At 37.2% G+C, this 51,331-nt stretch carries 46 protein-coding genes, 1 rRNA gene, 2 pseudogenes and 4 riboswitches; of the genes and pseudogenes, 13 read left to right on the plus strand and 36 right to left on the minus strand.

Annotated elements, in window-relative coordinates; all coding sequences use genetic code 11:
• The 15 genes from C9J29_RS22655 to C9J29_RS22730 all read right to left on the minus strand — a co-directional run.
• A 16S ribosomal RNA gene (locus C9J29_RS22655) occupies positions 1-69 on the minus strand; the annotation flags it as partial.
• Between the two features lie 511 nt (positions 70-580).
• On the minus strand, positions 581-1,882 hold the full coding sequence (locus C9J29_RS22660) for an NCS2 family permease (RefSeq protein ID WP_107922842.1): 1,302 nt from the start codon (positions 1,880-1,882) through the stop codon (positions 581-583).
• A gap of 131 nt (positions 1,883-2,013) precedes the next feature.
• Positions 2,014-2,115, minus strand: a riboswitch (purine riboswitch).
• Positions 2,116-2,342: 227 nt separating this feature from the next.
• Entirely contained in the window at positions 2,343-3,011 is a 669-nt protein-coding gene (locus C9J29_RS22665; protein ID WP_008173680.1) for an MOSC domain-containing protein, read from the minus strand.
• A gap of 640 nt (positions 3,012-3,651) precedes the next feature.
• Positions 3,652-5,205, minus strand: coding sequence for a glutamine-hydrolyzing GMP synthase (gene guaA / locus C9J29_RS22675; RefSeq protein ID WP_089987294.1), 1,554 nt, complete (start codon positions 5,203-5,205; stop codon positions 3,652-3,654).
• 154 nt (positions 5,206-5,359) lie between these two features.
• A riboswitch (purine riboswitch) is annotated at positions 5,360-5,461 on the minus strand.
• A gap of 32 nt (positions 5,462-5,493) precedes the next feature.
• Entirely contained in the window at positions 5,494-7,677 is a 2,184-nt protein-coding gene (locus tag C9J29_RS22680) for a transglutaminase TgpA family protein (protein ID WP_107922843.1), read from the minus strand.
• Complete coding sequence (locus C9J29_RS22685) at positions 7,674-8,855, minus strand: DUF58 domain-containing protein (protein WP_008173685.1); 1,182 nt, start codon at positions 8,853-8,855, stop codon at positions 7,674-7,676. Before C9J29_RS22685 ends, C9J29_RS22680 begins: the two co-directional genes overlap by 4 nt.
• Entirely contained in the window at positions 8,852-9,796 is a 945-nt protein-coding gene (locus tag C9J29_RS22690; protein ID WP_008173686.1) for an AAA family ATPase, read from the minus strand. Before C9J29_RS22690 ends, C9J29_RS22685 begins: the two co-directional genes overlap by 4 nt.
• 192 nt (positions 9,797-9,988) lie before the next feature.
• On the minus strand, positions 9,989-10,669 hold the full coding sequence (locus C9J29_RS22695) for an ABC transporter ATP-binding protein (protein ID WP_089987292.1): 681 nt from the start codon (positions 10,667-10,669) through the stop codon (positions 9,989-9,991).
• Positions 10,666-11,469, minus strand: coding sequence for an ABC transporter permease (locus tag C9J29_RS22700; RefSeq protein WP_237068910.1), 804 nt, complete (start codon positions 11,467-11,469; stop codon positions 10,666-10,668). The genes C9J29_RS22695 and C9J29_RS22700 overlap by 4 nt, the downstream gene beginning before the upstream one ends.
• Positions 11,466-11,918, minus strand: a complete 453-nt coding sequence (locus tag C9J29_RS22705) for a nitrous oxide reductase accessory protein NosL (RefSeq protein WP_043989619.1) — start codon at positions 11,916-11,918, stop codon at positions 11,466-11,468. Before C9J29_RS22705 ends, C9J29_RS22700 begins: the two co-directional genes overlap by 4 nt.
• A gap of 2 nt (positions 11,919-11,920) precedes the next feature.
• Entirely contained in the window at positions 11,921-13,186 is a 1,266-nt protein-coding gene (locus tag C9J29_RS22710) for a NosD domain-containing protein (RefSeq protein ID WP_237068911.1), read from the minus strand.
• 60 nt (positions 13,187-13,246) lie between these two features.
• Positions 13,247-13,888: a putative periplasmic lipoprotein gene (locus tag C9J29_RS22715; protein ID WP_107922844.1), complete on the minus strand. Its 642-nt coding sequence runs from the start codon at positions 13,886-13,888 to the stop codon at positions 13,247-13,249.
• Between the two features lie 210 nt (positions 13,889-14,098).
• Positions 14,099-14,419, minus strand: coding sequence for an NAD synthetase (locus tag C9J29_RS22720; protein WP_089987290.1), 321 nt, complete (start codon positions 14,417-14,419; stop codon positions 14,099-14,101).
• 157 nt (positions 14,420-14,576) lie between these two features.
• Positions 14,577-15,401: an ammonia-dependent NAD(+) synthetase gene (gene nadE / locus C9J29_RS22725; RefSeq protein WP_107922845.1), complete on the minus strand. Its 825-nt coding sequence runs from the start codon at positions 15,399-15,401 to the stop codon at positions 14,577-14,579.
• 19 nt (positions 15,402-15,420) lie between these two features.
• Positions 15,421-16,881, minus strand: a complete 1,461-nt coding sequence (locus tag C9J29_RS22730; protein WP_008173699.1) for a nicotinate phosphoribosyltransferase — start codon at positions 16,879-16,881, stop codon at positions 15,421-15,423.
• 312 nt (positions 16,882-17,193) lie between these two features.
• On the opposite strand from C9J29_RS22730, the gene C9J29_RS22735 reads away from it, so the two are divergent.
• Both C9J29_RS22735 and C9J29_RS22740 read left to right on the plus strand, forming a co-directional pair.
• Positions 17,194-17,535: a P-II family nitrogen regulator gene (locus tag C9J29_RS22735; protein ID WP_012291989.1), complete on the plus strand. Its 342-nt coding sequence runs from the start codon at positions 17,194-17,196 to the stop codon at positions 17,533-17,535.
• Between the two features lie 14 nt (positions 17,536-17,549).
• Positions 17,550-18,851 carry an ammonium transporter gene (locus C9J29_RS22740; protein ID WP_089987288.1) on the plus strand — a complete coding sequence of 434 codons (1,302 nt, stop codon included), beginning with the start codon at positions 17,550-17,552 and terminating at the stop codon, positions 18,849-18,851.
• A gap of 76 nt (positions 18,852-18,927) precedes the next feature.
• On the opposite strand, the gene C9J29_RS22745 is transcribed toward C9J29_RS22740, so the two are convergent.
• Entirely contained in the window at positions 18,928-19,428 is a 501-nt protein-coding gene (locus tag C9J29_RS22745; RefSeq protein WP_090003211.1) for a methylated-DNA--[protein]-cysteine S-methyltransferase, read from the minus strand.
• A 103-nt stretch (positions 19,429-19,531) separates the two neighbouring features.
• On the opposite strand from C9J29_RS22745, the gene C9J29_RS22750 reads away from it, so the two are divergent.
• The 3 genes from C9J29_RS22750 (at position 19,532) to C9J29_RS22760 (ending at position 22,060) form a co-directional block, all read left to right on the plus strand.
• Positions 19,532-20,263, plus strand: a complete 732-nt coding sequence (locus C9J29_RS22750) for an ABC transporter ATP-binding protein (protein WP_008173703.1) — start codon at positions 19,532-19,534, stop codon at positions 20,261-20,263.
• Entirely contained in the window at positions 20,260-21,012 is a 753-nt protein-coding gene (locus C9J29_RS22755) for an ABC transporter permease (RefSeq protein ID WP_089987286.1), read from the plus strand. The genes C9J29_RS22750 and C9J29_RS22755 overlap by 4 nt, the downstream gene beginning before the upstream one ends.
• Before the next feature lie 73 nt (positions 21,013-21,085).
• The gene (locus tag C9J29_RS22760) at positions 21,086-22,060 is read left to right on the plus strand and encodes a proline dehydrogenase family protein (protein ID WP_008173705.1); all 975 of its coding nucleotides are present in this window, start codon (positions 21,086-21,088) and stop codon (positions 22,058-22,060) included.
• 44 nt (positions 22,061-22,104) lie between these two features.
• On the opposite strand, the gene C9J29_RS22765 is transcribed toward C9J29_RS22760, so the two are convergent.
• The 11 genes and pseudogenes from C9J29_RS22765 to C9J29_RS22810 form a co-directional block, all read right to left on the minus strand.
• Positions 22,105-22,716 carry a response regulator transcription factor gene (locus C9J29_RS22765; RefSeq protein WP_008173706.1) on the minus strand — a complete coding sequence of 204 codons (612 nt, stop codon included), beginning with the start codon at positions 22,714-22,716 and terminating at the stop codon, positions 22,105-22,107.
• Positions 22,717-22,732: 16 nt separating this feature from the next.
• Positions 22,733-23,881 (minus strand): sensor histidine kinase, encoded by a 1,149-nt coding sequence (locus C9J29_RS22770; protein WP_419690797.1) that lies wholly within the window; start codon positions 23,879-23,881, stop codon positions 22,733-22,735.
• A gap of 123 nt (positions 23,882-24,004) precedes the next feature.
• Entirely contained in the window at positions 24,005-25,036 is a 1,032-nt protein-coding gene (gene desA, locus C9J29_RS22775) for a Delta(5) desaturase DesA (RefSeq protein WP_008173709.1), read from the minus strand.
• Between the two features lie 108 nt (positions 25,037-25,144).
• The gene (locus C9J29_RS22780; RefSeq protein ID WP_107922846.1) at positions 25,145-25,645 is read right to left on the minus strand and encodes a GNAT family N-acetyltransferase; all 501 of its coding nucleotides are present in this window, start codon (positions 25,643-25,645) and stop codon (positions 25,145-25,147) included.
• A gap of 100 nt (positions 25,646-25,745) precedes the next feature.
• Entirely contained in the window at positions 25,746-29,177 is a 3,432-nt protein-coding gene (gene metH, locus C9J29_RS22785) for a methionine synthase (protein ID WP_107922847.1), read from the minus strand.
• Complete coding sequence (locus C9J29_RS22790; RefSeq protein WP_107922848.1) at positions 29,170-31,017, minus strand: bifunctional homocysteine S-methyltransferase/methylenetetrahydrofolate reductase; 1,848 nt, start codon at positions 31,015-31,017, stop codon at positions 29,170-29,172. Before C9J29_RS22790 ends, metH begins: the two co-directional genes overlap by 8 nt.
• 89 nt (positions 31,018-31,106) lie before the next feature.
• Positions 31,107-31,206: riboswitch (SAM riboswitch) on the minus strand.
• 102 nt (positions 31,207-31,308) lie between these two features.
• Positions 31,309-32,703: a protoporphyrinogen oxidase gene (locus C9J29_RS22795; protein WP_107922849.1), complete on the minus strand. Its 1,395-nt coding sequence runs from the start codon at positions 32,701-32,703 to the stop codon at positions 31,309-31,311.
• A 188-nt stretch (positions 32,704-32,891) separates the two neighbouring features.
• A pseudogene (locus C9J29_RS25200) lies at positions 32,892-33,380 on the minus strand (methyl-accepting chemotaxis protein); the annotation flags it as partial.
• Between the two features lie 282 nt (positions 33,381-33,662).
• Positions 33,663-34,124: pseudogene (locus tag C9J29_RS25205) on the minus strand (protoglobin domain-containing protein); the annotation flags it as partial.
• Between the two features lie 688 nt (positions 34,125-34,812).
• On the minus strand, positions 34,813-36,099 hold the full coding sequence (locus tag C9J29_RS22805) for an SEL1-like repeat protein (protein WP_107922850.1): 1,287 nt from the start codon (positions 36,097-36,099) through the stop codon (positions 34,813-34,815).
• A gap of 71 nt (positions 36,100-36,170) precedes the next feature.
• Positions 36,171-37,187 carry a YdcF family protein gene (locus C9J29_RS22810; RefSeq protein WP_107922851.1) on the minus strand — a complete coding sequence of 339 codons (1,017 nt, stop codon included), beginning with the start codon at positions 37,185-37,187 and terminating at the stop codon, positions 36,171-36,173.
• Positions 37,188-37,371: 184 nt separating this feature from the next.
• Here C9J29_RS22810 and C9J29_RS22815 point away from each other — a divergent pair, with 184 nt between their 5' ends.
• The gene (locus C9J29_RS22815) at positions 37,372-37,836 is read left to right on the plus strand and encodes a hypothetical protein (RefSeq protein ID WP_008176901.1); all 465 of its coding nucleotides are present in this window, start codon (positions 37,372-37,374) and stop codon (positions 37,834-37,836) included.
• Complete coding sequence (locus tag C9J29_RS22820) at positions 37,824-38,111, plus strand: DUF2653 family protein (RefSeq protein WP_008176904.1); 288 nt, start codon at positions 37,824-37,826, stop codon at positions 38,109-38,111. The genes C9J29_RS22815 and C9J29_RS22820 overlap by 13 nt, the downstream gene beginning before the upstream one ends.
• A gap of 48 nt (positions 38,112-38,159) precedes the next feature.
• On the opposite strand, the gene C9J29_RS22825 is transcribed toward C9J29_RS22820, so the two are convergent.
• Both C9J29_RS22825 and C9J29_RS22830 read right to left on the minus strand, forming a co-directional pair.
• Complete coding sequence (locus C9J29_RS22825) at positions 38,160-38,528, minus strand: ion channel (protein ID WP_174804750.1); 369 nt, start codon at positions 38,526-38,528, stop codon at positions 38,160-38,162.
• Positions 38,529-38,710: 182 nt separating this feature from the next.
• Positions 38,711-39,271, minus strand: coding sequence for a TetR/AcrR family transcriptional regulator (locus tag C9J29_RS22830; protein WP_089987279.1), 561 nt, complete (start codon positions 39,269-39,271; stop codon positions 38,711-38,713).
• A gap of 144 nt (positions 39,272-39,415) precedes the next feature.
• Between C9J29_RS22830 and C9J29_RS22835 the strand changes: the two genes are divergently transcribed.
• A complete protein-coding gene (locus C9J29_RS22835) occupies positions 39,416-40,531 on the plus strand; it encodes an alpha/beta fold hydrolase (RefSeq protein WP_089987278.1) in 1,116 nt (371 codons plus the stop codon).
• Between the two features lie 93 nt (positions 40,532-40,624).
• Here the strand turns inward: C9J29_RS22835 and C9J29_RS22840 are convergent, their stop codons facing one another.
• From C9J29_RS22840 to C9J29_RS22850, 3 genes are all read right to left on the minus strand, one after another.
• The gene (locus tag C9J29_RS22840; protein ID WP_107922852.1) at positions 40,625-42,247 is read right to left on the minus strand and encodes an S-layer homology domain-containing protein; all 1,623 of its coding nucleotides are present in this window, start codon (positions 42,245-42,247) and stop codon (positions 40,625-40,627) included.
• A 102-nt stretch (positions 42,248-42,349) separates the two neighbouring features.
• The gene (locus C9J29_RS22845; protein ID WP_043990225.1) at positions 42,350-43,516 is read right to left on the minus strand and encodes an endonuclease Q family protein; all 1,167 of its coding nucleotides are present in this window, start codon (positions 43,514-43,516) and stop codon (positions 42,350-42,352) included.
• A 69-nt stretch (positions 43,517-43,585) separates the two neighbouring features.
• Positions 43,586-43,756, minus strand: coding sequence for a hypothetical protein (locus C9J29_RS22850; RefSeq protein ID WP_170844197.1), 171 nt, complete (start codon positions 43,754-43,756; stop codon positions 43,586-43,588).
• 143 nt (positions 43,757-43,899) lie between these two features.
• Between C9J29_RS22850 and C9J29_RS22855 the strand changes: the two genes are divergently transcribed.
• From C9J29_RS22855 to C9J29_RS22865, 3 genes are all read left to right on the plus strand, one after another.
• Complete coding sequence (locus C9J29_RS22855) at positions 43,900-44,481, plus strand: TetR/AcrR family transcriptional regulator (RefSeq protein ID WP_174804751.1); 582 nt, start codon at positions 43,900-43,902, stop codon at positions 44,479-44,481.
• A 71-nt stretch (positions 44,482-44,552) separates the two neighbouring features.
• Positions 44,553-44,906 (plus strand): DMT family transporter, encoded by a 354-nt coding sequence (locus C9J29_RS22860; protein ID WP_008176915.1) that lies wholly within the window; start codon positions 44,553-44,555, stop codon positions 44,904-44,906.
• Complete coding sequence (locus tag C9J29_RS22865; protein WP_008176924.1) at positions 44,906-45,220, plus strand: DMT family transporter; 315 nt, start codon at positions 44,906-44,908, stop codon at positions 45,218-45,220. The genes C9J29_RS22860 and C9J29_RS22865 overlap by 1 nt, the downstream gene beginning before the upstream one ends.
• 77 nt (positions 45,221-45,297) lie before the next feature.
• Here C9J29_RS22865 and C9J29_RS22870 read toward each other — a convergent pair whose 3' ends face one another.
• Together C9J29_RS22870 and C9J29_RS22875 are read right to left on the minus strand one after the other, a co-directional pair.
• Positions 45,298-46,089 carry an ABC transporter ATP-binding protein gene (locus tag C9J29_RS22870; protein WP_008176926.1) on the minus strand — a complete coding sequence of 264 codons (792 nt, stop codon included), beginning with the start codon at positions 46,087-46,089 and terminating at the stop codon, positions 45,298-45,300.
• Positions 46,090-46,094: 5 nt separating this feature from the next.
• Complete coding sequence (locus C9J29_RS22875; protein ID WP_107922854.1) at positions 46,095-47,141, minus strand: FecCD family ABC transporter permease; 1,047 nt, start codon at positions 47,139-47,141, stop codon at positions 46,095-46,097.
• Between the two features lie 196 nt (positions 47,142-47,337).
• Positions 47,338-47,528: riboswitch (cobalamin riboswitch) on the minus strand.
• 234 nt (positions 47,529-47,762) lie between these two features.
• On the opposite strand from C9J29_RS22875, the gene C9J29_RS22880 reads away from it, so the two are divergent.
• On the plus strand, positions 47,763-48,281 hold the full coding sequence (locus tag C9J29_RS22880) for a biotin transporter BioY (protein ID WP_107922855.1): 519 nt from the start codon (positions 47,763-47,765) through the stop codon (positions 48,279-48,281).
• Positions 48,282-48,397: 116 nt separating this feature from the next.
• The gene (locus tag C9J29_RS22885; protein WP_089987270.1) at positions 48,398-48,982 is read left to right on the plus strand and encodes a YdhK family protein; all 585 of its coding nucleotides are present in this window, start codon (positions 48,398-48,400) and stop codon (positions 48,980-48,982) included.
• A 41-nt stretch (positions 48,983-49,023) separates the two neighbouring features.
• Here C9J29_RS22885 and C9J29_RS22890 read toward each other — a convergent pair whose 3' ends face one another.
• Positions 49,024-49,725: a response regulator transcription factor gene (locus C9J29_RS22890; protein ID WP_107922856.1), complete on the minus strand. Its 702-nt coding sequence runs from the start codon at positions 49,723-49,725 to the stop codon at positions 49,024-49,026.
• Entirely contained in the window at positions 49,697-51,097 is a 1,401-nt protein-coding gene (locus C9J29_RS22895) for a sensor histidine kinase (protein WP_107922857.1), read from the minus strand. Before C9J29_RS22895 ends, C9J29_RS22890 begins: the two co-directional genes overlap by 29 nt.
• Positions 51,098-51,331: the final 234 nt, after the last annotated feature.

A 51,331-nucleotide genomic window follows, 5' to 3' on the forward strand; every position in this document is an offset into this window, starting at 1 on the left:
TCGCTCGACTTGCATGTATTAGGCACGCCGCCAGCGTTCGTCCTGAGCCAGGATCAAACTCTCCATAAAAGAAATTTGATTAGCTCAAATTGTTTTGCTGGCATCAATTTTGATGTCCAAAATTTTGCTTCGTTCACTAGCTAAGCTAGTTACTTAAAACTTTATTGATTACGTTTTGCTTGTTCAGTTTTCAAGGTTCATTTACTAGTTACTTTCAAGTAACTTTTTATAATTTAACATATTGTCAACTCGTTGTCAACTGTCTACGTTAATATTTTTCAAGTTGTTCGTTTGTTTCGTAACAACGTGTTTAAATATATCATCATAAAACAAAGTTTGCAAGTGTTTCATTAAAGTAAAACTATTCTTATTATTACAAAGTGAGTTTCTTCTATATAATGGTGAAAACAACTTTATATAATTCGTTATAGTTATGCTTTATTTTATATAGTAAAAGAGACGAATAGAATAACAATAAAAGTATTTAATTATTTACCGTTCCTATCCCAATAATAAAAAATCACCTCCATCGTTAGAACTTATCCTTAACAATGGAGGTGATTTTCAACATGTATTTAATTTATCGTACCCAAATGAAATACGCCAGGAAGACAAAGAATAAACCATACATCATAGGGTGAATTTCTTTTTTACGTCCCGCTAATAACATTGTGATCGGATAGAACACGAAGCCAATTGCAATACCCGTAGCAATGGAATAACCAAGAGGCATCATTAATACGGTAAAGAATGCTGGTACTGCAATCTCAAATTTATCCCAATCAATTAAACGTAATGATGATACCATCAGTACTCCTACAATAACTAGAGCAGGTGCTGTTACTGCTGGTGTTACTACTGCTAATAACGGAGAGAAGAATAATGCTACTAAGAAAAGTACTGCTGTTACTACTGCTGAGAACCCAGAGCGAGCTCCAGCTGCTACCCCTGAAGTTGATTCTACATAGGCAGTAGTCGTAGATGTACCAAATAAAGAACCAATTGTTGTTGCAAGTGCATCTGCCATTAATGCGCGACCTGCACGTGGTAATTTATTATCTTTTACTAAGCCAGCCTGTGTTGCCACAGCCATTAAAGTCCCTGCTGTATCGAAGAAATCTACAAACAAGAACGTTAATACAACTACTAAAAACTTCACGTTAAATAGTGATTCAATATCTCCAAGTGGTTGTAGTGCCACCATGAATGTAGAATCCACACTTGGAATAGCAGAAACAATTGCCGTTGGAGGTTCAATAATACCTGTCACCATACCAATAAACGCAGTAATAACCATCCCTAAGAAAATACCAACACTGCGTAATTTAATAATTAGAATAACAGATAAAACAATTCCGAATACCGCTAGTAATGTAGCACCAGTGAAAGTTCCTAAAGTTACTAATGTAGCTGGACTATCTACAATAATCCCTGCTCCTTGTAAACCTACGAAAGTAATAAACAATCCAATACCTGCCGAAACAGCATATTTAAGTTGAACTGGTATGGCATTAATAACGGTTTCACGAATACCTGTTAGAGATAAAATGATAAAGATAATCCCAGAGAAGAATACGCCAGTTAAACCTGTTTGCCATGGAATACCGTAAGCCCCGACTACAGTAAAGGCGAAGAATGCGTTTAATCCCATACCAGGAGCTAGTGAAATTGGGAATTTAGCGAAAATACCCATTATTAAAGAACCAACTGCTGCAGCTAATGCTGTTGCTACGAAAACAGCACCTTTATCCATCCCTGCATTTTCTAGTATACCTGGGTTAACAGCTAGAATATATGCCATCGCAAGGAAGGTTGTAATACCACCTATTATTTCTCGGCGGTAATTAGTTCCTAATTCATCAAACATGAAATATTTTTTCATTATAAAAAAATCCTCCGTATGGTCGTCCTCAATATCGAAAACAAAAAAGACACGCTGACTAATCTACTAGTCGCATGTCTACGATATATTTCATCCACATTAATGTGTGAAATAAATTAGGGTTTATACATACGTATATAAACCTCAATCGTAGTCAAGTTATTTACGGTAACTTGGTAGAAACTCACGGGCCCTATTCCCGACATTATACGACGACTTATTTAATTTACATTTGTAATATATCATTTCACTTTTTAGATTTCAACCCTATTTCCGAACAATTTTACAAAATAAAATACGAAAGTTCGTGTAATTTTCTTATTTAATGTTCATATTTTAATAAACTGCTACTAAAAAGTCTAAGTACTGAACAATTCACTGAACACTATAATATAAAAAAACCCTTAGAACTCACCCGAATTCTAAAGGATTTTAAGACAGATTCCCTTGCCTACAATTTTTAATTCATCACTTTACTTTGCAAGACCTGAATTCTTTTTTCTAACTTCTGTTTCCAATCTTCCGCCAATGCATCAACTTCTCGGATATGTTTCATCGCATCTGCATCTTTGTTTTTAAAATATACTTCGTTGCAATACAAAACAGAAACTTGGGCAGGATGCTTTTCTACTAATTCAATATTCGAGTTCGCATAAATTGTCCCCTCTTCTAGTACGCGCGCAAGGAAGCCCGTATAACCAGTTTCAATCATACGTTTGAGCAATGTGTTTGATTCGGTATATTTGTCGATCGTACTACAAGGAACACGCCCCTGTGTAATTTGAATGACAGCATCTCCTATTTTATAAATATCACCGATACAAATATCCTCTTCTAGCATATTTGTAACCGTAAGATTTTCACCGAAAGCAGCAGTTGGCAATGGTTTACCAAGTTCTTGTTCCCATTGTATGTAATGTTCCGCAGGATATAAACAAACTGCACGATCAGGTCCGCCATGATGTTTTTTATCAGCGACATCATCTCCGTCGAAGCCATGAGCTGACAAATAAACTTCTTGCATTTTTTGCTTTTCAATACCTGTCATCATCGAACGCCCTTTACTATCAATCAATTCTTTTGGCATCCCAACTGCTAATGTATGAATTATTGGTTTATTTTCCTCCATTTAAATCCCCCCCAATCTGATAATTCTAATACTTTTTGCATCCATTTAGTTTACTACATTCTCCAATAGTTTGCTGATTATTTCAATGTAAAGCTTGTAAGATGAGCACCCAACTCAAACTACCAACTATAGAATATTAGCCGTTGATGATGTTGAACCAGTATATTATTTATAAACAATTAAAGTCGATTAAACTCCATGAACTAAAGCATCAAAGCACCTAAATAAATGCTACAATGAAATAAAAAATGGATGATGATCTTTATCTAAACATTTTAAAAGTTCCTCTTTAAAGTGATCATTTTCAATCAGTTTCGGCGCATCTTCTACGCTAAAGAAACCGACCTCTAAACTTTCCTTACTTATTTTCAAACTCCCATTTATAGGCGTTCCTAGCCACCATATCATTATTTATAAGGATTAAACTGCCCCATTATTGCACAAAACTTAATCATTCTTATCTAAAATATAGAAAATACTGGATTATTTTCAATTAAAAAAGACCTCCCTTCACCCATGAATTACATGAATAAAGGAAAGTCTTTTGTGTTAAAAAATTGCACGTGGATAAGCAATTGCTCATTCAAACAACGGTGAAACCCTTTATAGAACTGGCTTCAACGGTTATTAGATATATGACCTATTCCCACTCAATCGTTGCTGGTGGCTTAGATGTAATATCATACACTACACGGTTAACGTGTTTTACTTCGTTTACTAGGCGGACAGAGATTTTTTCTAGTACATCCCATGGGATACGTGCCCAGTCAGAAGTCATACCGTCGATAGATGTTACCGCACGGATACCGATTGCGTAATCATACGTACGTGCATCGCCCATTACACCAACTGAACGGATATCAGGTAATACCGTGAAGTATTGCCAAATGTCACGATCAAGGCCAGCATTGGCGATCTCCTCACGTAAGATGAAGTCAGATTCGCGAACGATTTCTAATTTTTCTTCTGTTACTTCACCAAGTACACGGATACCTAATCCAGGACCTGGGAACGGTTGACGCCAAACGATTTTTTCATCTAGACCAAGTTCTAAGCCTAATGCTCGTACTTCGTCTTTGAATAAAGTTTTTAATGGTTCGATCAATTTGAATTGCATATCTTCTGGAAGTCCACCAACATTATGGTGAGATTTGATTGTTTGTGCAGTTGAAGTACCTGATTCAATAATATCTGTATAAAGAGTACCTTGTGCTAAGAAATCCATACCTTCAAGCTTTGATGCTTCTTCATCAAATACATAAATAAATTCATTTCCGATAATTTTACGTTTTTTCTCTGGATCTGATACACCTGCAAGTTTGTCCATGAAACGTTTACGAGCATCAATTTTAATAAGATTCATATCGAAATCTTCAGTAAATGTTTTCATTACTTGCTCAACTTCACCTTTACGGTTTAAGTTGTGGTCTACGAACATACAAGTTAATTGGTCACCGATTGCTTTGTGAATAAGAACCGCTACAACTGATGAGTCAACACCGCCTGAAAGCGCACATAATACTTTTTTATCGCCTACAATTTCACGAATTTTCGCGATTTCAAGTTCAATGAAGTTGGCCATTGACCAATCACCTTTTGCCTCACAAACATCGAATACGAATTGACGTAATAAATCATTACCATAAACAGAGTGACGTACCTCTGGGTGGAATTGAACAGCGTATAGTTTACGTTCTACATTTGCCATTGCTGCAATCGGACATGATGCGCTCGTTGCGATAACTTCAAATCCAGCAGGAACTTCTGTTACATGGTCACCATGGCTCATCCACACGATTTGCTCAGTTGGTAACTCACCAAATAATTTATTGGAAGTAGTTACTTTGATTTCAGCTTTACCATATTCACGAGTTTCAGCGCCTTCTACTTTACCACCATTTGTATGTGCCATTAATTGCATACCATAGCAAATACCTAGTATTGGTAGGCCTAATTCAAAAATGGCTGGATCCACATGGAAAGCATTTTCATCATAAACAGAGTTTGGACCACCTGAAAAAATAATACCGGCTGCGTTCATTTCTTTAATTTCTTCTGCAGTTATTGTATGTGGATGTAATTCACTGAATACACCAAACTCACGGATACGACGAGTAATTAATTGGTTAAATTGGCTACCGAAGTCAAGTACAACGATTTTTTCTTGCTCTTTTAATAAAGGGCTAGCTGTCAAAATTTCCACCTCTTCTACTATTTTTAAAGGATATTTCATTTGTTCAAAGAAAAACGCGAAGAAAGTAAAATCTTTCTACGCGTTCAAAAAGCTCATGTTGATTTACAAAGGCGAATGCGTAGCAAAGTAAAGTGATTTACTATACTTCTCACCTAGCGAATACATCCGCCTTCATAGAGAAATCATTTATGGTGATTTCGTAGAAACATCCGAACCTTATTATCGAACTTATATGAAAGCAATCCTTGCATTTAATTTTTTTCATTTTACTCTTTGTCTAAGTTAAAATCAACCGATAGTGCGATTGATTAAATATTCCCAACTTTCTTTCAGCTTTATGAAATTCACTTCTTGTTTATCCTTCCCATAAACACGTTGCTCATAAACAGCCGTTAGCTTTTGCATTTGATCTGTCTCTAATGATGCATCCACACGTTCTGCAAACATGTGCAACGTTTCCCCATCTCTCATACGCAATCCAATACGTGATAATTGCTTCAGAAGAATATGATAGGAGGAATCAAAGGTAGACCAATTGGCAGTCTTTTTACGATAGACTCGAACATGCATTTTTGGAAGCCAAGTTTTGCGCTGCAAGTATAAAGCAATCCCACTGATAATCAATAAAACGAAGACGATTATCCAAACATAAGCAAACTTTTTCAACCAAGTCCATAGCCTATCCAGGCTAAACATTGATTTACTTTGTTCTTTATTAGACACATGTTCCTGCTTTTGCGGTTGCTCAGGTTTTTGCTCTGGCTGTACTATTTCCTCCTGTTCGGATGTATCTAATGGTATATCATAATCAATGTTAACGTTGCCGCTAAAGCCTATTGTAGGCTCAAACTCCATCCAACCTGTACCAGGTATATATGCCTCTACCCATGAATGCGCGTTGTCATTGGTAATTCGATACTCTCTCAGACCATCTGACATGGGTCCTGCAGTACCAGGCGCAAACCCTTTGACCCAGCGAGCTGGAATGCCTATCGAACGCAAAAGGACTACCATTGAAGTTGAGAAATTATCACAATAACCTACTTTTGTATCAAACAAAAACTGATCAACGTAATCTTGATTTTCTGCCGGAATAGCCGCTTGTTTTTTATCATACCTAAAACCGTTCGTCCTAAAATAACCTTCCACTGCCTTAATTTGATCGTAAACCGTAGTTTTATCCTGTGTTATCGACAGCGCCAAATCTCTTACTCGTTGTGGTAATTGCGCTGGCAGCTGCATAAAGCGATCAAATGACGAATCTAACGTTTCAAGTGTGGCTGGGAATGATAATTGCAGCTGTTCCATACTATAGACAGGCTCACTATACGTTAAAGTATAGCCTGATAAAGATGTCGATGTATCATTCTGCTGCTCTATAGTCATCTTTTCCGTCTGCTCGTCCTGAATAAATAATGTGGAATCTTGAGCCGAAACAGATAACAAGCCGTATGTTTGGATTAAAAACGGCATCGAGGTCGCAATGTCCAGTTGAATTTGACGCTCGTTTTCAGGTGAGCCTACTTGTAAAGAGGTCATAATCGGCGCATTTGCCTCATATACATTTTTTCCGAAGTTCCCCTCTGACAAAATCCATCCCTTTGACGTATAAGTATCTTTCGTTTCAATACGCCAATAATGACGATCACGTGAAGACGCAGTAAAAATTAATGTACTATCTCCTTGGAAAGGTCCACCTAATTGACTATCATCTTGACTATAGCCGACTGATTTCATGCCTGTTCCATTTCCATCTTGTCCAGTAACACCTTGAATAAATGGCACAGGATCTGCCCATGTCGGCCCTGTCTTTGGTAAAAAGAAGGCGATAGTCCCGACAAGTAATACGGATACAAGCATCGGAATAACAATTTTCCATCTCCCAAACGTATTGCTCATTGTACCCACTTGAAGCCATAAACGTTTGACAAATAGGACACCTGTCATCATTAATCCTAATATAACCACTTTAACAATAGCTGTTTTCCCATTGTATTCACTAAACGTATCTAACGTAGCAATAAAGAATACTGTCATGGCAAAAAAGTAAAATATATTTTTCCGCACAGAGACCCAATGGTGGATTAAGTAAACAAGCATCCATATTAATACTAGAAATAGCACTGTTCTAAAGGCATCGGATACTAGACCAAAATCACCTGATATAATGGCGGCCATATTCCCTTTCCATTCTGTTAATAAGAAGGATATGGACTTTCCAGAAAGCACTGGGCTTTCGCTATAAATAAAGACAATGCACCAAGTAATATAACCAAACTTTACAATCCCTGATAATAAAGGATGCACTCGGAATAAACTTAGGGCTAGGGACAAGCCAATAAAAACTAGGAAGAGATGAAACCCTCCTGTATTAGTTAATTGCATAATTGGTATTAGCCATTCACGCAAAATAAAGAAGACTATAATATAGGCGACCGCTAACTCTAAAAATTCCCCTACTGTTTGTTTCACGGCTTCTTCACCTCCGTGAATACATGATAAAAATCTGTTGGATCTACATAAACAATTTGAATATGTTTATAACGCAATGTAACCTCAGACTGCACAGGTGGCTGTTTTGCCACGACAAAACAAATACAACTTTTCACTATATTCGCAAGAGTATGTAGGAATTCTTCTGATACTTCATTAGTCACATAAAGCAATGTCGCTACTTGCTTAAAGGCTTGCTGGTCATAAAATCGAAATTTTACATTCTCAGTAGATTTTATAGCTGCCAAATGATACATAACCTGATCTAACTGCTTTTCACCTTGTATAACAGGGAATACCTTTGTCACTTCTCCAGCAGAAATAAAGGAAATATCACCAAGTTCCTGCACGATCATCTTGAGCATAGATGCTACTAGCTCAATCTTATCCTCAAATAATGTTGATTTCTTGGCATCAAGCACTAACATTAGCTCAGAAGATTGTCTATCCTCAAATTCCTTAGATTGTAAGGTTTGGGTTTTCGCGAATGACTTCCAATGAATCCATGAAAAACGATCCCCAGGAACATATTCTCGTAACCCAACAGCCATAGTAGTATCCTTTACTATGGAATAAGGAGACATCATTGGCCCAACATCATATTTTGTTTGAAGTGCCGAATATTTCATTTCTCTGAGCCTTGGGTACACTAAAATAGTTTGTTCTTTCTCGGCCACAACCATTTTTTTTGCCCAACCGAAAAAATCATAGAAAGCGACCGTAACACCCAAATAACGGTGTTCGCCACGAGGCATATTTACTAATTCATAATGCCAGTTAAATTTTTTTCTAAAGCCAACAAATTTTATAGCAGTTGAACTTTCTAGCTTCGCCTGAACTAACCCCTCACTATCTACAAGTTCCTCCATCATCATATAAGCAAAAGGAAAACGTGTTTTTCTTTCGATTGAAATCATGACCTTCGCTGATTGACCACGTTCTACATGTGCTGGCTCAATTTTGCGCTCTACTACTAAGATACTTTCTCTAACAACAAAGAAAAATAAGGCATACACTAAAAATGGACTTACCGTAAAAAATACAAACCAACTAACAAATCCACCTTGGAACATCGCATAACAAAACGTTACAATCATTAAGAAAACTACTAATAGGAAATGTTTACTTTTCTCTAAAAAAGCTTTCCATTGCTTCATTGTTCTGCAAACCTTTTTGTTGGTACTGGTGTTTTAGCAATGATACGTTCAATAATTTCACTTGCCGTTACATTATCATAGCGAGCATCTGGCTTTAAAACTAGACGATGACTAAAGACAAAAGGGACAAGGTATTGGACATCATCAGGTGTTACATAGCTACGCCCTTTCATAAATGCGTAGGCTTGAGAAGCCTTCATTAAGGCTAATGTCGCCCTGGGACTTACACCTAAATAAACATAGCTGTTTTCTCTAGTTTGAGTAGCAAGCTCCACCATGTAATTTTTTACTGAATCTTCAACATACACTCCTTGAACGAGCTCTTGTAACTCAATCAATTGAGCTACCGACAATACTGCATCGATCTTTTCAATCGCTTTGCCATTTTCCGCGCGCCGTAAAATTTCCACTTCCTGCCCTCTACTAGGGTAGCCCATCTTTATTTTCAGTAAAAAACGATCAAGCTGTGCTTCAGGCAATGGATAGGTTCCTTCATGTTCTATCGGATTTTGTGTGGCCATTACAAAGAACGGCTGATTAATAGCAAGTGTTTTACCATCAATAGTAACAGAAGCTTCTTCCATTCCCTCCAGTAAAGCTGACTGCGTTTTGGGCGAGGTACGATTTATTTCATCGGCTAAAATAACATCCCCCATGATGGGTCCTGGACGAAATTCAAACTCCAATGTCTTCGGATTATAAATAGAGATCCCCACTACATCGGAAGGTAATAAATCCGGCGTAAATTGAATTCGTTTAAACTGCGCATCAAAGGATTTTGCTAATGAACGAACCATCATTGTCTTCCCAACACCAGGCACATCCTCTAACAATACGTGCCCCCTCGCTAATAAAGCAACAAGGCTTAGCTCAGCCACATCTCTCTTTCCAATCATCACTTTCTCTATATTTTCTAGCACATTTTGTATTTGAGAATTCATAAATTAAAAAACCTCCATTTCATCAAACAATTGTGTGAATTGCACGATAACTTATCATAAGCATATCGAAATTTGTCTAGTAAAACAATTATCAGAAACTTCTTCCCTTCGATAACACATACTAAACAAGGCTTGCTTGAACGTAGTCAAACAAGCCTTGTTTAGTATATAACGTCACTATTCATTAGAATGTTACAATTTTAATCTTTTTAACCATATTTCTTCCAAAGATGTAGAATTTTCTTGTGTGAAAATTTCAGTGATCCCACCAGAAATTATAATTTCCCCATCATGTAAAACTAATACATCATCTGCTATTTCTTCAGCAAAAGACAGCAAGTGAGTAGAGAATATGACCGTATTTCCTTTGTTCTTTTCCTCTAACATTACGTTTTTTAATTGCGCTATCCAAAATGGATCAAGACCATTTGTCGGTTCATCCAAGATCAGCAAAGATCCACTTCCAAGTAAGCATTGCGCAAGATTTAGTCGCTGAAGCATCCCTTTAGAAAATTGTTTAGCTGGTTGATTACGAACATCCCACAAGGAAACACGCTTCAATATGCACTCTTGTTCATTTTGATCTACTTGCTTTAAAGAGGCTAGTAGATCAAAAATTTCAGCTGCCGTTAGCATGGTTGGAAAATTTACGTCATCAGGCATATAACGAATGACATCTGGTTTATGCCATATCATTTCTCCGGACTTTCCCTTCTCTTGACCCGTTAGTAAACGGATCAACGTACTCTTTCCGGCACCATTACCCCCAACCAGCGCTAAAATTTTACCAGAATGTAATGTAAAGGTAGCTTCTTTTAAACCTCTACCATTTTCATAGACATTGGCTATATTTTTGGCTTCTAAAAGAATCATCGCTGTGTGACCTCCTTCGAAAACTTAGTAGCTAGCATAAGTGGTAGAAGGATCCAAAGAAGCGTCACCACCACATACAACACAAGACCTAAAGTTGACGAATAAAACCTCGTGACACCATAAAATGCTGGACCAAGCACACTAGCCTGATTGGTGAATATAAAATAACCAAAGCGTAGCCATTCTACGGGATTAATATGTATCGATATAATGGTAAGCTTTTGTAAAACATGACCCGCTACAACTGCACCTAGAGCCATTAACGCATAAGAAATGAGCAGTAAAAAAAAGGACCATACAACAAGTGATAAGGCTAGTGCAAATAATCTTGTTTTAGCCACTGCCCCCAGTACAATACCTAATGAGACAAATATAAAGATACATAATAACGTAAGGATCACTAAAATAATCGGTAACTGGACGCCGCCTAATAGACCACCTATTGCTAAGACAACGCCAAATGCCACAAGCACTACTAATAAAAAGGCAAGTGATATAGCCACATATTTCCCTATAATATATTGCCCAATTTTCATTGGATATGTTTTTAATAACGAAAACCAGCCAGATTCAATATCGCCGGCTATACTCATACTTCCAATGGTGATAATAAATAAAGGTAATAGAAACAATAACACATTTAAAAATGATGCCGTTTGACGTGTAAAGCCCTCCACATCAGGTAATGCCATTCGCTGAATGACAATAATGGCTACAAAAACAAAAGTAAAAAGAAAAGCTACTAGTTGCATCCAATGGCTTCTTAAAATTTGCTTCAACTCTATTTTCACAAACATCATTCATGAATCCCCCAATTAAACGTCAGCAAATCTTGATAGGCTAATAATTGCCCCTCTCCTTCATTGGTCATCCATTCCTGCGCCTCATCCTTCGTCGCAAATGCAAGTACTCCATAGTTCATCGGAGTCCAATAACCTGCATTGTACACATAGGTAGCTTTATAAACGTCAATCCATTCATTATTTGCTTTATTTTTAATATAGGCTGCGCCAATTTCATCCTCACCATTTAGCGCCAGATAATCCATCAAACACCCAATATCATCAAAAATCTTATAATCTCCATTTGTGAGCACAATTTGTCCAGCATATTCATGATGAACGATACTCATATTACAAATTTCACAAATATCTGTTTCACGGATAATATCACGTGGGTTATACGTCTTTTCGCCGCAACCACCCAATATTGTACTGCATATAACTAGAATGGCTATCCACCTCGTCATACTTACACCCCTCTTTTCCACAGCCAAAATCCACTCATAGATACAACTAAACCAAAAATAAATTGTAAGATGTTGATCGAAAACGACTTCTCTTTCGTATGGCTGATTAATCTTGGTTCGTTATCTACAAGCAAATTTTGTTCTGTTTTATTCACTTCCTGATCAAGTGATGTCAGAATCATAACACTCGGTGATGCCACAAAAAATTGATAAACCGGTTGTCTCACCATCCATTGACCAAAGCTTGACACAGCCACGTAGGGAACATCTCCGAAACCATCTCCCGCAACATCTAACCCTCGGTAATCATCATAAAAATTACGAACTAATCGCAAGCCTTGTTGGTCCGATCTTGCCGTTAATATATTTCCAGTAAACTGATTATCATTGATGATAGAGTGATTATCTACCTTTGTTCCTTCTAAGGCAGTCTGATTCATCTGAAACCCATTTTCTTGTATTTGTATGACTGAACATTTTTGCATTGCTACACCTACCCGATTATTTCGAATGCTATTTTTTCTTACCTTCGCCTGTTGTGTGTCATACATTAAAAGGCCATAGCTATTGAAATCATTATGGTTACTAAATGTATTGCTCGCTATTTCTAAGTCCGTAGTCATCATTACCATAAGACCTGTCACATTATGTAAATATGAATTAAAAAGCACCTTCACATCACTTGAATACATAAAATGCGTTCCATAACGACTGTTTGTCACTTCGTTTTGTCGCACATTGATATGTCTCACGTCTTCTACATATATCCCATCTTGCACAAGATCAATTGCATTATGTTCAATAGCAATGTCCTCACTTTTAAACACAGCAATCCCATTGCCTTTTTCAGCATAATGTAACTGTTTACCAACAATCTTATTTTCTAATAATTGAATATGCTTAGAACGTTGAATATGGATACCCACTTGTACATCCTTTATTTCAATAGCTTTCACTTTTAAATTCTCCACTTCATTAACAACAATCCCTTTGTTTTTGGCAGAAATCATTATATCTTCGATAGAGACATTAGCCGTATGGTCTATTTTTAATGCAGGTTTAGTATTTTGAGAATAAAGTTCAACCCCTTTTTCTCCTTGGAGTGTAATCGATTTCTTTACGGTAAAATTTCCTTGGTAACGACCGGCAGGAATATGAACAATCTCTCCAGGTCTCGCTTGATCAATAGCAAATTGAAGATCAAACTCTGCATTTGCTGTTTGACATGTCCATAGAAAAAACAATATGAACCAACCTATTCGTTTCATTACTGTCCCTCCTTATTCAGCATGAAAAGACTAGAGGAAAGTTCCCCCTAGTCTAAGCTTTTAATGACCATGTCCCTCTTGCCCATGATTCATATCACTTGAATGCATAGAACTAGAATCTCCATTCTCTCCCTCAGCCTTTTTTTCCATCATTTTCTTACGTCGTTCCAATGCGTCATCTTTAATTTTTTGTAGTTTCTCCATATAAGCATTCGAATTTTCTTGGATGTATGTATCTGCTTCCGCTTTGTTCACGAAGTAAATATAGCCCCAGTTCATCGGAGATTTCAGCTCTGTTTTCACAATTGTTACATCTTCGACCTTCGCCCACTCCTTCGTCACAAAATCACGGACAAATTTTGCATTGTTCTCTTCATTAGCAACCTCTGCATTTAACAAACAGCCAATATCGTCATAAAAAGCAATAGTCCCATCTTCTTTTATCGCTTGCGCTGAAAATACGCCCATTTCATGATCCTTCATGTAAACCTTCATATTACACATTTCACAAACTGTATCCTCCTTCGGCTCTTGTAACCGCGAATCTACAAGTGAAGCAACTTGTACAGAATCATCCATTACCTTCGTTTCTATTTCAGTAGCGCCTTGCTCTGATTCCTTCTCCTTTACCTGAGGTTTTTCGCTAGTACATGCTGCTAGTACAAATAATACTATTAATGCTGGTAACCATAATTTTTTCACAACTATTCCCTCCAAATTTAGTTTTCTGTTGCCATATTCAACAATACAGATTAGTTGTGAAATTAGTAAAAAATCGCGGTGAAGAATTGGAAAAATTATCTTGAACATTCAATGAACATCTTCATTTCAAATAATTTGAATTTAGCACTTCTTTTTCATTCAAATACACAAAAAAACTCCCCACATGTTTGGCTGTGGAGAGTCTGGTCTTTATATGGAAGAACGGTAACTATTAAGTCGCTTCTTTTGTCTGCTTAAACGACTAAGCTTTAACGCAGTTTCATTTAATTCATGACGTATTTGCAAATCATTCGTACTATCCATATGGATAGGCACTGTATGTTGATGCTGTTTCTGCTGATTTGGCGCATTTATTGAACTGCGCTTCTTCTCTTTATTTCTTTGCAAACTATTTTTAAATAGATTTTGTGGATTTTGCCCAAAATTATGGCTAATATCACCTGCATGTAAATATTGATTTTCCTGACGAAAAACACTACTTGTCGTTGCATTTACTCTAGAAGTCCTCATATTTAGTTACCCTCCCTTACATTTTATAATCCTTATAGGTAATTATATCGACATTATATGATGATATTTAACAACATAGAACCAAATTGCATAAAAAAAGAGAGAAAAGAGCTATTTTCAAAAGTGAGATTCACTTTTACAACTCTTTTCCCTTATTTTACTTCCAAAAAACATCAAATATTGTAATAGGCATATGGCGTTTATGTTGCGAACGCAAATAATATCCTTCCAGTAGTTGGCGAGGTTCTTCTGGGATTTCCTTCCCCTCTAAATAATCATCAATTTGATCATAGGACACCCCAAGAGCCACTTCATCTGGCAAAGATGGGCGATTTTCCTCCAAATCTGCTGTTGGCACCTTCATATAAAGATGTTCAGGACATTTGAGCTCTGCCAATAACTGCTTCCCTTGTCGTTTATTCAAACGAAAGATTGGCATTAAGTCAGCTCCTCCATCACCAAATTTAGTATAAAAACCTGTGATGGCCTCGGCTGCATGATCCGTTCCTAATACGACTGCTCCATTCATTGCAGCAATCGAATATTGCACTTTCATACGCTCCCGTGCTTTTTCGTTCCCTTTGACAAAATCATTCAGCTGAACACCTGCATTTGCTAGGGCCCTCACACTCGCATCGACAGCATCTTTTATATTAACTGTATAAGATCCCGTCGGCTTAATATAGTCGATAGCGTCCTGACAATCTTGCTCATCTGCTTGCACTCCATATGGTAAGCGAATCGCCCAAAATGAATACTTCATTTCACCAGCTTCTTTATTTAGCTCGTCAACAGCTAGTTGCGCTAGCTTTCCTGTTAATGTTGAATCCTGACCACCAGAGATACCAAGAACAAATCCTTTTACAAAACTATAATGTTTCGCATATTCCTTTAAGAAATCAATGGATTTACGTATTTCCTCGTGGGCATAGATAGTTGGTTGTACACGTAATTCTTCAATGATTTGTTGCTGTAAAGTCATTGTTTCCATCACTCCCTTTTTACATTTGCTTAACCATGTTATGAACTTCCTCAATATTGCGCATTTTATTATCCCAGCATTTTTGACTTAAATCGACGGGATACTCTTCAGGATTCATCGCACGTTTGTATTCATCCCAAAGCAGCTCTAAATTTCCGGCTGCATAATCACGCATTTCCTCAAGCGTTGGGTTATGATAGTTGATTTCTCCATTATGAATCACATGCTGATGTAAATTTTTCGCTTCGAAATTCGTGACAAACTTAGAGACAAACGTGTGAATTGGGTGGAACATTTTAATACGTTCCTCCCCCTGAGGGTTTTCATCTTGCATCGCAATATAATCTCCCTCTGCCTTGCCATTCTTTTTATCGATAATACGATATACATTTTTGAGACCTGGCGTTGATACTTTTTCAGCATTCGCTGATATTTTAATGGTATCCTCCAGTTGACCATCGCTGTTTTCAATGGCAACCATTTTGTAAACAGCACCTAATGCAGGCTGATCATAAGCTGTAATAAGCTTTGTACCGATTCCCCACACATCTACTTTTGCCCCTTGAGCTTTTAAATTTAAGATCGTGTATTCATCCAAATCATTTGAAACAATGATTTTTGTATCATGGAAACCTGCAGCATCTAGCATGCGACGAGCCTCTTTTGATAAAAACGCAATGTCTCCACTATCTAAACGAATACCAATAAAATTAATTTTGTCTCCTAATTCTTTAGCTACTTTTATAGCCGTTGGAACACCTGATTTCAAAGTATTATACGTATCTACAAGAAAAACACAGTCGCTATGACGTTTTGCATAAGAATGGAAAGCATCATAATCATTTTTATAGGCCTGTACCAACGCATGTGCATGTGTACCAGACACTGGGATGTTAAACAGTTTACCTGCTCTTACATTACTAGTGGAAGCAAAACCACCTATAAAGGCTGCACGTGTACCCCAAATAGCTGCATCCATTTCTTGTGCGCGTCGTGTACCAAATTCCATGGCTACTTCATTTTTAATGATTTGTTTAATACGACTAGCCTTCGTCGCTATTAATGTTTGATAATTAACGATGTTCAATAATGCTGTTTCTATAAGCTGAGCCTCCACTAATGGAGCTTCTATTCGAACAATCGGTTCATTGGCAAAAACAAGCTCTCCCTCTACCATCGAATACATATCCCCTGTGAATCGAATATCTTTTAAATACTCAATAAAATCCTCTTTATAACCAACTTCATCACGTAAATACGCAATATCAGATTCACTAAAACGGAAATTCCGTAAATAATCCAGCATTCGCTCTAGGCCAGCAAATATTGCATAACCATTGCCAAATGGTAATTTTCTAAAATACAACTCAAAAACTGCTTTTTTATTATGTATCCCATCAGCCCAATAGGATTCGGCCATATTGATTTGATATAAGTCTGTGTGTAGCGCTAAGCTATCATCTGCATAGTTTGATCTCACAAGAAACCCCTTCTTCCGCTTTGATAATTAGTCCTAGTATACACTATATACCCAAATTCTTGCGTATGACATTCACACTCCCTAATGTAAGGTTTTCTAACACTAATAGTCAGAAAATTTAGAACTGTTCATATTTTAGACACAAATTTTAGTACCGCTTTCATTCCCATTCTAAAACCTTTTTACAGCAACTATTTCGAGAATAAAAATAATTCGTGTAATAAAACCTAACACGAATTTTAAAAAAGTAATTGCACTACTGTTTCAGGCGATTTAACATGTAAATTAAAATTACGCAAGGAGCTGGTACAGATGAAAAAAATCGAAGTCATCATTCGTCCTGAGGTTTTTGGAGCCGTTCGGGACGGTCTGGCACAACAAGGGATTGCAGGACTAAGCGTTTCTGAAATCGCAGGTTGTGGCCGTCAATTAGGGAGGACTGGTTTATTTCGTGGTAATACTTATGAAATTGAGTTTTTACCTAAATTGAAATTAGAAATGATTGTAGATGATAGTAAAGTGGATGGCATTGTAGAAATACTATTGCGCGAAGCAGCAACTGGCAAGGTTGGTGATGGAAAAATTTTCATTTATCCAGTAGAACAAGCAATTCGTATCCGAACAAAAGAAGTCGGATCGATTGCAGTAGAATAAAGGGGGCGATATAGATGGATGAACTATTGTTATCTGTTAATTTAATTTGGGTGATGTTAGGCACAATTTTAGTATTTTTTATGCATGCTGGATTCGCTATGGTAGAGGCAGGGTTTACACGTTCAAAAAATGCTGTAAACATCATCATGAAAAATTTTCTAACTATTTCCCTAGGGGGAATTGTCTATTTTTTATGTGGCTACGCAATTATGTTTGGTGACAGTGTAGGTGGTATTTTCGGCATAAGTGGTTTTGCTTTAAACGGAGTTGATGATCTTTCATTCTTTATTTTCCAAACAATGTTTGCTGCAACAGGAGCAACTATTTTATCTGGTGCTGTGGCAGAGCGTACTAATATTTTTGCTTATATCGGAGTCATTATACTTATGTCATTAGTCGTTTATCCTGTTGTAGGCCATTGGGTTTGGAGTGGCCAAGGTTGGTTGACTGATTTAGGCTTTGTGGATTTTGCTGGCTCAACAGTCGTTCACTTAACGGGAGCTGTAGCTGCCTTTATCGCCGCAGTTATGGTTGGACCACGACTAGGTAAATATGAAAATGGTCGAGTAAATGTTATTACAGGTCATAGTATTCCATTAGGAGCATTAGGCGTATTTTTACTTTGGTTTGGTTGGTTTGGCTTTAATGGCGCATCCACTTTAGCTGCCGATCCTGAACTTGTTCCGAATGTCATCGCAAATACATTTTTTGCAGCGGCCGCTGGTGTCGTAGCAACCTCCTTCTATACGAAGTTCCGTTATGGACATATTGACGGCTCCCTCACATTAAATGGTGCACTAGCAGGACTAGTAGGAATTACAGCAGGTGCAGCAAATGTCAGCATTATCGGCTCTATTATAATTGGCCTTATCGCCGCTCCATTACTTGTTGAAGGTGTGCGATTCATTGAGTGGAAGCTAAAAGTAGATGATCCAGTTGGTGCAATTGCTGTACACGGTATTTGCGGTGTGTGGGGGACATTAGCCGTTGGATTATTTGATAGTAACGGGCAAGGCTTATTTTATGGTGGGGGTTTGAGTTTGCTAGGCATTCAAGCTATCGGTGTGATCGCTACAATAGCCTGGGTTAGTGTATCTGTAGCAGCCGGTATATTTATCATTAAAGCTTTTGTACCTTTACGTGTAACGGTGGAAGAGGAAATTGCTGGTTTAGATGTCATGGAACACGGAGCGCCTGCCTACGAATTCCAAGATATTTTCAAAAGCTCTGCGGTTCGAGGAGAAACCTTTGCCCATCGTTTAACACATTTCGGTAAAACACAAAACACTGTACAACAAGAAGAACAGCACATATAGACAGAAGAAAAATCTGCTCTGCTATTAATAAAGTAGCAGACAGATTTCCTTTTTGAACTAATGGCTAATGAACGTATTAATCTTTCTCTAGTTCTAATAAAAATTGTTTTACATCTAGTCCACTACGAAAGCCTGTTAATTGACCATTTTTGCCAATGACACGATGGCATGGAATAATAGCTAATATTGGATTCGCACCAATAGCACTACCTACAGCCCTAACTGCTTTGGGGTTCCCAATACGTTCTGCGATGCTTCCATACGATGTTGTTGAACCATAGGGTAATTCTTTTAGGGCGTCCCACACAGCTAATTGAAAAGGTGTCCCCTTCACATGGATAGGTACATCAAAGTCTGTCAATTCCTTGTTAAAATAGGCTGTTAATTGTTCCTTATATGGTTGCAATTTTTCTTCATTTTTCTCAAAGCTATAACTTTTAAAAGGCTTTTTTGCCCACTCCTTAACCTCATCAAATGATGCATTAGGCGTTCCAATATAGGCAAGTCCATCAGATGTGGCTACGATGTACATAGCACCTTGTGCAAACGTTAACGTATCGAAATACAATATCTCCATTCCCTATTATCCCTTCATTTCTAAAATCTTATATTTAAACTGCATCTTTCCTTCATTTCATGCTACAGTTATTTTACTGACTATAGCAAAGGAGTTTCACTACATGAATACTCTATACGAGCCTGCCATTCACTTTCAACAAGTTCAATTCTCAGTAAATGACAAAATGATATTAAAGTCAATTACTGGGTCGTTTCCAAAAGGTCAAATTACCACTCTCGTCGGCCCTTCTGGTGCAGGTAAAACAACCCTGCTTAAATTATGTAATGGCCTTCTTTCACCGACAAACGGACATATACTCATTGATAATGAGCCCATCTCAAATTATGAGCCCTCAGCATTACGAAGACATGTTGGTATCGCCCTACAAGCTGCTCCTATGATTGCTGGCACTGTAAAGGAAAACCTCGCACTCCCCCGGACATTGCAGGGAAAAAAACTCTCTCAACAGGAGGCCATTCAATATTTAGAGGATGTTGGCTTAGATGAAAGCTTCTTACACCAATCCACAAATGATTTATCAGGAGGACAGCGTCAAAAGGTTTCTATAGCAAGAACACTTATTAATCAATCCTCTATCTTATTATTAGATGAAATAACTTCTGCACTGGATCGCCAATCTGTAAAGGAAATTGAAAAGCTCATCGCCACTATTAATAAAAAATATAATGTGACGATGATTTGGATTACTCATAATTTGCAACAAGCATTAACGATCGGACACTATACATGGGTCATGATGAATGGGGAGCTAATAGAAACTGGCAAGAGCGCTTTACTTAAAGCACCGACTAACCCACGCGTAGCAGAATTTGTACAGGGGGCTAACATATGACTTATACGTCCTTATCACTAACATTAATTTTCGTGTGCATCCCTCTACTGCTATCCAAAACATTAAAATTAGGACTTGAAAAAGATACGCTTATTGCAACCCTTCGGTCTATCGTTCAATTGCTCGCTGTTGGCTATATACTAAAATTTGTCTTTGATGCAAATAGTTATGTATATATTTTTCTTATGGTTGCGTTAATGATACTAGTCGCTACATTTAATGCTCGAAAAAAAGGAGAAGGTATTAAAGGGATCACCTGGAAAATAGCACTGACACTTGTGATGATAGAAATCATTACACAAGGAGTCTTACTTGGCTTTAACATTGTGCCAGCGACCGCTCAGTATATTATTCCAATTAGTGGTATGTTAATTGGTAATTCAATGGTGTTATCCATTTTATTTTTAAACCGATTTACGGCTGAAATTACTAGCCATAAAGATCAAATGGAATTAATCTTGTCACTTGGAGGCACACCCAAACAAGCTGTTCATCGACAACTTATCAATGCCGTAAAGGCGAGTATGATTCCCACGATTGAAAGCCAAAAAACAATTGGCTTAGTACAGCTACCAGGTATGATGAGCGGCCAAATCATTGGTGGTGCCGACCCCATTCAGGCTGTACAATTTCAACTTTTGATCATCTTCGCTCTCCTAACAACGGCGACATTATCAAGTATCATGATTGGTTTTTTAAGTTATCCTGCACTTTTTAATGAGCGTATGCAAATACTTGAATTGAAATAATTGTTAAGCAGATTTAATATAGTTTTAATAATTTATGATATACTAAAAAGAAAATGCAGTTAGGAGAATGACCATGTTATTACGCGATTTTTTCATCCAGCTATCTGAAAACCAACTATTGAATAGTGCTGCAAAGAAATATGGCCTAAAATTAGGAGCACAAAGTGTAGTAGCTGGTACAAATATTGAAGAAACAATTGCAAGCATCAAAGAACTGAATGCACATAATATCTCATGTACAGTAGATAACCTTGGTGAATTTGTTTCAAGTAAAGAAGAAGCAACTGCTGCAAAAGATAAAATTCTCTCTGTGGTAGAAGCTATTCATGAAAATGATGTAAAAGCACATATTTCATTAAAGCCTTCTCAATTAGGTTTAGATATTGATGTAGATTTCTGCTATGACAATCTGTATGAAATTGTTGAAAAAGCGGCTGCTTATGATATATTTGTTAACTTCGACATGGAGGACTTTGGGCGTCTTCAAACATCTTTTGATATGGTAGAAGAATTGTCTAAAACATTTAATAATGTTGGAACTGTGATTCAATCTTACTTTTACCGTGCAAAAGACGATATCGAAAAATTCAAGGACTACCGTTTACGTATCGTAAAAGGAGCGTATAAAGAGCCTGTTGAAGTTGCTTATCAAGATAAATTGGATATCGATTTAAACTTTATTGAGTTAATTGAATATCATTTACTACATGGTAAATTTACGTCCATTGCTACACATGACCATAATATTATTGCTCACGTTAAACGCTTTGTAGCTGATCATAATATTCCACTTGATAAATTCGAATTCCAAATGCTTTATGGATTCCGTACAGATATGCAAAAAGAGCTAGCTAAAGAAGGCTATAACTTCTGTGTGTACGTTCCATTCGGCGAAGATTGGTACGGTTACTTTATGCGTCGCCTAGCTGAACGCCCTCAAAACCTTAACCTTGTCACAAAACAAGTGTTTACGAAAAAGACGAATACAGTTCTTGCTGTAGCTGCAGGTGCATTCGTTCTTGGACGCTTAACAAAACGCAATAAGTAAAACAGAAAAGAACCTTGCCGCTACCATGCGATAAGGTTCTTTTCTTATTTATTCCATCCTTTTTCTTTAAAGCGTGCAATGGCTTCAATACGATTGCCTACGTTTAATTTTTCTAAAATCGTTGAAATATAATTACGAACAGTTCCAGCAGATAAAAATAGCTCTGCGGCAATTTCCTTCGTTGTTTTGCCCTCTGCCACAAGAGTCAGCACCTGACTTTCTCGCTCAGTTAATGGATTTTCACTATCATCCTCATACACAAAATCAACGAGCTCAGGGGCATAAATTCGTTTACCATCCATAATAGTCCGGATTGCAGAAACTAATTCCTCAATAGGGCTATCCTTTAATAAATATCCCCTTACACTAGCTTTTCTAGCACGCTCGAAATAACCTGGTCTAGCAAATGTAGTTAAAATAATGACTTTACAATCCAAGCCAGAGCCATGCATTTCTTCTGCTGCATCAAGGCCAGTTTTAACTGGCATTTCAATATCCATAACACAAATATCAGGCTGGTGCTCTTTAACAAGCATCAATGCTTCCTCACCATTTTTTGCTAAGCCAACGACCTCCATATCCTCCTCCATACTAAGTAAAGAGCGAAGAGCGCCTAATAGCATCCCCTGATCTTCAGCAATCACAATTCGTATCATGTCACAAGCCTCTTTTCTATATGTTCTTCAGATTTTCTTTCACACTTTGATGCGTAATAGCCACTGGAATGGTTACTGATAATGTCGTGCCGTCCACACTTTCAATTTTGAACGAACCGTTGATAAACTCTAATCGCTCACGCATTCCTTTTAATCCGTTCCCAGTTTTCCATGCTTGTTTTTTCGTAATGCCTTGTCCATTATCACGAACTACTAAGTAAACTTCTTTAAAATTTTGATGGAAAGCTATTTCGCATTTTGTCGCACCACTATGTTTCACAACATTATTAACAGCCTCTTTTAAGCACATAGACAAAACATTTTCTACAAGCGGTGGCACTTGCAAGGCATTTTTATCGCCTTCAAAGACAAATTCCATTTCTGCTGCCTTTAATATTTGAGAAATACGCATGAGCTCATCTTCAAATTTTGCTGTACGCATGTCTGAAACTAATTCACGAACCTCTTTTAAGGCGATACTGGCAGTTTGGCGTATATCCTTAATTTCAACTAAAGCTTGCTGTGGATCACGATCAATTAACCTTGATGCTAAATCACTTTTCAAACCGATCATAGACAATTTTTGCCCCAGTGTATCATGTAAATCACGTGCAATACGTTGTCGTTCTTCAAAAACAATTAACTCTGCAATACGCTCATTGGCCGTTTCTAACTGCCCTTCTAAGTTTTCGCGTTTATTTTTGGAATAGATCGTTAGCGGTAGTAGAACAACAGCTAAAATAGTTAACACGACAAAAGGTAATTGTGATAAAAATAATTGAAGCTCAACAAAAAAGCCGGCACCTGTAGATATGACTGTAAAGCCAATATGTAGACCGTACATAATATAGAAACCAACTGGTCTTCGTATATTTCCAATAAAAAAGGCTGTAAAAATGGAAAGATAAACATAACCATATAAAATCGTCATGACAATATTAATAACCATTTCAAAGCTGATCCACATATATACTAGTCCGCTTTTGGAATTCATGGAAAATCGATAGAAAATAAAATATAGCATTAAAAACGTAATGCCTATAGAGATTTCTATATAAGATGATTTTCTAAAAATGAAGAAAAACGGTAGAAAGCAAAAAATAATCCATAAATATATACTGAGCATAGGACTATTCGGAATAATACTATGCCATTTTCTCAACATATTCTCACGCTCTTTCCTACTTTTCCCTTATTATAACAAGAAAATTATTTTTTTGCCCGTACATGCTTATTTTCTCGGCTATAGTTAAAACAGCCATCTCTCTAATTGAGATGGCTGTTTTAACTAAGCGGCAATACTGCCTTTTGCTTTCCGTTTTATAATTAATTCGACTTCTTTAAACGTTACAAATTTACTTTGCTCTTCATCATATAGCTTATAACGCAATGATTCTAAACTAGTTCGTAAAGTAATCGTTGTCGCCGTGTGTAATGGCGGCGTTTCATTATGAGCCTTTTCAAGATTATAGTTAGGTACACGAGGAGCCAAGTGATGGACATGATGGAAACCGATATTCCCTGTAACCCATTGTAAAATTTTCGGCAATTTGTAATATGAGCTACCTTCTACTGCAGCTTTCACATAATCCCACTCTGAATCATGTTCAAAGTAAGAATCTTCATATGTGTGCTGAATATAAAATAACCAAATTCCTAAAGCACCCGCAATAAATAGTGTCACACCTTGGACTAATAAAAATGCTTGCCAGCCCATAAAGAAGATTAAAGCGGCACAAACTCCGGCAATGACAATATTCGTTAACATTGTGTTGGTACGTTCCTTTTGCTTTGCATCCTTACGATTAAAACGATTTAAAACAAGTACCATATATAAAGGTCCTAAACCAAACATTACAAATGGATTACGATAGAAGCGATACCATAATCGTTGACCCTTTGAGGATTGCATATATTCTTCCACAGTCATCATATCAATATCACCGATACCACGCTTGTCTAAGTTTGAGCTTGTTGCATGGTGAATTGTATGCTCACGCTTCCATTTTTCATATGGGAATGACGTTAACACTCCAGTAAAAAATCCAACCCAGTCGTTTGCCTTTTTACTTTTGAAAAATGACCCGTGTGTACAATCATGAAAGATAATAAAAGTTCTTACGACAAAACCAGCTGAAATAACGCTTAAACCAGCTGTTAGCCAAGGTGAAACATCAACTAACAAGTAACCTGCCACCCACAAAGCAAATAACGGTACAATGGTATTGATCATTTGAAAAACACTTTTACGCATATCTGATTTAGCAAAAGGCGCTACATCTTGGCGTAATTTTTTTGTTTTTTCTTTAATTGTTGCCATCTTTTACTCCCTCGTTTCCTTTTCCTTATGATCTCATCATAAAACAAGAGTATAAGTCAGCAACAGACGCAAACATCACAAAAAGGATATGACATTTGTCATATCCTTTTATGAATTGGGTCCAGTCAGATGCAGTTGATAGAACACAAGATCTAGCCATTGTTCAAATTTATAGCCTGCATTTTTAATGGTTCCTGCATATTCAAAGCCTAGTTTCTCATGTGCTTTAATACTACCAATATTTTCTCCATCTATACCAGCAACCAATGTCTTTACCCCTTGTTCCTTCGCTTTCTCTATTAGCTTAAGCATAAGATTCGTTGCAATACCTTTTTGATAGTGGTCCTTATGTACATAAACGGAGTGCTCCATTGTATATTTATAACCCGGATAAGGACGGAATTGACTATAAGTTGCAAAGCCAGCGACCATCCCATTATCGTCATATACAAACAACGGATTTCCTAATGCTTGCTGGTCGCTAAACCATTTCTTTTTTTCATCTAAAGATTGAATTTCATATCGATAGACTGCTTTGCTCGTTAAAATAATATCATTATAAATTTCTAACACCTCAGGTATATCTTTTTCTTCCATCAATCGAATCATTTTCCTCACGTCCTTCCGAAATTATCCTTACCTTCAATAGCAAGAAAAGAAGATATAGATAGGCAATCCATCCACTATCTATATCCTCATATTTTACGCCTTATACATTGAAGTATCGAGCATCAGGATGAGCAAAAACAATCGCCGATACAGATGCTTCTGGCTCCATCATAAAGCCTTCCGTTAAATGAACACCAATATCCTCAGGCTTTAATAAGCCAAACAATTTTTCTTGATCCTCTAAGTTTGGGCATGCTGGATAACCAAATGAAAAACGTTGCCCCTGGTACTTAGCCGCAAAACGATCGCGCATCGTGAAGTCTGTCACGTCTGAGAAACCCCATTGATCACGAATTTCTTGATGCATGCGTTCAGCAAAGCCCTCTGCTAATTCTAGTGCCGTCGACTGCAAGGCATGACTTTCAAGAAATTTACCATCTTCTTTTAGTTGACGAGCTTTTGCCATAACTCCTTGCCCTGCTGTCACTACCATAAGTGCAACATAATCCATTTCTCCACTTTCTACCGTTCTTAAGAAATCAGCCAGGCATAAAAAAGGTTCGACCTGCTGACGTGGGAAAGTAAAACGTTCAATTTCTGTTTTGTTATCTGCTGGATCATAAATAATTACATCATCTCCATCTGCTTGGGCAGGGAAAAATTGATATAAACCTGAAGGCTTTAAAAGATCACTTTTTAAATAATCATCCACTAAATCTTTAAGCTCTGTTGCTCTAGGATCGCCAGCATCTAGTAATGGTTGAACTTGCCCTTTTAACCCCAGATGGTGCCCAAGCAATGTCCGCATATTCACATATGGATATAAATGTGAAACAGCATATTCTTTCTTTACATGACGACGCAAATCAGCCGGTAAAAATACGGGTGCTTCCTTTACTGTACGAGCAGGTTTTATTGTAATCTCTTTGACAGGACGAGCTGCTCGTTTTTCATCTGCCTCTAAACGTTTTTGGCGAGATTCCGCTATTTCTGCTAAGAAATTTTCACGTGTCCCCTCACCCATTAATAAATTGGCCTGCTCTAATCCCTGCATCGCATCCTTTGCGTAAATAACAGGACCACCATATTCATCAGCAATTTTTGTTTCCGTAAAACGCCGGGAAAGTGCAGCTCCACCTACTAAAATTGGTACATCAATTCCTGCCTCTTTGAAATCTTGGGCGGTAGTGACCATCTGCTGTGCTGATTTAACTAATAGACCTGATAACCCAATGAAATCTGGCTTTTCCTTGCGAATAGCTTCTATTAATTGAGCAGGCGTCACCTTAATACCTAAATCTACAACCTTAAAGCCATTGTTACTTAAAATAATATCAACAAGGTTTTTTCCAATATCGTGCACATCACCTTTTACAGTAGCAAGCACCATTTTCCCCTTGCCTGCACTCTCCTCATTCTTCTCCATGTATTGCTCTAAATGGGCAACAGCAGCCTTCATCACTCCAGCAGATTGTAAAACCTCTGCTACGATCAATTGGTTATCATTAAATAAACGACCAACCTCAGCCATCCCATTCATTAAAGGCCCATTTATAATATCAAGAGGTGACTCAAATATTTCTCGGGCAGCCTCTAAATCAGCAATAAGTCCTTCTTTGGTCCCCTCCAATATATAGTAGGCTAAGCGACCTTCTACAGTTTTCGGAATATCTGCTTCAGTCTTTTCCTTCTTTTTATCACGATAAAAATCGGTAAATACTGCTAATGTTTCATCATTTGTATTAAATAACAAGTCATTGGCTAGTTTAATTTCCGCTTCTGGAATTGAGGCATACCGTTCTAGCTTTTCAGTATTGACAATGGCATAATCTAAACCAGCCTGTGTACAATGATAAAGATATACAGCATTGAGAACCTCGCGTCCAACCGGTGGTAAGCCAAACGAAATATTACTAACTCCAAGCACCGTTAATGCACGGGGCATTTTTTCTTTAATGAGACGAATTCCTTCAATTGTTTCTAGTGCTGAGCCAATATATTGCTCATCTCCCGTTCCTACTGGGAACATTAATGGGTCAAAAATGATATCTTCAGGTTGCATTCCCCATTTTTCTGTGAGTAATTGATAGGAACGTTCAGCAATTTCAAGCTTCCGATGACGATCGACTGCCATCCCTGTTTCATCGATTGTTCCCACAACTAACGAGGCACCGTACTTTTTCACTAATGGCAATACGGCATCAAACCGTTCTTCACCATCTTCTAGATTAATAGAGTTAATGATGGCCTTCCCTTGCGAAAACTTTAGTGCCTCTTCAATAACCTTTTCGTCTGTGGAATCAATAACAAGTGGAACCTTAACTTTTTTCACGACCTCCTGCATAAAGCCACGGATATCTGCTAATTCATCACGATCTGGGTTCGCCAAGCAAATATCTATGACATGTGCGCCATTTTTCACTTGCGCCCTTGCGATCTCTGCTGCTTCCTCAAATTTCCCATCAATAATTAAGTTTTTGAATTTACGAGAACCAATAACATTTGTTCTTTCCCCAATAAATAACGGACGCATAGAATCATCGTATAGAAGTGGCTCGATACCTGATACTGCGTGACCATGCGTTTTTTCTGGTAGCTGACGAGGCTTTTCATCTTTTAAAATTTCACGTATAGCCGCAATATGTGCAGGAGTTGTACCACAGCATCCACCCACAATATTGAGCCAACCCTTTTCTGCAAATCCTTTTAATTTTTGCGATAAAGATTCTGGAGACTCATGATAACATCCTTCTTCATCAGGTAAGCCTGCATTTGGATAACAGCTAATATACCCCGTTGACAGCTCTGCTAATGAGCGAATATGATCCGTCATAAATTCAGGTCCCGTCGCACAGTTTAAGCCCACCGATAATGGTTGAATATGCTCGATGGAAATATAAAAGGCATCAATGGTTTGCCCTGCAAGAGTAGTCCCCATAGGCTCAATTGTTCCAGAAATCATCACAGGTAATTCTTTACCAGTTACCTCGAAAGCACGAGTTACCCCAAGGGTACCTGCTTTCACATTTAACATATCCTGACTTGTCTCTAGCAATAGCACATCTGCCCCTGCTTCAATCAATGCCTTTGCCTGCACAAAGAAATTTTCTTCTAATTCATCAAATGTAATGCCGCCTGTAACTGACAACGTCTTCGTTGTTGGACCCATTGCACCTGCAACAAAGCGGGGCCAGTCGGAAGTCGTATAATTGTCAACTGCTTGACGGGCAATTTCGACTGCACGTTTATTAATTTCTTCCGCTTTTGCACCTAGATTATATTCATTTAATACAAGAGGTGTTCCACCAAATGTATTTGTACAAATAATATCTGCCCCTGCCTCTAAGTACTTATGATGAATTTTCTCAATGACATCAGGTCTAGTAAGCACTAAATTTTCATTACAGCCATCTAGGTCCTCTCCACCAAAATCATCTGCTGATAAGTTTTCATTTTGCAGCATGGTTCCCATTGCGCCATCTAGAATTAATATTCTTTTATCAAGTTGTTCTTCAATCATGTGCTTAGCCATTTATACTTACCCCTTTTTTCTGTTCATCCAATTGCTCTATATATTTCATTAATTCTAATGTCACATCGTAGCGTAAAAATGGTGTAATAAGGTAAATACCTTGGAAATATTGCGCAGCCACTTCTACTAATTCCTTGGCAATTGCAATCCCCTCAAGTGTAGCGCGTTCCTTATCTTCACCACATGCTTTCATCCTTGATAAAGCATCTTCAGATAATTTTATGCCTGGCACCTCATGATGTAAAAACTCTGCACTTTTATAACTCGTAACGGGCATAATGCCAATATAAATCGGTGCTTGTAAATGCTTCGTTGCTTCATATATTTCTATAATTTTTTCCTTTGTATAAACAGGCTGTGAAATGAAATAGTCTGCTCCATGCTCAATCTTTTTTTCTAAGCGTGCCACAGCACGATCTAAAACACGAACATTAGGGTTAAATGCAGCAGCCACAGAGAAGTTAGCCTTTTTCCGTAGTGGTTTCCCTGAGAAAGAAACCCCTTCATTTAATTGTTTAATTAATTGGATAAGCTCCATCGAGGAGACATCATATACGCTAGTGGCACCAGGGAAATCTCCAACCTTCGTTGGGTCACCCGTAACAGCTAGCACATCATGAATTCCTAAGGCATTTAACCCCATTAAATGTGATTGAAGACCAATTAAATTACGATCTCGACAGGTAATATGTGTAAGGGGGCGCACGCCATTAGTACTTTTCAATAACGCCCCCATTGCAATATTGCTAATACGTGGGGATGCCAATGAATTGTCTGCCATCATCACTACATCGGCACCTGCCTCATATAGTTGTTTGGCCCCTTCAAGAAATCCATCTATTTCTAAGTGTCTAGGTGTATCCAACTCTACGATGACCGAGCGTTCACGCTTTACTTTTTCATGAAGTGGTTCAAATTTAGCTGGCTCGGCATCACGAACAATTTCAATCTTTTCAGGCTTCGCATGCTTTTCACTAACTGGTGATAGCTCTTCTAAATACTTCTTTGCGGCTGCAATATGCTTTGGTGTCGTACCACAACAACCCCCAATTAAGCGAACACCCTGATCACGCAGTTCAACAGCAGCGCGACCAAAATAATCAGCCTCCGACTCATAAACAACACGCCCGTCCTCTAAATCTAATAGCGAAGCATTTGGATAGGCTGACATAAATGCCTTTGCCGGAAGTTCTACAGCCTCAAACGCTTGAATCGTATGATATGGACCTAGACGGCAATTGACACCAACAATATCTGCACCAAGAATCTCTAACTCATGTAGCGCATTATTTAAAGACATACCATTTTGTAAAACACCAGGCTCATGCATAGATACTTGAGCAATTATCGGTATATTAGTTTTGGCGCGTAGCACGTTTAATGTTGCTGTTAATTCTTCAAAATCATAATAAGTTTCGAGTAAAAGGCCATCAGGATTTCCTGCAAGTAACACACTTGCCTGCTCTTCAACGGTCGCTAATATGTCATCTAATGTTGCATCGCTTTTACGAATGCCACGAATTCCACCAATTGTTCCTAAAACAAATTGACCGCCATCCGCTGCTGCTCGCTTAGCAATAGTAATAGCTGCTTCATTAAATTGTTGGACACTTGATTCTAGTCCATAGCGAGCTAATTTAATGGCATTGGCACCGTACGTATTCGTTTGAATAATATCAGCACCCGCTGCGATATATTCTCTATGAATCTTTTCAATTAATTCAGGTCTCTGAACATTCATTTCCTCATGACAATACTCCAATCCATAGCCATACAACACTGTGCCTATTGCACCGTCTGCCGTCAATACATGCGTTTTTAATTTTTCAAGCAATCCCATAAAACTAGCCTCTCTTCCTCTATTTCTGTATAATAAAAAGCCTTCTTTTATATAAAAAGAAGGCTTTAACGACTCATCATTATTGTTCCTTCTCATCTTCGACTCAACGGTCTTCTGGATTTAGCACCTGACAAAAAGTTGGTTGCTGAAGCTTCAATGGGCCAGTCCCTCTGCTTCTCTTGATAAGAATTATTAAGTATGAATTTTTTAAATAATTAAAAGAATCATATCGTTTACAGACGAATGAGTCAAGACTATTTCACATAACAAAGAAATTATTTGCTTAAAAACTTAGAAATTGGATAGTTCTTCTGCAAGCTCTTCACCAATTTTTTTCCCATTTTGAATGCAAGCACCAATACCTACTCCAAAATAAGAGCAACCCGCTATCGATAAATTCGGATAGTTTTCATTCAGCTCTAGTAGTAAGCCTTGTAGCGCTTCCCGGTGAGCTAAGTCATATTTAGGCATTTGATCAATCCACTTTGTGACATTCACAACGGTTGGCTTTTCATCAATTCCTAGGCTTTTCCGAACATCTTCTAAAGCGACGGCTGCCAATTCGTCGTCAGTCATTTTACGTAACTGCTCATACGCCGGATTAATACTCTTATAGAATAGGCGAACAAGTAGTTGATTGTTTTTCGATGTATGCTTCCACTTGCGACTCGTCCAAGTTGCTGCATTACAAGTGACATCAGAATTATGCGATACAATATAGCCTGTTCCATCCGCAGGTAAGTTTGCATCAGGCACATCAAAGCCTAGATAAATAGTAATGGCTGATGCTGTAGTAAACTGATCAAAATAATGTGTTAAGGAGTCGTCCTGTAATATACTTTGAACCGCTTCATTCGGTAGCGCTAGAACAACATAATCTGCCTCAATGTATTGACCATTCGCTAATGAAATCGAATACTTGTTCCCCGTTTTTTGGACATGATTTGTGGCTACCCCTTTAATGATGTCTACCTCTGTTAATGTCTGTTCTAATCGCTCAATTAAAGAGGATAATCCATTTTGAAATGAAATAAATTTTTTATTAGCAGCTTTAACAAATTGCTCACGATTCGCATCAAAACCTTTTATGATACTTCCATAGTCATTTTTATAGTCAATTAAATACGGTAAAGTGGAGGCAATAGAAAGTTGGTGTAAATCACCAGAATAGACACCTGCTAAAACAGGTGCAATTTGATTTTCCACAAGCTCTTCGCCAAGATAATAAGTTAAAAATTCCCCTATTGAGCTTTCTTTTGTAAAACCTGCATTGGGTAAAGTTAAATCTTTTAAAGCTTCTTGTTTGGCCTGGTCAGAGATAAGTGTGCTTTCCTCAAGTGATGCCACACTCATAGGTATACCGAAAGTAGAATCCGCTGGAATGGCGTGCAGCTCGTTATTTGTATAAATATAGGATATACCTGTTTCGTTGTAAACGAGATGATCTTCAAAGTCTAGCTCCTGCACTAGCTCCATTACACCTTTATGGCGAGCTACGATTGAATCAGCACCAGTTTCCATAATAAAACCTTGTTCATAGGCCGAATATAGTTTGCCACCTAAATATGTATTTTTTTCTACGAGCACTAGCTGAACATCTAAATTTTTTTCCTTCACTTGGCGTTGCAGATAATGCATTGTGCATAAACCAGTAATACCGCCACCTAATACAACAACTGTTTTCATAGTAAACCGCCCCTATTTTTAGTTCTGTCTACAGTATAAACTTATTTTCATTGAAAATTACGTTAAACCCTTTACAAATTTAGCAAAAATAGAGCTATCTCAACTGTGAGATAACTCTAGCTCCAAGAATATGCTTCTAAACACACATTATAATGAGTACTATAGTGTTTAATATAGCTACTAGTGATCTAGCTTTTTAAATTTTGGGCAAAGCTAGCTAATTTTTCTGCTGAGTTCGTTACTTCAGTAAAAGAACTACCCAACCCACTTAATATACCTGCGATTGCTTGTATTTTCGTCGCCATGCAATCATTTTGATCTTTTGCTTCTGTCATTGCCCCTACTATATTTGTAAATTGTCCTTCCGTGTGTAACATATTATCCTCACCAGATGCCACCTCATCTTGGATATGAATGAGAGATTGCTCTAATTTCCCGGTGCGTTCACTCGTTTTTTGCAACAATAATGCAACAGCGGTGACAGATTCCTTTGTTTGAATGGATAATTTACGTACTTCATCAGCTACTACACTAAATCCCTTCCCTGCTTCTCCGGCACGGGCTGCTTCAATAGCAGCATTTAAGGCCAACAAATTGGTCTGATTGGCAATATTGGTAACGACACTCATAATCGTTTCCATTTCCTTCGACATATCAGATAATTGTTCAATATTTTCTTCTATATCATGAAGAGATTGAATAATATTATGCATATTTAGTGATTGTTTCTTTAAACATTCACGTCCATCCAGTGCTTGGTTTTCAGCCAGCGTAGACACTTCTAGCGATCTCTTTGCCAATTGTTCAATTTCCCCAGACTGCTCGCTTAGTCTGCAAAATGAATTATTGGTTTCCTGTGAAATGGTCGCAAGCAATTCAGAGGAGTGTACAATTTGTCGTTCAATTGCTTCTTTTTCTAGTTCCATGTTTTCTTTATGCTGTTCAACTGTATTTTCATATGCCTCTAAAACAAGTTGCTGCTCGAAATTACAAATTTTAGAAATGGCCCTTATTGTATTAAACTGATCTCGCGGATGATCGATATGCTGTTCAACCAAGTCTATAAATGAGAGAGATAAATCTTGGAACGCGCAAATATACCATTGTGTTCTAAGCCCAATATGTACGTGCACCTTTGCAATTTTCACACGCCTTTGGTAAAATTCCTCATCAATCGTTCCGTTAAACATTTCAATAATGTGCTGCCGTAACGTTATTTTAAGCTTTTCTACAGAACTATGATGACTAATAATATTTACCAAATGTTGTTCGGTACCGATCATATTGTAAAAACGGTTTACGATGTGATCAACATTGTCCATAACATACGGCTGGAATGCTTTTAAATATTGTAAGTCTTGCTTCGTTACATTTAGCATTTCAATTTGCTTCACCATTAATTGGCGATTAGACAGCTCCATTTTCACCGTATATTGCTGTAAATCCAACGCCTTCGTCTTACTCTGTTTTTGAAAAATCACTTATCTTCCCTCTTTCGTTCCGTTTACTTTATCAGGCTGAGAAACAATAAATACCTTTTAGCATATTGATTGATACAACAAAAAATACCGATTAATAGGCTGACCATATTACTATGTTCCCATTTGCTTCAACTATTTCATTTGTCACACTGCTTCCTCCAAAAGCAGCCACACATTGTTCTATCATGAATAAAAGGTGAATTGCACTCAACTAACAGATTTTCTCTATACATTGACTACAGTCGATTTATTTATGTATGATTTCATTTCAAAATTACTCATTTACCTTAAACATTTTAAAAATTACTGTCAATTTTATTTATACCATAATTTTACATAACATATATATAAAGTCCTTACTACTACATTGTCTGAATTTCACCAAAAAAAAGCTACCACAATATTATTGGTAGCCTTTTGTTTCATTTGTTTGTTTGATTATGCTTATTTTTTTTATCTTTTTTCTATTTTTCAATTGATTATCATTAAATTTCACTATATTAATATTTTATACCCTTATTCTAAATAATTATAAATACTCATAAATAAACCCTCATACAATACAAAAGGATTATTAACTTAGACCATATAAATAATCTTAATGAACCATTAAATTTTAATATAAAATTTACAATTCCTTAAGTTCCTCTACTAATTTTGCGGCTTCTTCTATGCCAGCATCTGCTGCAAGTCCATACCACTTAATAGCCTCCTTCAGATTTCTGGCCACTCCCACACCTTTATTATATATATGACCAAGCTGTAGCTTCGCATCTGCATCGCCTTGCAGAGCAGCCTGTTTAAACCAATGAATGCCCTTTTCAATATTTCGAATGCCTGTTAAGCCTTTACTCCAAATAAATCCTAGATCATAAAAAGCATCGATATGAAATTGCTCTGCTGCTCTTTCATACCAAAATAAACCTCGATTTATATCTTTTGCTTGATCAAGACGCCCCTCTATATATATACCGCCTAGACGATACTGTGCGTCCACATATCCTGTTTCGGCAGACTTTTTATACGCATTAAAAGCTGCATTCGTATCTTTTTTGACTCCTAATCCTTGCTCATACATAATTCCTAGCGTAAACATAGCCTCCGCCACATTCTTACTAGCTGCAAAATCAAACCATTTTCTTGCTAGAGTAAAATCCTGCGGCACACCCTCTCCATTAAAGTACATATCCGCTAAATTATTGGCAGCATCGGCATGCCCCTGTAAAGCAGCCTTTTCATATAAAGAAAAAGCCTGAGTATAATTCTCCTCAACACCGACTCCCTCAAAATAAAAATTCCCTAGCACGTATTGCGCATCTGCATTTCCTTGGGCTGCGGCTAATTCGAACCATTTTAGTGATTTTTCAGGTTGAAAACAATTCCCTTCCTTAGCATTGTAATACTCCCCTAGCTGATATTGTGCATCCGTGTCCTGATCCTCAACCGCCTCTTTATATAGATCAATCATTACCTCATGATCTAAGTCTTCTTCATCTAAAATCTTGACTTGATTATCCTGATGGCAGAAATACCATTCAACTACATCAAGTACATCATCTACCACTTCTATTCTGCTTGTTAATCTTTCGAGGGATGAAATTTGCCAAATGAGTATATAGATTGGTTGTGGAATAGCATCACGCAACACATCATCATACTCTGCTAACAGCGTTAATACATTGTCCTGCACAGATTGAATTTGATCTGAATGGACAATTTGCAAATGTCGCTGTTGCTGATCTTTTAATAACCCTCGCACTATTTGATACAGTATTTTTTGCAAGGCTGTTAAGTTAACTTCAGTGAATGTTAGTAATTTTATATGTTGAGCAAACCATGTATTTTTCGTTTGTATGATTTCTTGTAGGGAATGAATGCGTTCCTTATTGCGCTTAGCTAAAATTTGCTCGTACATTGTTTTCCTCCCTTGCACATTATGTAAAAAACTGCCTTGCCACTATTATATGGAAGACAGTTGAATTTTGGTTACACATATGCTCGCAACAGTAAGCCTATAAATAACGTAATGATTAAAAAAACTGTAATATGGGCCCATTTATTCATTTCTAACAAGCCTATAAATTCTCTTGTAAATGCATTAGGAACATAGTAAAAGGCTGTTTTCGAGCCAACCCCTTCTGCATCTAGTTTTGCTTTTTTGGCATAGAGACTTGCGCGAAATACGTGAAAATTATTTGTCACAAATATGGAACGATATTTTTCTCCTTGAGCATGTTGATCCATTATATTTTTCGTAAAAATCATATTTTCTTCTGTATTGGTCGACTGATCTTCCATTAGAATTTTATTAACAGGAATATCATGGACATCTAATAAATATATTTTCATAGCATTGGCCTCTGATACTTTTTCATCAGTCCCCTGACCACCTGAGACAATGATAAATGGTCTTTCCCCGTACTTCTTGTATTGCTTTACCGCTTCATTTAAGCGGCTTGCTAAAAGTGGTGGAACTCTATCGCCAATTAATCCTGATCCTAGGGTTATTATATAATTTGGTTCATAGCGTATAGGTGTGAAATGATACAATACAGCGTATGCAAGGACACTTGTGTATAAAAACATTGTATAACCAAAAATTAAAAACGCATAGAAGAAAAGAATATGCCAAAGCACATTTTCAATCTGAATAAAGATGACGAATACATACCATATCATCATAATAACAAAACTAAGCCCCATAATAGCTAACATTAAATTCCGTACTTTACGTCCTTCCTTCTCTAACAAAACCTTACTATTGAAAAACATGGCTATAGATAAAATAAACATGATACTAGGAAAGCTTCCTAGCATAATAAAAATCCCCATTTCTGAAATGATTCCCTGATCATTTGGCAGCAATAAAGGATACTGCATAATGAACGCTCTGATTATATATACCCCTATTAAACCAAGAGCTACCGCGTTGAGGAAACGCCTTTTTTCTGTCAGATACAGCAATAAAAATATGGAGATGAAGGTTATTAATGTGACTAGCATCGTTTCACCCCTTTCTATTGTATAATTTCCACAAATACTTCATCTGTCACTATTTGTTCAAATTTTTTGATATTGCTCATTTCTAGAAGGTATTGGTTTTATTTTTTAATAAAGTTCATGTAATATTACTATATAAGAACTAGTTTATGACCAAACCAAAAATTATATTGGAGGAATGTAAGTAATGAAAAAAATTCTTGCCGCTCTATTTGCAGCGACACTAATATTTTCCACAGTTGGTGCAACATTATTCATCTCTGATACACCAACAGCAGAGGCTAAATCCTATAAATCAGGTAAAAAAGGCTTCTCAAACAATAACAATAGCTCAAATATCCAGAAGTCTCAGGACACTTCTAAAGATCAAAAAAATGCCACAACAAATAAAAACAACACAAACTCAACAAATAAAGCTGATACAACCAAAAAAGGTGGTTTCTTCTCAGGTGGCCTTATGAAAGGATTAATGCTTGGGGGACTTGCAGGTTTATTATTCGGTAGCTTATTTAGCGGTATGGGTTTACTAGGAAATATTTTAGGTTTACTCATTAACGTAGCTGCAATTGCCGTTATTGTGATGCTAGTCGTAAAAATTATGAATATGTTTAAAGATAAAAAACGCAAAGAGGAAGCCCAATGGCACAAATAATTAACGAGCAAGATATTATTAACGCTATTTGTTTATCTCAAGCGTATTATAAGAGCATTCGCCCCGAGGATGTTATCGTCGAATTGACATACGATGATGACACAGGCTTCGGTGCGGAGGTTGAAGTAAATGGTCAAATCGAAATACTCAATACAGGAGCCATGATTGGTGCCTTGCGTGTTTGGATAAAAGATGTTCTCCATGGTGATCCTTTTTCAACAGGTATTGAACTTGTTTTAGACGATGAAGAAGGCATTATAGCAAAGCTTTCATAAAATATAGCCGTACAATGAATCTTTCATCAGATTCATTGTACGGCTATTCTACTTTTTCAAATGTTTCTTAACCGCAACCTCTTCCTCTTCATTTAAGGAAAAGTCTACAATAGAGCGGCCAAGCGTGAGCAACATAATAAACATTACACCCGTACCTACAATTAGATAGATCATTGTAAAAATCTTGGAGAACGAGGTTGTTGGGTATAGCCCCGTTTCTACGCCTGTTGGAATCAAGCTGACTACAGCAAAATACATAGCATCTAGCCAATACCAACCCTCTGTCCCCTTGTAAAACAAAGTACCCGATAGAATGATGAGGAATAGTGTCGTAAATAATGATAGGAACTGTGGTCGTTTAAATGACCGCCACAATCCTTTAACTAATCTTTTGGCAGATAAAATAAATGAAAACATCCTCATTTTCCTCTCTTTAATTCAGTAAATTCAATATATGTACAAATTAAAAACACTACGTATATTCATATATTATCCTCTAACCCACGTATTTACCTACTATAATTTCTTCTAGACGAATCTTATTTCTTTCAGTCATCTACTAACACCCAATAACTATCATTAGAGGGCGTTCAACCTATTTATTTTTGAACCTGTTCAAAAATATACTGTTGTAATTTATGGACAAGTTCAATCGCATTTTTATCCTTTTCGCTTTTTAAAGTCCAGTTGATGTGCACCATAGCATTTGCAGTATACAGTTGAGCCAGGTAGTCAATAGAGACATTAGGATCGCTTAGTTTTTCGTTCAAATAAGATAAACAAGCTTGGTATAAAATCCCCTCTAATTCAACACGCAAATTTGCAAAAGGAACATGTACATTTAATAGTGTTGCAATCTCTCTCTTATTTGCAGCAGTTTGGTCCATGATCATTTCAATTACTTGAGCAACATGTCCCTGGTCAGCAGAAACAAAGCGGAATGATATTTCATTTTTGAAAAAAGTGATATACTTGTTCACCATTTTTTCTAGCAAATCATACTTATCTACAAAGTGACTATAAAAGGTGGATTTGCTAATTAACGAACGGCTACAAATATCTTTTATCGTAATTTGATTGAAATCTTTTTCATTCAACAAAATAATGAATGCTTCTGTAATACTTTTTTTTGTCTTGTATACTCGAACGTCCTCTGCCATACAATCAATCCCCCTTAAAAAGAAGCTTTTCGAACCATTCTTTATACAATGTACGATTTCCTACTTTTTCAACTCATTTGCTTATTGTTAGACCTTATGGAGCACTTTATCATGGGTTTTGTAATTAATAAGAGGAGGGATACAATGTTTAAAAATTATGTTAACAATGAACAATTTAACTTGCAAATCAATCGTTTCTTAAATGACTATTATCAGAATGATGAAAGGGCTAACCATGATTTAAAAGGTATTATTCCAAGATTAACTGATTTAGAAAGCTGGTATGAAGCTTGGCTAGAGTATGCGATAAAGCGAGAAGAACAGTACCATTATGATCTTGCATCAGTCTACTATCAAGCTGCTGAATTTTATCTAGCTCCATCAGATCCAAACAAAAATAGAATGTATCAAAAATATCGGGAGACTTTCTATAAAGGTTTTAATGATTTTGACTATGAACCCTATCAAGTTCCCTATGAGAACTCCGTACTACCCGTAATTAAATTAATTAAACCTAGTGCCAATAAAACGTTACTGGTATTCGGTGGCTATGATTCCTATATGGAAGAAATGGTGAAGATGATGAGCTTCATTAGAGGAATTGATTATAATATTATCGTTTTTGACGGTCCTGGGCAGGGGTCAGCATTAAAGAATGGTTTAAAATTCATTCATAATTGGGAAAAACCGGTCGCTGCAATCATTGACTATTTTCAATTAGATCGGGTCAGTATTATGGGTGCTTCCTGGGGAGGCTACCTAGCGATGCGTGCGGCAGCATTTGAAAAACGGATTGACAAAGTGATAGCATTTAATATTTTCTACAGCGGTCTTGATGCATTAAAGATTAGAATGCCCGAAGATATCTGGAGTAGACTGACTGCTCTTTTAGCTACTAATAAATCAGATGATGTCAATGCAATTATTGAAAATATGATGGCCACAAACATCGACTTAAAGTGGAAGGTAATGAAAGGCATGGAGAATACAGGTGAGGAAACGCCGTTTACATTAATTAAAAATTTTGAGAAACATACGATGGCTGGAATCGGTCAGTTTATTAATCAGGATGTATTACTTCTTGCTGGAGAGGATGATCAATATGTTCCAATTAGCCGTCTACCACAAATCCAGCGTGAACTGTGTAATGCTGCTTCAATCACTACGAAAATCTTTACCAAGGAAACCGGTGGTGAACAACACTGTCAGGCTGGTCATCGTGACTTGGCATTTAATGAAATGAAAATGTTTCTGAAATAGTGGTATCACAAAGAAAAATGATACAAAACTTTCATTTACTATAGCGAAAACGTCAAAAGGTAGAGATGTTGTTTCACCTCTACCTTCAATTTTTTATTTAGTGAATAATTGATTCAGATTCACCATCATTTTAGCTGTTTGCCCTCTTGTAGTTGAAGCTGCCGGTGAATACTTCTGTCCATCTCCCGACACAATTCCTAGCTCAAACAACATCGTAATGGCATGTTTTGTCTCTGCATTATAAGATGCAATATCTGTAAATGGTGAGCTTCCTTGGACAATATAAGGCTGTTTAAATTGTTGCTCGTAGGCACGCTCAATCATCAATGCTAATTCAGCGCGTGTTACAGGTTTTGCAGGGTTAAACTTCCCATCGGCTCCCTTAATAATGCCATGTGCATACGCTGCCGCAATTTCCGACTGTGTTTTCGCATCATAATTAACGATATCTGTAAATGGCGCTTTTTCCTGCGTTGTTATTCCCAAACTTCTCACTAATATAGAGGCTACTTGTGCGCGTGTCACATTTTGATTAGGTTTAAATGTGCCATCTGGATAGCCATTCATCATCCCTGCTTCTGCTGCTTGTTGAATATAATCTTTTGCCCAATGATTCGCTGTATCTGTAAAACGAATTGTTTCTCCTGTAGTGAAAGTCGCTGTTGGATTTTGAACACTTTCATTACCAGCAGCATCAATTGCTTTTACTGTAATTGTGTAGGCTGTATGCTCAGTCAAATCTGTAAGCGTCGTCTCGGTTGTATCAGCAGGTACTGTTGAAGTTAATTTGCCATTTACATATACTTTGTATTTCTCCACACCAACATTATCCGTCGCTTCTTGCCAATTTACATCCACCGTTTTACGATCTTTTACATGGACTTGAATAGCTTTCGTTACATCCCATAAGGTACTAGTTTTTATGATTGGTAAAAATGCCTCATTTGCTACTGCAAAATAACCTGCTTCACTTAAATGAATATTTTCTGGATTTGGAAGATAGCTTGGAACATCCTTTGCCACAACATCAGATGTAGGTACAAAAAACGCTCCAGCCTTTTCAACTGTCGTTTTAATAGTTGTATTCATTGTAGCCAATAGTATTTTAAATTGATTTTGTAAGCTCTCACTATAATATGGGAATGAATTGTAATAGCCCATCACATAAATTTCTGCTTGTGGATTTAATTTTTTTATTTCAGTTAAAATTGCTGCAATATTGGTTACAGCCTCTTTTGTAGCCTTTATGATGGCGAGTGTATCAATTCCGGCTGTCTGTGATTCTTTTAATATTGGCAGTAAGTCATTAGCGCCTACAGTTAACGTGATAATCTCTGCCTTTTTAATAGATGCTTTTAATTTAACCTGTTCCATAGGATAGCCAAAACCAGTCACTGTTTTGGCAACATCATTTTGTATATCTGCCAACACATTTTTTGTTGTATAGCCTGACATTGCAAAACCTTTATTATAAGAAGTAATGAAGCCCTCTTTTTGTAAAGCTTGTGCAACAAAATCTGTGTAGCCTAATCCAATTGCACCGACCTCATTCATTCCATGTGCAATTGAATCACCTAGAGCTATATAATCTGCCTGAGTAGTCCAACTTGGTGCTATGTAATCTCCTGTTTCTTCAGCAATCGCAGCGACAGGTATTGTTAACTGTAATGCAAGCATGCTTGTGGCTAAAAAACGGAATTTCTTTGAAAATTTCATACTTTCTCTCCCCTACCTAAAAATAGTAATTGTTTTAACTATTTTACTAGAAGGGAGTTAAAAATAGGTTAAAAAACCAATAATCTTTTTAAATCATTTTTGCTATTCAATGTGGACCTTCCCATAAATTCCACCACCACCAACTTCAATATTTAAATGACCTGTTCTCGCAGCATCTATTAATTTGGCCATTTTTTGTGGCACAATTTGTTCAAGTTGTTCAATGGTTACTCGATGTAAAATATTCATCTCTGTTCCAAATGCTTGCAGTAATCGTTCCATCATTTTTGGGCCAATACCAGGAATAAAATCGAGCGGTACTTGATGGATATACAGTGGTCTATTTTTTTCGTGTGTAAAATCCTCTGATAATTCCTGTATACGTGAAGCAACACCCTTTATGATTTGTGGACTTCCACAGTTCGAGCAAATTATAGCTTCGTTACTAAGTTGTTCTCCGCACTTACCACAAACTGTTTGATGATATTTACCAAGTAATGGATTCAAGCCATAATTGGCGATGATTGCTCGTCCCTGTTGTTCACGAAGAGCCATTTGTAATTCTACAAAGTTTGCGTCTGCTAATCGTAATTTTTGATACTCTCGTGCGAGTTTCCCAAGAGAATGCGCGTCAGAATTACTCACGAATGGATATGCTTGAAGCTCTTTAATATGGCGTACCATATTTGTATCTGAGCTTAACCCTAATTCAATTGCATCTATTAGCTGGGGATCAAAAACTTCTGTTAGACTGTGATGAACACCTTTGCCATATAAACTTTTAAAGGGAGTAAATACATGAGCAGGAATAAATAGCCCTCCCAACTCATGAACTTTTTGTTGCAATGTTCTTCCATCACAGTAAATTCGTTGTGAGCTTAAATGAATATTTTTCATATGCTGAGACATCCAATTTGAAAATTGCTCCATGAGCAATAATGTAGGAAAGTAAGCAAGCACATGAATGGGACCATGGCAATATTGATCATAGATTTCTATTTCTGAACCTGGTATCAGTGTCGTTTCTTGAAAACGCAGTCCACCCTCTGCCAGTTCCACGAGTTCACCTTGGTCAATCATCTCTTTCATTTCCTCTATAACCTCAGGCGAATGACAATCAATAATACCAATGATGTCCAGTCCTTTTCTTGCACTAGCAGTCTCTAATATGCGCGCTAATGTCAACGTTTTACTACCAGTAATTTTCACAGCACGTCCTTTAGCTGTGCGGCCAATATGAATATGTAAATCAGCATAAAACTCTTTCATGTTCATTCACTCCTTAAACGCTACTTAAAATGAAAATACCTTACATGACTGCAAGGCATTTCACATTTATTATGATGGATGATTATTGGTTGTGCTATTATTTTCCTCATAAGCCCCAGAGCTATTTGGTGGCATAGATGATGAATCATAGGCAACTAATGTGACACCCATTTTTTTCTCCAGTTCATTAATTTTCGCAAGTTGCTGTGAATCTAATTGTGCAAATTTAATGTTTTCCATTGTCATCAATCCTTTCAAACATAAAGTTCCCTGAAATTAAAACAACTATACTTACCGAAAAATGACTGACTATCAGTCATTTTTCGTTGACATTCATTTTTCTCTCCTGTAACATACTAATAAGTAAGGCAAAAGTGAGGGATATCATGTCAAAGGAAGAAAAAATTATTCAAGCAGCCATTGAAGTATTTCGAGAAAAAGGTATTGAAAAAACAAAGGTTTCAGATATCGTAAAGGCAGCTGGAATTGCACAAGGAACATTTTATCTTTATTTCCCATCGCGTCTTTCGGTTATGCCCGCTATTGCCAAAAATATGGTAGAGCGCATTATGGCTACTGTCGAAGATGGTGTTTCAGATCATAAACCCTTTGAACAGCAGCTTGAAGAAGTGGTGGAGATGATTTTCTTAATTACGAAAGAATATGGAGATATCGTCGCACTTATTTATGCGGGTATTGCACAAACTGAGCATTTGAAAGAGTGGGAAAACATCTATTCACCCTACTATGCTTGGATGAGTAATTTTTTATTAACGGCTCAGCGACAAGGAATCATCCGAGATTCCATTAATCCATCGCGATCAGCCAAGCTTATCATTGGTCTAATCGAATCTGCTGCCGAACAAATTTATTTGTTTGACGATAGCAAGGATGAAACCATGCAGCAGCTTAAGCTTGAGCTTCTAGACTTTTTATATCACGCACTTGGCCTACGCCACGCATAAGTGGCGTTCTCTTTTATCTCAAAAATGACTGAATGTCAGTCATAAAATTCTACTACGGAAGGAATTTATTTATGCAAAAAGAATGGATGTATGTTGGACTAACAAGTTTATTTGAATTGTTTTGGATATTCGGTTTTAACGTAGCAAATACATGGTGGCATTGGATCATTATTGTATCTATTATCGCTGTTGATTTTCACTTCTTATCGAAGGCTTGTGAAAAACTCCCTACGGGTACTGTCTACGCAATTTTCGCTGGAGCAGGTGCAATTGGTACTACTTTAATGGATATTTTTATTTTCAATGGTGATTTTAATGCAATTAAAGGGATATTCATGGTTATTTTAGTATTGGGCGTTATTGGCCTAAAATTGGCGGATAATCCATCGAAGGATACTAGTACGACAAAAGGAGTGGATGCATAATGGGCTGGGTATTCGTTATATTAGCAGCAGTGGCGGAAATAGTCGGTGTCATTGGTTTACGCTTTTATAGTCAACATAAAACCGTACGAAATTTATTATTATACGTCGGAGGCTTTGGTTTATCCTTTGCACTTTTATATGCTTCCTTCAACTATTTACAACTAAGCATCGCCTATGTTGTTTGGGTTGGTATTGGAACTGTAGGTGCCGTGCTGGTCAATATTATGTTCTTTGGGGAATCTAAAAACCTTGCACGAATCATCAGCATCATTGCGATTATCATTGGAGTTGCAGGTTTAAAAGCGGTATCTTAATAGTAGATGACAAAGGGCGCCCTCTTATATGAAGGAGCGCCCTTTTTTATTAGATGGTGTTGAATGATCGTGGCAAACTAAATAGGGTTGCCCCCTCTTGCGAATTGTTCAGGGACATATGTAAGATACGGCTTACCCGTCAGTGAATGTGTTTGAATATCAGCAAATACTCCAAATACTTCTCGCAACAATGATGGTGTAAGTACTTCTTCTGGTGTACCATGGCAAACAATGCGTCCGCGCTGTAAAACATAAATTTGGTCACAGTACATAGCAGCGATATTCAAGTCATGGAGAGCGGCTACTACTGTTAGATGCAAAGTTTGAATTAAGTCCATCAGTTGAAGTTGATGTTGAATATCTAAATGATTTGTTGGTTCATCTAATATAAGGACCTGTGCTTGCTGAGCGAGTGCTCTTGCCACCATAACACGCTTCTTCTCCCCACCGGAAAGTGAGCTAAAGCTTCGTTTCGCTAGGTGCAATATGCCCGTTTGCTTCAAAGCATCTTTTACAATTTGAAAATCTTGCTCCTGATCAAGCTCTAATAGCTTTTTATGTGGAGTCCTTCCCATACTGACTAAATCATGAACAGTAAAGTCAAATAATACGGGTGTTTCTTGACTAACAACGGCTAAATTTTTAGCAATGGCTTTACTAGATTGCTTTAAAATATCTTGTTCATTTAACAAGACTGTCCCACTTTCTGGCTTTAGGAGACGATACATATTTTTAAGCAATGTCGACTTCCCACTACCATTGGGGCCAATTAACCCGACAAATTGCTTTTCCTTTATTTTTACACTTACCTCGTGAAGTATTCGCTGATCGTAAATGGAGAATGATACTTGTTTTGCTTCTAATGTCATGGAAGTTAATCTCCTTCACCGAAAGAATAATTATTACGACGGAGTAACCAAATGAAAAACGGTCCCCCACAAAAGGCTGTAATAATACCGATTGGCATTTCCTGTGGAGCAATAATAATTCGAGCTAATGCATCTGCCCAAACTAAGAAAATCCCTCCTAATAAAGCACTGACCGGTATTACATATTTATAGTTAGAACCAACAATTAATCGTACTATATGCGGAATGATTAATCCCACAAATCCGATAGAACCGCTCACTGCTACAAGTACCCCCGTTAAAAGTGAGACAAGTAAAATGAGCTGTATGCGAAATTGTTGAAGATTCACTCCTAATGTTACCGCAGCCTCTTCCCCAAGTAATAGCAAATTTAAATTTCGATAGAATAGCCATAAAAGCCCGAACACAATGAAAAAGATGGAGGCCGGAATAATAATATTATTCCATTTTGCTCCCGCTAAGCTGCCTAACATCCAAAACATAACAGCCTTTAAAGCTCCCTCTTGCTTTGACATCATTAATATAAAATTAGAAATGGCAGTTAATATAAAGGAAACTGCCATCCCTGCCAATAGCAAGCGAAAAATCGAGACACGGCCACCTACGCGCGATAAGAAAAACACTAAACCAATTGCGAGCAAAGACCCTATAAAGGCTGATACAGAAAGTGCGTAGATACCTAAAAATGAAAAAGCACCTAAAATAATTACTGAAGTTGCTCCAACTGCTGCTCCTGAAGAAATTCCTAAAATATATGGATCTGCAATGGAATTTCGTACAAGTGCCTGAATCGCTGCCCCTGCAATGGCTAAACCCGCTCCTACAATTGCGGCAAGGATGACGCGGGGTACTCTTATTTGCCAAATAATAATTTCCTGTGAGCGACTCCAATCTTGCTCTATCGTTTGTTGTATAAAGGGTATTTTCGAAAGAATTACTTTCCATACATATAATGGCGTCACCGAAACAGATCCAACCATTACAGCAAGTGTCATGGATACAATTAATACTAAAAGAAGCACTAAAGAAAATAACATAAATTTTTTATTCATTCATTAAACTCCTACTAAGATGATGAATGAAGCAATTAAATATACTTTCGCATAATGTAGGTCAGATGATCTTACTTCAGTTGGCACTCAATAAAAAAAGGGCATTTCATGCAAAAATACGCACAAAAATACCCTCGAATAAACAAAGTCAGAAAATCCAGCTATTGTCCGTAATTGCTTGCATCCTCGTGGGCATTACAGGTATTACTTATTGGCAGGTCTCCTGACTTCGATTCATCATCCTATAAATAGCCTTCCCATTTTTAACAGTGGCAAATAAACATGATAGGACTCCTCGTTACAGTTGCGGGACAGCGTCGGACTTCCACCGACTTCCCTTTTAAGTGACATTGTTTAAAATGTCACACCAATAGTATGTAAAGTTAAAAAATTATGACGATTCTATCATACATTTTTATAGATAGTTAGTCTACAAGGAATTTCCAACACACTTAAGTTAACCTACACTTATAATTAAGTTGACACATTTGTTTTAGTTTTTTACACTAACGATAAATACTTTGAAATTAGAGGTGAAGTCATGTCAACAGTATCAGAACAAAGTCATCCAAAATTAAATACGGTATATATATTGCCTATATTGGAATATTTTCTACCCTCATGATGATCGGTGCCAATATAACTTCCTTTGTGCCCTTTATGACAGTGGGAGGAGTGCCGATTACTCTACAAACCTTTTTTGCCATTTTAGCCGGACTTATTTTGGGTAGTAGGAAGGGAGCGCTTGCCTGCACAGTCTATATGTGTATTGGATTAGCAGGAGCACCTGTCTTTGCTCGCTTTGGTGGAGGGTTCAGTCAACTATTAAGCCCTACTTTTGGATTCATTATCACCTTTATTTTAGCAGCATATGTTACCGGTTTAATGGTAGAGCGAAGTGGTACAAAGAAAAGCTATATGCTAGCCGCATTCATCGCAACTGCTATCAATTATTTAGTAGGTACAAACTGGATGTTTATTGCGTATAAACTATGGGCCAGTGCGCCAGAGGATTTTTCCTATAAATTAGCGTGGCTCTGGATGATTCCCCCACTCCCAAAAGATATTGTTTTAGCTATTTTCGCTGGTATTTTAGCGTACCGACTACAAAAAACATTGAAAATCATGCCCATTCAATAGCGCTTCCATCCACTTCTTTAGTCAATAGACTAAAGAAGTTTTTTGTAATAATTAATGTCCATCATTTCTGCATATTTGTTTGTTACAGTAAGGGCAAATAGAAAGGAGGATCTCATATGACATTCAAGCAAAGATGGTCAGGTGGACTATTATCAGCAGTTGCTTTACTTACTTTATCCGCTTGTTCTGAAGATAAAACGGAGCCTTCCTCAACTTCAGATAATACTCCTGAGACTGAGCAACAAACAGAAATGGATCACTCCTCAATGAACCATTCTAGCTCAGCAGAAGTACCGGCTACATTAAGAAAAGCTGAAGATCCAGCATTTCCGGTTGGAAGTACCGCTATGATTACAGATGGGCATATGGAGGGGATGAAGGGTGCTGAAGCGACGATTGTTGGTGCCTATAAAACTACAGCCTATATCATTTCTTATGATCCAACATCAGGTGGCAAACGTGTAGAGAATCATAAATGGATTATCCATGAGGAATTAATGGATGTAGGGGAAGCACCACTGTCCCCTGATACAGAGGTAAAAACGACTGCTACTCATATGGAAGGCATGAAAAAAGCAACCGTCCGCATTAAAGAAGCCGTACCAACCACAGTTTATATGGTTGATTACACTTCAACCACGAATGGTGAAGCAGTGAAAAATCATAAATGGGTAACAGAAGATGAGTTAACAGCGCAATAATCCGAACAACCTCTTCCAATATATTTGGCAGAGGTTGTTTTCTAGTTTTTATGTTCTAAAGGCTTTCGATCCGCAAACTTCTGCCATTTATAGCCGATTCCCCAAACGGTTTGCAAGTAATCATCAGCAGGAAATCCACTTTTCCTTAATTTTTCTCGTAAATTACGGACATGGGAATCGATAGTGCGATCCTCAATGGATACATGATAACCCCAAACTGTGTTAATAAGATGTTCTCTTGAAAACACTTTATTTTGATAATCTAGAAATAAGGACATCATGGAAAATTCTTTTGGTGTTAATGGGATTGCCTCTTGTTGATAATATAATTCAAAGGATTCTTTATCTAAGCGTAAACCCTCAAAGACAACCACCTTGTCTTCTATCTTGGTTCTCCTTAATACAGCATGTATACGTGCTAATAGCTCTTCCTCATCAAAAGGCTTTACTATATAATCATCTGCCCCAATGTTTAAACCTTTTACAATATCCGAATGCTCTCCTTTAGCCGTAAGCATGATGATAGGTACATGCCAAAACTTCCTGATTTCTTCACACACTTGAAACCCATCCATTTCTGGCATCATAATATCCAAAAGAACTAAATCCACATGCTCTTCCTCTAGATAAATGAGCGCATCTTGAATGGAAGACATTGCTCTACATTGAAAACCGGGCTCTAAGTAAAGAGTCAATAAATCTAACATTCTTGGTTCATCGTCTATGCATAAAATGGTTTTCATCCGCTTCTACTCCTTTAAACGATAATTCAAAAACAGTCCCTTTATTTAGTTCACTTTTAACCGTCACTTCTCCCCCATGAGCCTGTACGAGTTCCTTGACAATGGCAAGTCCTAATCCGGTACCACCTAACGCACGACTTCTAGATTTTTCTACGCGGTAAAAGCGCTCAAAAATAAACGGTAAATCCTTGTTGGGAATCCCTCTCCCTGTATCTCGTATTAAAATCGTTAATACACCATTGACCTTCTTTACATCTACCGTGGTAGTATCCCCCTGTCCGCAATAGGTCAATGCGTTATTTAATAGATTAATTATTATTTGCTCTAATCTTGCCTCATCTGCCCATAACGTTAATCTCTTTTCACAGCACACATCAAAGTGGATATCTTTTTCTTGAAAAGCAGGACTTAATTTCCCCTTAATACCAGTAAAAAAAGCCTGTAAATCTAGATTTTGTTTTTCAATAACAAATGAGTTTTCATCCATCTTAGCTAAATCAAATAAATCCTTTATTAATCGTGAAAGTCTATTCGTCTCTTCCAATATAATAGCTAAGTATTTTTGTCGATCTTGCACGGATAAATCACGTTTATAAAGAATATCGGTATAACCTTTAATAAAGGTTATCGGTGTACGAAGCTCATGGGCAATGCTAGATAGAAACTCTTTGCGCTCCTGCCTTAAATGATTTAACTCATTTGATAGTAGCTGAATGGCATTCGATAAATCCCCAAGCTCATCTTTGCCATTTGTAGAAAGAGCGACCGTAAAGTCCCCTTTACTCATTTTCAACGTGGCCTCTTTCATCTGAATTAATGGTTCAGCAAGCTTTCTAGATAACACAATGATGACAGCAATGGTGACTAAGCCAGAAACAATGCCCACTATAAGGAAATGTTTATTCAAGCGTTTCATTAATGCATGGATCGAGTCTGTATTTTGAAACATAAAGACATAACCAATCGTTGTCTGCTCTTTTTGCATTGGACTAATAGTAGCTATAGCTTTTGCCTGTTGCCAGTTATCTTGTAGAATCTTTCCCTCATATGGTGTAGTTCCATCTAATTTCTTTATCAGATTCTTCATTTCAGGATGCAATTGCGAGGAGGCTAAAATGGTCCCCTCAGCATCTGTCACTACTACATCTGTAGATTCTTCCGATTCCATCAAGACGACATGTGCTAATGTTTCCTTATTAAAGTTCTGTTCTAATATTGTGCGATGTGAGTTTCCTCTCGCTTGCAAACTTGCTAATTCTTCCTCCACTCTAGAATTAGTCAATGAGGCGTGTAAAAAAAACATCATAAATGTTTCAATACAAAATAATGTAATGAAAAAGATGATGCCTAGCTTTAGTGATAATTTTCTCATCTGTAACCACCATTTTAGAGTTTCTTACTAGTATATCGGCAAAATATGAAGATTTCATGCAGAAAAAATCTCTTTCCAAACATAAAAAGACCCATAAATATAGTTTATGAACTGAACCCCGAATAGTGGACACTTTAAAAAGTGACCCTATTCGGGGTTTTTTGTTCATTTCACAAAAAAATCTCGTTATACTAAATATACGAAATTAAGAACGGGAGAAATTAGCATGAGTAA

Source organism: Lysinibacillus fusiformis, from assembly GCF_003049525.1.
Classification (GTDB): domain Bacteria; phylum Bacillota; class Bacilli; order Bacillales_A; family Planococcaceae; genus Lysinibacillus; species Lysinibacillus fusiformis.

What these genes read in the sequence shown, in the direction of transcription:
- nadE (WP_107922845.1), bottom strand. Translation starts at nt 15,401, where the DNA reads ATGACTTTACAGCAACAAATCATTGAAGAATTACGTGTACAACCAACT.
- C9J29_RS22895 (WP_107922857.1), bottom strand. Translation starts at nt 51,097, where the DNA reads ATGAGAAAATTATCACTAAAGCTAGGCATCATCTTTTTCATTACATTA.
- C9J29_RS22760 (WP_008173705.1), top strand. Translation starts at nt 21,086, where the DNA reads ATGTTATTACGCGATTTTTTCATCCAGCTATCTGAAAACCAACTATTG.
- C9J29_RS22735 (WP_012291989.1), top strand. Translation starts at nt 17,194, where the DNA reads ATGAAAAAAATCGAAGTCATCATTCGTCCTGAGGTTTTTGGAGCCGTT.
- C9J29_RS22665 (WP_008173680.1), bottom strand. Translation starts at nt 3,011, where the DNA reads ATGGAGGAAAATAAACCAATAATTCATACATTAGCAGTTGGGATGCCA.
- C9J29_RS22740 (WP_089987288.1), top strand. Translation starts at nt 17,550, where the DNA reads ATGGATGAACTATTGTTATCTGTTAATTTAATTTGGGTGATGTTAGGC.
- C9J29_RS22710 (WP_237068911.1), bottom strand. Translation starts at nt 13,186, where the DNA reads ATGAAACGAATAGGTTGGTTCATATTGTTTTTTCTATGGACATGTCAA.
- desA (WP_008173709.1), bottom strand. Translation starts at nt 25,036, where the DNA reads ATGGCAACAATTAAAGAAAAAACAAAAAAATTACGCCAAGATGTAGCG.
- C9J29_RS22820 (WP_008176904.1), top strand. Translation starts at nt 37,824, where the DNA reads ATGGCACAAATAATTAACGAGCAAGATATTATTAACGCTATTTGTTTA.
- C9J29_RS22830 (WP_089987279.1), bottom strand. Translation starts at nt 39,271, where the DNA reads ATGGCAGAGGACGTTCGAGTATACAAGACAAAAAAAAGTATTACAGAA.
- metH (WP_107922847.1), bottom strand. Translation starts at nt 29,177, where the DNA reads ATGGCTAAGCACATGATTGAAGAACAACTTGATAAAAGAATATTAATT.
- C9J29_RS22695 (WP_089987292.1), bottom strand. Translation starts at nt 10,669, where the DNA reads ATGATTCTTTTAGAAGCCAAAAATATAGCCAATGTCTATGAAAATGGT.
- C9J29_RS22790 (WP_107922848.1), bottom strand. Translation starts at nt 31,017, where the DNA reads ATGGGATTGCTTGAAAAATTAAAAACGCATGTATTGACGGCAGACGGT.
- C9J29_RS22870 (WP_008176926.1), bottom strand. Translation starts at nt 46,089, where the DNA reads ATGACATTAGAAGCAAAACAAGTATCATTCTCCATTTACGATCAGCGA.
- C9J29_RS22795 (WP_107922849.1), bottom strand. Translation starts at nt 32,703, where the DNA reads ATGAAAACAGTTGTTGTATTAGGTGGCGGTATTACTGGTTTATGCACA.
- C9J29_RS22705 (WP_043989619.1), bottom strand. Translation starts at nt 11,918, where the DNA reads ATGACGAGGTGGATAGCCATTCTAGTTATATGCAGTACAATATTGGGT.
- C9J29_RS22815 (WP_008176901.1), top strand. Translation starts at nt 37,372, where the DNA reads ATGAAAAAAATTCTTGCCGCTCTATTTGCAGCGACACTAATATTTTCC.
- C9J29_RS22720 (WP_089987290.1), bottom strand. Translation starts at nt 14,419, where the DNA reads ATGAGGACTTCTAGAGTAAATGCAACGACAAGTAGTGTTTTTCGTCAG.
- C9J29_RS22850 (WP_170844197.1), bottom strand. Translation starts at nt 43,756, where the DNA reads ATGGAAAACATTAAATTTGCACAATTAGATTCACAGCAACTTGCGAAA.
- C9J29_RS22875 (WP_107922854.1), bottom strand. Translation starts at nt 47,141, where the DNA reads ATGAATAAAAAATTTATGTTATTTTCTTTAGTGCTTCTTTTAGTATTA.
- C9J29_RS22750 (WP_008173703.1), top strand. Translation starts at nt 19,532, where the DNA reads ATGAATACTCTATACGAGCCTGCCATTCACTTTCAACAAGTTCAATTC.
- C9J29_RS22825 (WP_174804750.1), bottom strand. Translation starts at nt 38,528, where the DNA reads ATGTTTTCATTTATTTTATCTGCCAAAAGATTAGTTAAAGGATTGTGG.
- C9J29_RS22880 (WP_107922855.1), top strand. Translation starts at nt 47,763, where the DNA reads ATGATGATCGGTGCCAATATAACTTCCTTTGTGCCCTTTATGACAGTG.
- C9J29_RS22840 (WP_107922852.1), bottom strand. Translation starts at nt 42,247, where the DNA reads ATGAAATTTTCAAAGAAATTCCGTTTTTTAGCCACAAGCATGCTTGCA.
- C9J29_RS22835 (WP_089987278.1), top strand. Translation starts at nt 39,416, where the DNA reads ATGTTTAAAAATTATGTTAACAATGAACAATTTAACTTGCAAATCAAT.
- C9J29_RS22810 (WP_107922851.1), bottom strand. Translation starts at nt 37,187, where the DNA reads ATGCTAGTCACATTAATAACCTTCATCTCCATATTTTTATTGCTGTAT.
- C9J29_RS22745 (WP_090003211.1), bottom strand. Translation starts at nt 19,428, where the DNA reads ATGGAGATATTGTATTTCGATACGTTAACGTTTGCACAAGGTGCTATG.
- C9J29_RS22865 (WP_008176924.1), top strand. Translation starts at nt 44,906, where the DNA reads ATGGGCTGGGTATTCGTTATATTAGCAGCAGTGGCGGAAATAGTCGGT.
- C9J29_RS22690 (WP_008173686.1), bottom strand. Translation starts at nt 9,796, where the DNA reads ATGAATTCTCAAATACAAAATGTGCTAGAAAATATAGAGAAAGTGATG.
- C9J29_RS22805 (WP_107922850.1), bottom strand. Translation starts at nt 36,099, where the DNA reads ATGTACGAGCAAATTTTAGCTAAGCGCAATAAGGAACGCATTCATTCC.
- C9J29_RS22660 (WP_107922842.1), bottom strand. Translation starts at nt 1,882, where the DNA reads ATGAAAAAATATTTCATGTTTGATGAATTAGGAACTAATTACCGCCGA.
- C9J29_RS22885 (WP_089987270.1), top strand. Translation starts at nt 48,398, where the DNA reads ATGACATTCAAGCAAAGATGGTCAGGTGGACTATTATCAGCAGTTGCT.
- C9J29_RS22890 (WP_107922856.1), bottom strand. Translation starts at nt 49,725, where the DNA reads ATGAAAACCATTTTATGCATAGACGATGAACCAAGAATGTTAGATTTA.
- C9J29_RS22845 (WP_043990225.1), bottom strand. Translation starts at nt 43,516, where the DNA reads ATGAAAGAGTTTTATGCTGATTTACATATTCATATTGGCCGCACAGCT.
- C9J29_RS22685 (WP_008173685.1), bottom strand. Translation starts at nt 8,855, where the DNA reads ATGAAGCAATGGAAAGCTTTTTTAGAGAAAAGTAAACATTTCCTATTA.
- C9J29_RS22755 (WP_089987286.1), top strand. Translation starts at nt 20,260, where the DNA reads ATGACTTATACGTCCTTATCACTAACATTAATTTTCGTGTGCATCCCT.
- C9J29_RS22700 (WP_237068910.1), bottom strand. Translation starts at nt 11,469, where the DNA reads ATGATGTTTGTGAAAATAGAGTTGAAGCAAATTTTAAGAAGCCATTGG.
- C9J29_RS22780 (WP_107922846.1), bottom strand. Translation starts at nt 25,645, where the DNA reads ATGATTCGATTGATGGAAGAAAAAGATATACCTGAGGTGTTAGAAATT.
- C9J29_RS22770 (WP_419690797.1), bottom strand. Translation starts at nt 23,881, where the DNA reads ATGTTGAGAAAATGGCATAGTATTATTCCGAATAGTCCTATGCTCAGT.
- C9J29_RS22860 (WP_008176915.1), top strand. Translation starts at nt 44,553, where the DNA reads ATGCAAAAAGAATGGATGTATGTTGGACTAACAAGTTTATTTGAATTG.
- C9J29_RS22765 (WP_008173706.1), bottom strand. Translation starts at nt 22,716, where the DNA reads ATGATACGAATTGTGATTGCTGAAGATCAGGGGATGCTATTAGGCGCT.